The sequence below is a fragment of the Bacillus sp. V3-13 genome (genome assembly GCF_002860165.1).
Taxonomy (GTDB): domain Bacteria; phylum Bacillota; class Bacilli; order Bacillales; family Cytobacillaceae; genus Bacillus_BJ.
Map to the genome: position 1 here is coordinate 57,535 of NZ_PGUZ01000009.1, position 57,671 is coordinate 115,205.

The 57,671-nt window shown below is 43.2% G+C and carries 54 protein-coding genes and 1 pseudogene (2 of these 55 only partly in view); 15 read left to right on the forward strand and 40 right to left on the reverse strand.

Annotation, left to right across the window (positions count from 1 at the left end; all coding sequences use genetic code 11):
* Together fabF and CU633_RS03315 are read right to left on the reverse strand one after the other, a co-directional pair.
* A protein-coding gene (gene fabF / locus CU633_RS03310; protein WP_101658307.1) for a beta-ketoacyl-ACP synthase II crosses the window boundary here: on the reverse strand, positions 1-747 show its 5' portion. It extends 492 nt beyond the left edge of the window; only the first 747 of its 1,239 coding nucleotides appear in the window; the start codon lies at positions 745-747; the stop codon falls past the left edge of the window.
* 94 nt (positions 748-841) lie between these two features.
* Positions 842-1,774: a beta-ketoacyl-ACP synthase III gene (locus tag CU633_RS03315; protein ID WP_101658308.1), complete on the reverse strand. Its 933-nt coding sequence runs from the start codon at positions 1,772-1,774 to the stop codon at positions 842-844.
* Positions 1,775-2,035: 261 nt separating this feature from the next.
* Between CU633_RS03315 and CU633_RS03320 the strand changes: the two genes are divergently transcribed.
* Entirely contained in the window at positions 2,036-2,263 is a 228-nt protein-coding gene (locus tag CU633_RS03320; RefSeq protein ID WP_101658309.1) for a hypothetical protein, read from the forward strand.
* 65 nt (positions 2,264-2,328) lie between these two features.
* Here the strand turns inward: CU633_RS03320 and CU633_RS03325 are convergent, their stop codons facing one another.
* The 4 genes from CU633_RS03325 to CU633_RS03340 form a co-directional block, all read right to left on the reverse strand.
* Positions 2,329-2,517, reverse strand: coding sequence for a ComZ family protein (locus CU633_RS03325; RefSeq protein WP_101658310.1), 189 nt, complete (start codon positions 2,515-2,517; stop codon positions 2,329-2,331).
* Positions 2,518-2,539: 22 nt separating this feature from the next.
* Positions 2,540-3,490, reverse strand: coding sequence for a BMP family ABC transporter substrate-binding protein (locus CU633_RS03330; protein ID WP_101658311.1), 951 nt, complete (start codon positions 3,488-3,490; stop codon positions 2,540-2,542).
* A 198-nt stretch (positions 3,491-3,688) separates the two neighbouring features.
* A complete protein-coding gene (locus CU633_RS03335) occupies positions 3,689-4,546 on the reverse strand; it encodes a hypothetical protein (protein ID WP_101658312.1) in 858 nt (285 codons plus the stop codon).
* A gap of 84 nt (positions 4,547-4,630) precedes the next feature.
* Positions 4,631-5,368: a hydrolase gene (locus CU633_RS03340; RefSeq protein WP_101658313.1), complete on the reverse strand. Its 738-nt coding sequence runs from the start codon at positions 5,366-5,368 to the stop codon at positions 4,631-4,633.
* 241 nt (positions 5,369-5,609) lie between these two features.
* On the opposite strand from CU633_RS03340, the gene CU633_RS03345 reads away from it, so the two are divergent.
* The gene (locus CU633_RS03345; RefSeq protein WP_101658314.1) at positions 5,610-5,792 is read left to right on the forward strand and encodes a YjzD family protein; all 183 of its coding nucleotides are present in this window, start codon (positions 5,610-5,612) and stop codon (positions 5,790-5,792) included.
* 78 nt (positions 5,793-5,870) lie between these two features.
* Here the strand turns inward: CU633_RS03345 and clpB are convergent, their stop codons facing one another.
* The 8 genes from clpB to argC form a co-directional block, all read right to left on the reverse strand.
* The gene (clpB, locus tag CU633_RS03350) at positions 5,871-8,465 is read right to left on the reverse strand and encodes an ATP-dependent chaperone ClpB (protein ID WP_101658315.1); all 2,595 of its coding nucleotides are present in this window, start codon (positions 8,463-8,465) and stop codon (positions 5,871-5,873) included.
* Between the two features lie 84 nt (positions 8,466-8,549).
* Entirely contained in the window at positions 8,550-9,509 is a 960-nt protein-coding gene (argF, locus tag CU633_RS03355) for an ornithine carbamoyltransferase (RefSeq protein WP_101658316.1), read from the reverse strand.
* Complete coding sequence (locus CU633_RS03360) at positions 9,506-12,619, reverse strand: carbamoyl phosphate synthase large subunit (protein WP_101658317.1); 3,114 nt, start codon at positions 12,617-12,619, stop codon at positions 9,506-9,508. Before CU633_RS03360 ends, argF begins: the two co-directional genes overlap by 4 nt.
* The gene (locus CU633_RS03365; RefSeq protein ID WP_101658318.1) at positions 12,612-13,697 is read right to left on the reverse strand and encodes a carbamoyl phosphate synthase small subunit; all 1,086 of its coding nucleotides are present in this window, start codon (positions 13,695-13,697) and stop codon (positions 12,612-12,614) included. The genes CU633_RS03360 and CU633_RS03365 overlap by 8 nt, the downstream gene beginning before the upstream one ends.
* Positions 13,698-13,775: 78 nt before the next feature.
* Positions 13,776-14,930: an acetylornithine transaminase gene (locus CU633_RS03370; protein WP_101658319.1), complete on the reverse strand. Its 1,155-nt coding sequence runs from the start codon at positions 14,928-14,930 to the stop codon at positions 13,776-13,778.
* Positions 14,890-15,741 (reverse strand): acetylglutamate kinase, encoded by an 852-nt coding sequence (gene argB / locus CU633_RS03375; protein WP_101658320.1) that lies wholly within the window; start codon positions 15,739-15,741, stop codon positions 14,890-14,892. The genes CU633_RS03370 and argB overlap by 41 nt, the downstream gene beginning before the upstream one ends.
* Positions 15,704-16,936, reverse strand: a complete 1,233-nt coding sequence (gene argJ / locus CU633_RS03380) for a bifunctional ornithine acetyltransferase/N-acetylglutamate synthase (protein ID WP_101658321.1) — start codon at positions 16,934-16,936, stop codon at positions 15,704-15,706. Before argJ ends, argB begins: the two co-directional genes overlap by 38 nt.
* A gap of 18 nt (positions 16,937-16,954) precedes the next feature.
* The gene (gene argC / locus CU633_RS03385; RefSeq protein ID WP_101658322.1) at positions 16,955-17,989 is read right to left on the reverse strand and encodes an N-acetyl-gamma-glutamyl-phosphate reductase; all 1,035 of its coding nucleotides are present in this window, start codon (positions 17,987-17,989) and stop codon (positions 16,955-16,957) included.
* Between the two features lie 233 nt (positions 17,990-18,222).
* Here argC and CU633_RS03390 point away from each other — a divergent pair, with 233 nt between their 5' ends.
* On the forward strand, positions 18,223-18,906 hold the full coding sequence (locus tag CU633_RS03390) for a Crp/Fnr family transcriptional regulator (RefSeq protein ID WP_142383389.1): 684 nt from the start codon (positions 18,223-18,225) through the stop codon (positions 18,904-18,906).
* Positions 18,907-19,074: 168 nt separating this feature from the next.
* Here CU633_RS03390 and CU633_RS03395 read toward each other — a convergent pair whose 3' ends face one another.
* The 9 genes from CU633_RS03395 to CU633_RS03435 form a co-directional block, all read right to left on the reverse strand.
* Positions 19,075-19,578, reverse strand: coding sequence for a DinB family protein (locus CU633_RS03395; protein WP_101658324.1), 504 nt, complete (start codon positions 19,576-19,578; stop codon positions 19,075-19,077).
* Positions 19,579-20,072: 494 nt separating this feature from the next.
* A complete protein-coding gene (locus CU633_RS03400; protein WP_101658325.1) occupies positions 20,073-20,615 on the reverse strand; it encodes an NADPH-dependent FMN reductase in 543 nt (180 codons plus the stop codon).
* A 160-nt stretch (positions 20,616-20,775) separates the two neighbouring features.
* Positions 20,776-21,093 (reverse strand): antibiotic biosynthesis monooxygenase family protein, encoded by a 318-nt coding sequence (locus CU633_RS03405; RefSeq protein WP_101658326.1) that lies wholly within the window; start codon positions 21,091-21,093, stop codon positions 20,776-20,778.
* Positions 21,094-21,193: 100 nt separating this feature from the next.
* Positions 21,194-21,532 carry an antibiotic biosynthesis monooxygenase family protein gene (locus CU633_RS03410; RefSeq protein WP_101658327.1) on the reverse strand — a complete coding sequence of 113 codons (339 nt, stop codon included), beginning with the start codon at positions 21,530-21,532 and terminating at the stop codon, positions 21,194-21,196.
* Positions 21,533-21,610: 78 nt separating this feature from the next.
* Entirely contained in the window at positions 21,611-22,201 is a 591-nt protein-coding gene (locus CU633_RS03415; protein ID WP_101658328.1) for a TetR/AcrR family transcriptional regulator, read from the reverse strand.
* A 303-nt stretch (positions 22,202-22,504) separates the two neighbouring features.
* Positions 22,505-22,855, reverse strand: a complete 351-nt coding sequence (locus CU633_RS03420) for a VOC family protein (protein ID WP_101658329.1) — start codon at positions 22,853-22,855, stop codon at positions 22,505-22,507.
* Between the two features lie 236 nt (positions 22,856-23,091).
* Positions 23,092-23,808, reverse strand: coding sequence for a YwiC-like family protein (locus tag CU633_RS03425; protein ID WP_101658330.1), 717 nt, complete (start codon positions 23,806-23,808; stop codon positions 23,092-23,094).
* A gap of 138 nt (positions 23,809-23,946) precedes the next feature.
* The gene (gene mobB, locus CU633_RS03430; protein WP_180954842.1) at positions 23,947-24,480 is read right to left on the reverse strand and encodes a molybdopterin-guanine dinucleotide biosynthesis protein B; all 534 of its coding nucleotides are present in this window, start codon (positions 24,478-24,480) and stop codon (positions 23,947-23,949) included.
* A complete protein-coding gene (locus CU633_RS03435) occupies positions 24,474-25,739 on the reverse strand; it encodes a molybdopterin molybdotransferase MoeA (RefSeq protein WP_101658380.1) in 1,266 nt (421 codons plus the stop codon). Before CU633_RS03435 ends, mobB begins: the two co-directional genes overlap by 7 nt.
* Before the next feature lie 477 nt (positions 25,740-26,216).
* Here CU633_RS03435 and ric point away from each other — a divergent pair, with 477 nt between their 5' ends.
* Positions 26,217-26,921: an iron-sulfur cluster repair di-iron protein gene (gene ric / locus CU633_RS03440; protein ID WP_101658332.1), complete on the forward strand. Its 705-nt coding sequence runs from the start codon at positions 26,217-26,219 to the stop codon at positions 26,919-26,921.
* A gap of 129 nt (positions 26,922-27,050) precedes the next feature.
* On the opposite strand, the gene moaA is transcribed toward ric, so the two are convergent.
* The gene (moaA, locus tag CU633_RS03445; protein ID WP_101658333.1) at positions 27,051-28,067 is read right to left on the reverse strand and encodes a GTP 3',8-cyclase MoaA; all 1,017 of its coding nucleotides are present in this window, start codon (positions 28,065-28,067) and stop codon (positions 27,051-27,053) included.
* A gap of 282 nt (positions 28,068-28,349) precedes the next feature.
* On the opposite strand from moaA, the gene CU633_RS03450 reads away from it, so the two are divergent.
* The gene (locus CU633_RS03450) at positions 28,350-29,048 is read left to right on the forward strand and encodes a Crp/Fnr family transcriptional regulator (RefSeq protein ID WP_101658334.1); all 699 of its coding nucleotides are present in this window, start codon (positions 28,350-28,352) and stop codon (positions 29,046-29,048) included.
* Between the two features lie 51 nt (positions 29,049-29,099).
* Here the strand turns inward: CU633_RS03450 and CU633_RS03455 are convergent, their stop codons facing one another.
* From CU633_RS03455 to CU633_RS03465, 3 genes are all read right to left on the reverse strand, one after another.
* Positions 29,100-30,227: a TIGR04053 family radical SAM/SPASM domain-containing protein gene (locus CU633_RS03455; RefSeq protein ID WP_101658335.1), complete on the reverse strand. Its 1,128-nt coding sequence runs from the start codon at positions 30,225-30,227 to the stop codon at positions 29,100-29,102.
* Positions 30,228-30,844: 617 nt separating this feature from the next.
* Positions 30,845-31,153: a metal-sulfur cluster assembly factor gene (locus CU633_RS03460; RefSeq protein ID WP_101658336.1), complete on the reverse strand. Its 309-nt coding sequence runs from the start codon at positions 31,151-31,153 to the stop codon at positions 30,845-30,847.
* Positions 31,154-31,231: 78 nt separating this feature from the next.
* Positions 31,232-31,999, reverse strand: coding sequence for a prolyl oligopeptidase family serine peptidase (locus CU633_RS03465; protein ID WP_101658337.1), 768 nt, complete (start codon positions 31,997-31,999; stop codon positions 31,232-31,234).
* Positions 32,000-32,208: 209 nt separating this feature from the next.
* On the opposite strand from CU633_RS03465, the gene CU633_RS03470 reads away from it, so the two are divergent.
* The gene (locus tag CU633_RS03470) at positions 32,209-33,027 is read left to right on the forward strand and encodes a Cof-type HAD-IIB family hydrolase (protein WP_101658338.1); all 819 of its coding nucleotides are present in this window, start codon (positions 32,209-32,211) and stop codon (positions 33,025-33,027) included.
* 127 nt (positions 33,028-33,154) lie between these two features.
* On the forward strand, positions 33,155-33,307 hold the full coding sequence (locus CU633_RS22690) for a hypothetical protein (RefSeq protein ID WP_180954843.1): 153 nt from the start codon (positions 33,155-33,157) through the stop codon (positions 33,305-33,307).
* Between the two features lie 87 nt (positions 33,308-33,394).
* Here the strand turns inward: CU633_RS22690 and CU633_RS03475 are convergent, their stop codons facing one another.
* Both CU633_RS03475 and CU633_RS03480 read right to left on the reverse strand, forming a co-directional pair.
* Positions 33,395-34,159, reverse strand: a complete 765-nt coding sequence (locus tag CU633_RS03475) for a BsuPI-related putative proteinase inhibitor (protein ID WP_101658339.1) — start codon at positions 34,157-34,159, stop codon at positions 33,395-33,397.
* Positions 34,160-34,183: 24 nt separating this feature from the next.
* Positions 34,184-35,026 (reverse strand): YitT family protein, encoded by an 843-nt coding sequence (locus CU633_RS03480; protein WP_101658340.1) that lies wholly within the window; start codon positions 35,024-35,026, stop codon positions 34,184-34,186.
* 160 nt (positions 35,027-35,186) lie between these two features.
* On the opposite strand from CU633_RS03480, the gene CU633_RS03485 reads away from it, so the two are divergent.
* Positions 35,187-36,050, forward strand: coding sequence for a DegV family protein (locus tag CU633_RS03485; RefSeq protein ID WP_101658341.1), 864 nt, complete (start codon positions 35,187-35,189; stop codon positions 36,048-36,050).
* A gap of 94 nt (positions 36,051-36,144) precedes the next feature.
* Here the strand turns inward: CU633_RS03485 and CU633_RS03490 are convergent, their stop codons facing one another.
* Positions 36,145-37,026, reverse strand: coding sequence for a CvfB family protein (locus CU633_RS03490; protein WP_101658342.1), 882 nt, complete (start codon positions 37,024-37,026; stop codon positions 36,145-36,147).
* Between the two features lie 122 nt (positions 37,027-37,148).
* Between CU633_RS03490 and CU633_RS03495 the strand changes: the two genes are divergently transcribed.
* The 3 genes from CU633_RS03495 to CU633_RS03505 all read left to right on the forward strand — a co-directional run bounded on the left by CU633_RS03495 (position 37,149) and on the right by CU633_RS03505 (position 39,387).
* Positions 37,149-37,640: a YajQ family cyclic di-GMP-binding protein gene (locus CU633_RS03495; protein WP_101658343.1), complete on the forward strand. Its 492-nt coding sequence runs from the start codon at positions 37,149-37,151 to the stop codon at positions 37,638-37,640.
* 152 nt (positions 37,641-37,792) lie between these two features.
* Entirely contained in the window at positions 37,793-38,128 is a 336-nt protein-coding gene (locus CU633_RS23205; protein WP_257958448.1) for a hypothetical protein, read from the forward strand.
* A gap of 389 nt (positions 38,129-38,517) precedes the next feature.
* The gene (locus CU633_RS03505; protein ID WP_101658344.1) at positions 38,518-39,387 is read left to right on the forward strand and encodes an SDR family oxidoreductase; all 870 of its coding nucleotides are present in this window, start codon (positions 38,518-38,520) and stop codon (positions 39,385-39,387) included.
* A gap of 248 nt (positions 39,388-39,635) precedes the next feature.
* Here the strand turns inward: CU633_RS03505 and CU633_RS03510 are convergent, their stop codons facing one another.
* The 6 genes from CU633_RS03510 to CU633_RS03535 all read right to left on the reverse strand — a co-directional run bounded on the left by CU633_RS03510 (position 39,636) and on the right by CU633_RS03535 (position 48,458).
* Positions 39,636-40,679, reverse strand: a complete 1,044-nt coding sequence (locus CU633_RS03510) for a LacI family DNA-binding transcriptional regulator (RefSeq protein ID WP_101658345.1) — start codon at positions 40,677-40,679, stop codon at positions 39,636-39,638.
* 40 nt (positions 40,680-40,719) lie between these two features.
* On the reverse strand, positions 40,720-43,080 hold the full coding sequence (locus CU633_RS03515; RefSeq protein WP_101658382.1) for a glycoside hydrolase family 31 protein: 2,361 nt from the start codon (positions 43,078-43,080) through the stop codon (positions 40,720-40,722).
* Between the two features lie 146 nt (positions 43,081-43,226).
* Positions 43,227-44,762 carry an alpha-amylase family glycosyl hydrolase gene (locus tag CU633_RS03520; RefSeq protein WP_101658346.1) on the reverse strand — a complete coding sequence of 512 codons (1,536 nt, stop codon included), beginning with the start codon at positions 44,760-44,762 and terminating at the stop codon, positions 43,227-43,229.
* Positions 44,763-44,900: 138 nt separating this feature from the next.
* A complete protein-coding gene (locus CU633_RS03525; protein ID WP_101658347.1) occupies positions 44,901-45,743 on the reverse strand; it encodes a sugar ABC transporter permease in 843 nt (280 codons plus the stop codon).
* A 1-nt stretch (position 45,744) separates the two neighbouring features.
* Positions 45,745-47,031: a carbohydrate ABC transporter permease gene (locus CU633_RS03530; RefSeq protein ID WP_101658348.1), complete on the reverse strand. Its 1,287-nt coding sequence runs from the start codon at positions 47,029-47,031 to the stop codon at positions 45,745-45,747.
* 137 nt (positions 47,032-47,168) lie between these two features.
* The gene (locus tag CU633_RS03535; RefSeq protein WP_101658349.1) at positions 47,169-48,458 is read right to left on the reverse strand and encodes an extracellular solute-binding protein; all 1,290 of its coding nucleotides are present in this window, start codon (positions 48,456-48,458) and stop codon (positions 47,169-47,171) included.
* A 341-nt stretch (positions 48,459-48,799) separates the two neighbouring features.
* On the opposite strand from CU633_RS03535, the gene CU633_RS03540 reads away from it, so the two are divergent.
* Positions 48,800-50,572 (forward strand): alpha-glycosidase, encoded by a 1,773-nt coding sequence (locus CU633_RS03540; RefSeq protein WP_101658383.1) that lies wholly within the window; start codon positions 48,800-48,802, stop codon positions 50,570-50,572.
* A 4-nt stretch (positions 50,573-50,576) separates the two neighbouring features.
* Positions 50,577-51,209: pseudogene (locus CU633_RS03545) on the forward strand (MATE family efflux transporter); the annotation flags it as partial.
* A gap of 73 nt (positions 51,210-51,282) precedes the next feature.
* On the opposite strand, the gene asnB reads toward CU633_RS03545, so the two are convergent.
* Positions 51,283-53,130 carry an asparagine synthase (glutamine-hydrolyzing) gene (gene asnB, locus CU633_RS03550; protein WP_101658351.1) on the reverse strand — a complete coding sequence of 616 codons (1,848 nt, stop codon included), beginning with the start codon at positions 53,128-53,130 and terminating at the stop codon, positions 51,283-51,285.
* Between the two features lie 171 nt (positions 53,131-53,301).
* Between asnB and CU633_RS03555 the strand changes: the two genes are divergently transcribed.
* Entirely contained in the window at positions 53,302-53,865 is a 564-nt protein-coding gene (locus CU633_RS03555; protein WP_101658352.1) for a DUF2777 domain-containing protein, read from the forward strand.
* Positions 53,866-54,097: 232 nt separating this feature from the next.
* Here CU633_RS03555 and CU633_RS03560 read toward each other — a convergent pair whose 3' ends face one another.
* The 3 genes from CU633_RS03560 to CU633_RS03570 all read right to left on the reverse strand — a co-directional run bounded on the left by CU633_RS03560 (position 54,098) and on the right by CU633_RS03570 (position 56,695).
* Positions 54,098-54,457 carry a YisL family protein gene (locus CU633_RS03560; RefSeq protein ID WP_101658353.1) on the reverse strand — a complete coding sequence of 120 codons (360 nt, stop codon included), beginning with the start codon at positions 54,455-54,457 and terminating at the stop codon, positions 54,098-54,100.
* 89 nt (positions 54,458-54,546) lie between these two features.
* Positions 54,547-55,455, reverse strand: a complete 909-nt coding sequence (locus CU633_RS03565) for a fumarylacetoacetate hydrolase family protein (RefSeq protein WP_101658354.1) — start codon at positions 55,453-55,455, stop codon at positions 54,547-54,549.
* A gap of 40 nt (positions 55,456-55,495) precedes the next feature.
* A complete protein-coding gene (locus CU633_RS03570; RefSeq protein ID WP_101658355.1) occupies positions 55,496-56,695 on the reverse strand; it encodes a DUF418 domain-containing protein in 1,200 nt (399 codons plus the stop codon).
* Positions 56,696-57,485: 790 nt separating this feature from the next.
* On the opposite strand from CU633_RS03570, the gene CU633_RS03575 reads away from it, so the two are divergent.
* On the forward strand, positions 57,486-57,671 hold the 5' portion of the coding sequence (locus CU633_RS03575) for an RNA polymerase sigma factor (RefSeq protein ID WP_101658356.1). It continues 324 nt past the right edge of the window; 186 of the gene's 510 nt are visible here — the first part of the coding sequence; the start codon lies at positions 57,486-57,488; its stop codon lies off the right edge, out of view.

The window sequence follows — 57,671 nt, forward strand, 5'->3', positions numbered from 1 at the left end:
GCGCTCCTTTGCGTGTTCAAGTTCTTCAAGGACAACGATACCAGCGCCCTCGCCAATGACGAATCCGTCACGGTTAATATCAAAGGGACGGCTCGCTGTGGCAGGATCAGGATTGGTGGACAGCGCCGTATTGGAACAGAAGCCGGCAACAGACATTTTTGTGATCGGAGCCTCCGCGCCTCCAGTAACCATCGCATCTGCATCTCCGCGCTGGATTACCTTGAAAGCATCGCCAATTGAATTTGTGCCGGTAGCACAAGCGGTTACGGTGCAGGAATTAAACCCTTTAGCACCGAGAATAATCGATACCTGGCCAGCTGCCATGTCAGGAATCATCATCGGTACAAAGAACGGGCTGACGCGGCGATATCCCCGATTAAGGAAGGTTTCATACTGCTGCTCGAATGTTTCCATTCCGCCGATTCCGGAACCGATCCAGACCCCTACTCTTGGCGCATTTTTCTCATTGATTTCAAGACCTGCGTCCTTTACAGCCATTAAAGAAGCTGCAACCGCATAATGTGTAAAGCGGTCCATTTTTCTTGCGTCTTTTTTATCGATAAAGGCTTCAACATTAAAGTCCTTTAACTCTGCCGCTACCTTTGCGGGATATTCTTCACGGTTAACCCTTGTCATTAACCCGATCCCTGAAACTCCGGCAATGGCGTTCTGCCACGAGGTTTCAGCATCGTTGCCCAACGGTGTGACCGCACCGACTCCGGTGACTACTACCCTTCGATTTTCCATTTATATCCATCCCCTTATCATCAAAATGTAATCCCCTTTTTAGCCTGAAACGGGCTGGACTCTGCTATAAACATGAGTCTCTTCATTCAACAAATTAAAGCCCCCAGCGAAGCGCTATCGCTCCCCATGTTAAGCCTCCGCCAAACCCTACCATGATAATTAAATCTCCATCTTTTATTTTACCAGCTTCAAGTTCCTCGACGATTGAAATGGGTATCGATGCCGCTGAAGTATTCCCATATTTATGAACCGTTTTCGACATTTTCTCTTCGGGAAGCTCAAGTCGCTCCCGCGCTGATTCCATAATGCGAATATTTGCCTGATGGGGAACAAAGAAATCGACGTCCTCTTTCTTCAGGCCAGCCTGCTCCAAAACATTTATACAGCTTTCTCCCATTTGACGGACAGCGAATTTGAATACTTCCCTTCCGTTCATTATGAGATATTCGTCCTGGTACAGGTGTTTTCCTCCTGTACCATCTGCGCCTAATTCGAAAGCGAGTATCCCCCGTCCCTCACTAACGGGTCCCATGATGACGGCTCCTGCACCGTCCCCAAATAATACGGCTGTGTTCCGGTCCTCCCAATTGGTGATTTTTGAAAGTTTTTCAACACCAACAACCAAAACATATTTATACGCCGAAGTTTCGATAAATTGCTTGGCTGTAACCATTCCGTACATAAAGCCGGCACACGCTGCACTTATATCCATTGCGGCAGCTTTTTTCGCGCCGAGACGTTCCTGGAGCATACAAGATACTGATGGAAATGGCCGATCGGGCGTAACCGTTGCAACAAGGATTAAATCTATTTGCTCCGCGTTAATTCCCGCATTCTCAAGCGCTTTTACAGCTGCTTGATAGCCGAGCTCCGATGTATCTGTGTCTTGATCGGCAATTCTTCTTTCTTCTATTCCCGTCCTGGTTCTGATCCATTCATCCGAGGTATCCATGATTTTCTCCAAGTCCTTGTTGGTTACAATTTTTTCAGGCAAACATCTGCCAATTCCAATGATCCCGGCGTTCATGAAGCCAACTCCTTTTTTATAATTAAATGGGGTTCTGGAAGGATGATAAGCAAAAGTCCCATATACGAAGGCCCCCTGCATTATTCTTTATTATCTATTGTTATGACTTGGTACTAATTTTATTAAAAATGGAGCTAAAACGCAACTATTTTTCATCCTTCCCCATCCTAAAAATCTCCTGTGATCATAGACAGTTGTCCAGCGCATTCGAAGCCGTTCATTCATATTTTACTAGCAAAAGCGATCGAAGGAGGTAATGACATGGGGTTGGAAGAAGAAAAAACTCCAGTAAAAGCAAGGGGAGATGACCGTTTTTCACGGTTTATGTTCGGTGATCGGAGAAACCAACCGCACAAACCCGCAAATGATGAGATTAATTATACTCAATTAATCGAACAAGTAGATCAAATTGTAGCATCCGTTAAAGAGTTAAAACCGCTCCTTAATATGGTAACACCTGTTGTGAAAAAATATTTCCCCAAAAAGTAACTCACCGCGTGCTTCGATGCAGGGTGAGTTGAGGAGACCGGCCGCTGACAAGCGGCGCTTTTTATTTATTCTTTTTCCTTGAGTGCTTCTTCTCTTCCCAGCTCATACGCTTCTGACATCACTTTAGTGAATATTGTCATAAATGGCTGGATCAGATCGGGCGTCAGCTCTATACCTGCTTCGTCGAGCTGTTGTTTTGCTTCAGGCAGATATTTCATCGCAATCTGCATAAATTCCATCGTTTTATCTTGCAAAGTGAACTCCTCCATCATAATCCTATTTATTTGGCAGTTTGCCGGTTTCGCGATACACTTCGATATGCTCGCGAATCTTGTTTTCGAATTCTTGATCGACAACAGAACTGAATTCCCCGAGCGAAATAACATCGTCGCTGAAATCATAATATAAATTGCCTGATTTAAGTTTTCCATTGTCAAATTCTTCTGCAACAACCTCATACAGCTTGTCGACATGCTGGACTGTGCTCGTCAAAACGGTTGTTTCCCCGAGGTCTGCTTGATCGGAAATATAACCAATTGCATAGAGCCCATGCTCTTTTACTTTTTCAATAATCGGGACGTTATAGCCGTCCCCTGCGGGATAAATAACATCCGCCCCTTCATGAATCATCTTGTCCAAATAACGAATTGCACCCTCGTCATCGTCCCAATGCCCAACGTATTCAATCTCAACTCTCACTTCGTTATCTTCAAAAAGAGCACCTTCATAAAAGCCTTCCACTTCAGGTTGCCATTCATACGCTGCGATGATGCCAACCCGTTTTGTTTTCGACATATGGGAAGCCACCATTCCCCCGAAAAACCCCATTGCATAACCTTCAAAATTCAAGCTGGTTGTATTTTCATTTTGGGCGTCGCCATTAAAACTGACGAAATGAATATCCGGGTATTTTTCCGATAGTTGGTTAAAGTAAACGGCATATTCATTACCATGACCGAAAATTAAATTGACTCCCTTTTGGGCAAATTCTTCTACAGCCCGTTCGACAATCATTTCGGAATTCATGTCTTCTTTATAATAAACATCCACGTTAAAATGGGACTGGATTTTTAGCATACCTTTGTACCCTTTTGTACCCCAGACTTGATCGTTAATTGTTTCAGGCACCAGTAAACCTGCCTTTTCCAATTTCCCTGATTTCATTGGCTGATCACAGCCGGCCAGCAAAAGAAGGCATAGTAGAAAGCCTGTGAAACGTTTCAGCATATTATGCAGCTCCTTTTTTGCCCTGTCACAATTTAAAAGAATCTCTCCCGAATCCGAATAAAATATCGTCGAGAGCTGCTTTTTCCCCAAAAGCAGAGGGGCTTACATTATATGCGAGCCCCGATCCTCAATCTCTTTCATTCTACCCTTATGTGAATTAATTGAAAAGATTTTTTTCCTTTTATCTCATATCCTGGTTTAATCGCTCTCAAACAATAGCGATTTTTCCAGGTGCTCTTTTTGCTTCTTTAAAGCTTCTTCGGCAGTTAAACTCATTTTTACCTTTTTGACCGTAATGTCGTTTTTGTCTTGCAGCTTTCTTGTCTGTACTAGTCGATCCTTATCATCATCTACGCCAAGAAGCTCTGCGCACTTGTGCCAGTGGCCCGGTTCTTCATTGGCCAGCAAAAAGCTGCGGGGTGCCGGCTCGTCGATGAGCGCCCCGATCGTTTCAACAGCATCGTCTACATAAATCGCATCATCCGTCCACTCGCGGTCATCTTTTTCAGGAATCAAATGCCTCTGGTCAAGCTCTTTCAAAAAAAGCTGCTGAAACAGGCTGACCGGTGATTGCCACGGCCCGTAAACTGTTGGCAAATAGACTTTCATCAATGAAGGAGCTTTTTCCTTTAATAATGTATATAAATCGTTCCTGGAGGATTTTTTCAAATCGGTTAACCCTTCCCCGCAACAATATTGGGCCGGCAGCAACAATACAGTCCGGGCATGTTGATATGACAGGAGCTCCTGCAGCTTATCGCAAAAACAGTGTTCCGGTAATAACAACGATTCCTGTTGATTAATAAAATAATCGTATAATGAAACGACCGTCACAAACTGTTCATCCGGGACCTCATCCGATTTGATCCAATCGTCAAAGTCTATTTCTGTAAAATTAGCATTTCTGCCTATTTCGAGCCGTTTTCCATTTACGAAAAAGCCCTGATCCCCGGTATCTATATGAATACCATCTACTTCAATGCCCTGTTCAAGCAGATGTTTACTAAGACTAAACCCGATAAATTCAAACGCGCCGATTATAATTGCCTTGTCCATCATGATGCCTCCCTGAACGACTCTCACTGTATCCTATGCTCAAGGAAAGTAAATTATTTCTCACCGCAATTTGTACGATATGGATTACAATACACTTTCATGTTTTTTAAAAAATTTAATCACCTGGCGTCCAATCTGCTGATTTTTTTCCGGGAGTATATAGCAGATCGACACAGGAATTTGCTTCTCTTTCCACTCGTTCAAAAGCTTTTTCATCGCCGAAAATTGATCAAAGCTGCGCTTTCCTGCCAGCACATGAATCATCAGCATCGGAATCTGCCCGTTTATATTGGGGGTTCTTCCTTCATGACGGATCGTTTCCTCAATGTCGTCCGGTCCCACTTCATGGGCCGCAGCTATTTCCTTGACAAGCTTTTTATAGAAAAACTTATGTTCTTTCTCCTGTTCAAGATGGTGGGCGAGTGACAGGACCGGATTTATAAATACGAATGAACGAATAGCAGGTCCCATTTCCGAAGCCAGCTTTAAAGCGGTTAATGCCCCCATTCCTTCAGCCAGAATGTGAACCTTTTCATTTAATATTTCATTTTTCATCATATGTTCATATAACCGCTGGGCAAGCCTTGCTGCTTTTTTACTCCCCCAATTCTTCCCGTAAAGATTCGAATAGAATACTGTGTATCCGGTCTCTTTTAGCTTTTTCAGCAGCGTGCTCTTACCTTCATTTTGCGTCCAAAAGCTATTTTTCGCATCAACAAACTGCCGATCATCTCCAATGATTAAGATACCGAAACCATTCGGTTTTTCGGGATAATGAACCATGTTCCATTCGGTATCCAACTGAAAGTTCCGGTTTTCCATTCTCAAAAACTCCTTTGTCGCTTTTATCATAATAATGTATGACAGCTGTCACAAATTGAACGGGAGTTAGCCCAGTTTAATAGGGAAAAGCTGATTATTTTTTTAGAAAAGCCCGCAGGTTGATGAAGAGAAAATACTTTCTTACACATTTATTATTTGTTATCCTTATGATAAAATAAAAAAAGCAAAAGCGGCTATGATAGCTGTCCACTTAAAAGCAACTATTATGAGGTGAATACGAATGCGTTATTTCTGGACCTTCTTCTGGACGTTTCTTCTTATCCAAATGCTGAATTATGTAACGGGCTCAATGATGGGTGCCGAATTTGACTTAAAAGCCGGATCGATCCTTGCAGTCATTGTAACAGTATTAATTATTGTTGTATCACAAATTTTGCCGAATGACCCTGTTGAAAAGCACTAAGCCGTTTAAGAATCAGTTACCCAAAAGAAAATTACAATACACAAAAAAATCATCCTTTTCGAAGGATGATTTTTTTGATTATTTAAGGACCAGCTCGTTTTCTTCGACGTCAATATGGACCCTGTTTTTGCCGGTAATTTCACCGGCGATGATTTGCCGGGCAAGCTTTGTCTCCACATGGCGCTGAATATACCTCTTTAATGGCCTTGCCCCGTATACAGGGTCAAATCCGTTTGCAGCGATAAACTGTTTTGCTTCGTCTGAAATCGTTAAGATGATTTCCTGATCTTCGAGCCTTGTTTGCAGCTCGGCAATAAGCTTGGCGACAATCTCTTCGATCTCGAAAAGGCTTAAAGGCTTAAATAAGATCGTTTCATCGATGCGATTAAGAAACTCGGGCCGAAAGTGGGCTTTTAGCGCTCCGTTCACTTGTTCCCGGACCGTTTCATCAAGCTCACCTGTATCTGAACGTGATTCGAGTAAAAAATGCGAGCCGATATTGGACGTCATAATGATCACAGTATTTTTAAAATCGACTGTCCGGCCCTGGGAATCGGTAATCCGCCCGTCATCAAGCATTTGCAGCAATATATTAAAGACCTCAGGGTGCGCTTTTTCGATTTCGTCGAGGAGGATGACTGTGTACGGCTTTCTTCTAACCGCTTCAGTCAACTGGCCGCCTTCTTCATAACCGACATAGCCCGGGGGCGCTCCAATCAGCCGTGAGACAGCATGCTTTTCCATGTATTCCGACATGTCGATGCGCACAATATGATCCTCACTGTCGAACAGAGATTGTGCAAGTGCTTTTGCAAGCTCTGTTTTTCCCACTCCGGTAGGGCCGAGAAACAGAAATGAGCCGATCGGACGGTTTGGGTCCTTAATGCCTGCCCTGGCCCGCAAAACCGCATCCGATACAAGCCTGACAGCTTCTTCCTGGCCTATGACCCTCTCATGCAAGACGCTCTCCAGTTTTAAAAGCTTTTCGCGTTCGCCTTCAACAAGTTTTGACACTGGCACTCCCGTCCATCTTGCGACAACATGGGCAATTTCTTCTTCGGTCACCTCTTCCCGTAAAAAACGGCTGCCTTCATTTTCCCTTTCTTTTGTTTCGAGCTCCTTCAGTTCTTTTTCAAGAGCCGGGATCTTTCCATGGCGCAGCTCCGCCGCCCGGTTTAAATCGTATTGATTTTCAGCTTCAGCCAGCTCTCTCCGCAGCTTTTCAAGCAGCTCCCGCTTTTGCCGGACAGTTTGAATTGCTTCCTTTTCCAGCTGCCATTGAGCTTTCATTGCATTGGCACGTTCGCGCAGATCGGCGAGTTCTTTTTGAAGATTGGCAAGCCTTCTCCTGCTTGCATCGTCTGTTTCTTTACTGAGTGCGGCCTCTTCGATCTCGAGCTGCATCACTCTGCGGGTAACTTCATCCAATTCGGAAGGCATTGAATCAATTTCGGTCCGGATCATCGCACACGCTTCATCGACCAGGTCAATCGCTTTATCAGGCAGGAACCTGTCGGTAATGTAACGATTTGACATCGTCGCGGCAGAAACAAGGGCCCGGTCATGAATATTGACTCCATGGTGAATCTCAAACCGCTCCTTCAACCCCCGCAATATCGAAATTGTATCTTCGACATCAGGCTCCTGGACGAGCACTTGCTGGAAACGCCGTTCCAAAGCCGGATCCTTTTCAATATACTTCCGGTGCTCATCGAGGGTAGTTGCCCCAATACAATGAAGCTCGCCCCGTGCCAGCATCGGCTTCAGCATATTGCCTGCATCCATTGCCCCCTCCGTTTTTCCGGCCCCGACAATCGTATGCAGTTCGTCGATGAAGAGCAGAATCCTGCCTTCACTCTTTTTCACTGCCTGCAAAACGGCTTTTAACCGTTCTTCAAATTCACCGCGAAACTTGGCTCCGGCAATTAAAGAACTCATATCAAGGGCAAACACGGTTTTATCCTTTAACCCTTCCGGCACATCCTTGCGGACAATGCGCTGGGCGAGACCTTCGACGATCGCCGTTTTACCGACGCCGGGCTCGCCAATCAAAACTGGATTGTTTTTTGTTTTTCGCGAAAGAATCCGAATGACATGACGGATTTCGCTGTCTCTTCCGATAACAGGATCCATTTTGCCGGCCTTTACTTCGGCAACCAAATCCCTTCCGTATTTCTCAAGAACATTGTATGTTGCTTCAGGATTTTGCGATGTCACCCGTTGATCCCCCCTGATCTCTTTGATTACTGTCATCATGGACTTTTCAGTACAGCCAACCTTTTTCAATGCTTGTCCTGCTGCAGAATTCTTTGCTTTTATTGCGGCCAGCAAAAGATGCTCCACCGATAAGTATTCATCTTTCCATTCTTTCATCTCAGCTTCTGCTTCGCTAAAAAGGCGCCGTAATGCTGAAGTGATATAGAGCTGCCCCTGTGCCGCCCCACTTCCGGTCACCCGCGGCTTTTTTAGGAGGTCTTTTTCAAGTTCATTGATAAACTGATCGTGATCGAGCTTTAATTTTGCGAAAACAGAACGGATCAAACTATCTGGCGGTTCCATTAAAGCTGCAAAAAGATGGGTTTCATCCACTTCCTGATGTTCGTGCCGGGCGGCGATTGCTTGAGCCCTGATCAACCCTTGCTGGAGCCGTTCAGTCATTCGATTAAAATCCATGCCGATCACCTTGACCTTTCCTGACCTTTTTAACCTTATTATAACAAACAGGGGCTGGCAATTCCAATTGCCAGCCCCTTCTATTCAACCTAATATCTCTGCGAGCAGTGCTTTTTGAGCATGAAGCCTGTTTCCTGCCTGTTCAAACACTGCTGAATGCCCGCTGTCGATGACTTCTGCGGTCACTTCTTCCCCGCGGTGTGCCGGTAAGCAATGCAAGAACAAAAAGTCTTTATTTGCAAGCTCGACAAGCTGCTTATTTACCTGAAAATCTTTGAAAATCTCGAGTCGCTGAGCGTTTTCAGCTTCCTGGCCCATACTCGTCCAAACATCGGTATAGATGACATTGGCATCCTTGACCGCTTCGTAAGGATCATTGCAGATCGTCACCTTTGCTCCACTTTCTTTTGCCGCTTTTTCGGCAATCGCCACAACATTGGCAGGCGGTTCATAGCCTTTTGGCGACGCGATCACAATATGGCTGCCAACTTTTGCAGCACCGATCATTAACGAGTTGGCCACATTATTTCCATCACCCACATAAGCAATTTTGACACCGTTTAGCGAGCCAAGCTTTTCTTCAATCGTCAGCAAATCTGCGAGCGCCTGGCAAGGGTGGTACAGGTCCGTTAACCCATTGATAACGGGAATATCAGCGTGCAATGCCAGCTCCTCAATCGTCTTATGAGAAAAGGTGCGAATCATGATTCCATCCAGATACTGTGATAAGACCTTCGCGGTATCAGCGATCGTCTCGCCTCTCCCAAGCTGTAAATCATGGCTGTTTAAATACAGGGCATTGCCGCCAAGCTGGAGCATGCCCGCTTCAAACGAGACACGCGTCCTCGTTGAGGGCTTTTCAAAAATCAACCCCAAAATCTTTCCCTTTAGCAGAGGTGGCTGTTCACCAAGCAACAATGAATTTTTCAATTTCTTTGCTTTCGCAAGCAATCCCTTTATCGTTTCAGGCGAAAAATCAGCCAGAGTCAGAAAATCCTTACCTTTAAGGTTCATTGCTGTGCCTTTATCTTTTACGGGAATCATACCGCTGTCACATCCTTTTTCATCATTTCCTGCCATTCGGCAAGCTTGTTGACAGTAAAGCTTTTATTTTGCAATCCGCTTAAAAATGCTGATAGTGTTTCTTTTTCCGTAAAATTCAATACCCGGTTCCTGACCGCAAGCTCCCGCAATTCGCGAGCTTGTTCCGATTTTCCTGTACTGAAAAAAGCAGCTGTATCAGCGGCTTTCAGCTGTTTTTCAACGTCTTCCGGCTGGATCAATTTGACGCCCGCATCTTTTGCAAGCTGGAGCCATTCTTCTGTGCTTTCACCTTGTAAAAAGACAATGGCCTTGCCTTCTTGACGGGCTTTAAGCGCGGAATGAAAGGATTTACTTAAGGCAGCCGGCAGGTTCTCAGCAAAGCTGATTCCTTCTCCGGTTGATTTCATTTCCGGACCAACCTTCGGGTCAATTCCCCGCAATGCGTAATTGGAGAAAACGGGGTACTTCACACATACAAACGGCACATGCTCCAAAAGTCCATTTTCACTTGGCAAAGAGTATTTCCCAAGCAATATTTTTGTCGCAATTTGGACCAGCTGTACCCCAGTCGCTTTGCTGACGATCGGAACCGTCCGGCTTGCGCGCGGGTTGATCTCCAACAGGTAAACACGTTCTCCATCAATAATATATTGAATATTCATGATCCCTTTGTAGTTCAACTTCTGGACAACCCGCTTTGCATAGCTCAGCATTTTTGCTTGTGCTTCCTGATCGATGCTCTGGGCGGGCAGCACGGAAATGCTATCACCGGAATGAACTCCTGTTTTTTCAATATGCTCCATGATCGCTGGAACAAGAATGTTTTCCCCGTCCGCAACGACATCCATCTCCGCTTCAATCGCAGATAAAAATTTATCAACGAGGACGGGATAGGGAATGTGTGGATTGTTCAAATAGGAGATTAACTCCTCCTCTGATTGGATCAGCTCCATCCCCTTCCCGCCAATGACATATGAAGGCCTGATTAAAATGGGCAATCCGATTCGTTTCGCCGCTTCGATGATTTCCTCAGGAGAAGTGGCCATCTCACCGTCAATACGCGGAATTTTCAAACTGGCCAGCAGCTCATAAAAGCGTTCCCTGTCCTCAAGAATATCGATTGTTTCGGAACTCGTGCCAAGAAGGCAAACTCCATATTCCTCCAGCTGTTTCGCGAGATTCAAGGCTGTCTGTCCCCCGAGTTGAACAATCACCCCGGCTATCTGTTCCGCTTCGATCACGTTCATGATCGATTCGACCGTAAGCGGTTCAAAGTAAAGCCGGTCTGCTGTCGCAAAATCGGTACTGACTGTTTCAGGATTGTTATTGATCATGATCGTTTCGATATTTTCATCTTTTAAAGAGAAAACACCATGAACTGAACAATAATCAAACTCGATTCCCTGGCCGATTCGAATTGGACCGCTTCCGATGATCAATACTTTTTGTTTACTGGAAGGGAGTTGTTCGTTTTCACCGAAGTAGCTGGAATAGAAATAAGTTGATTTTGCTTCAAATTCCGCAGCACATGTATCAACCATTTTATAGGCAGGTACAATACCGAGCGACTTTCGTTTTTCGCGGACATCTTTTTCGGCAACATTCCATTGTTGGGCGATAAATTTATCGCTAAAACCTTTTTCCTTGAAAATCTGCAGACTGTCTTTCGTTACAGAATCAATTGACGTTTTTGCGATCGTTTGCTCGAGCTCCACCATCCGCGAAAAACAAGTTAAAAAGAACAGGTCAATTTTCGTTTGTTCGTGGATCTTTAAAAGATCATAACCGCGGCGCATCAATTCAAATATGACAAGGAAGCGTTCATCATCGGCTGTTTTTAAGCTTTCCAATAAAGCGTCAGTCGTTTTTAGCTCCCATTCAGGGTGCTTTAAATCAATTGTATTGATTTCAAGTGACTGAACTGCTTTTAGGAAAGCCCGCTCGAAATTACGGTCAATCCCCATGACTTCCCCGGTCGCTTTCATTTGTGTTCCAAGGGTGCGGTTTCCGCCTGGAAATTTATCAAAAGGCCATTTGGGAATTTTGACTACCACATAGTCAAGCGACGGTTCAAAGCTGGCCAGCGTGTCTTTTGTGACCGGGTTTTTCAATTCGCTTAAAGAGTAGCCGACAGCAAGCTTTGCAGCTATCCTGGCGATCGGATATCCTGTTGCTTTTGATGCAAGCGCTGACGAACGGCTGACGCGTGGATTTACCTCAATTAAATAATAATTCTTGCTTTCAGGATCGAGGGCAAATTGGATATTGCAGCCACCGATAATGCCAAGGCTTGAAATAATTTTCACAGAAGCCGAGCGCAGCATTTGGTATTCTTCGTCCGTCAATGTTTGCGAAGGGGCGATTACAATGGAATCACCGGTATGGATGCCAACAGGATCAATATTTTCCATATTGCAAATCGTAATGCAAGTTCCAGTCGCATCTCGCATTACTTCGTATTCGATTTCCTTAAATCCGGCAATGCTTTTTTCAATCAGACACTGGCCAATTGCGCTTTCTTTCAGTCCCCCTGCAGTAAGCTGGACGAGCTCTTCCGGGTTGTCCGCGATGCCCCCGCCGGTTCCACCGAGCGTGTAAGCCGGCCTGACGATAATCGGATAGCCGATTTCACTGGCAAATTGCAGCGCCTCTTCTGAAGATGTCACAATCGTACTTTCGGGTACCGGCTCTCCCAGCTCTTTCATCAGCTCGCGAAAGGCTTCCCTGTCCTCGCCTTTCTTAATCGACTCAATCGTCGTTCCGAGCAGCCTGACATTATACTTGTCAAGAACGCCATTTTCGCTTAACTGAAAAGCCAGATTCAGTCCGGTTTGTCCGCCAAGTGTAGCCAGCATTCCGTCAGGCCGTTCTTTTTCAATGATTTTCTCCAGGACATCAGCTGTCAGCGGCTCAAAATAAATCGCATCGGCAAAGCTGTGGTCTGTCATAATCGTTGCCGGGTTATTGTTTACTAGAATGACTTTATAACCTTCTTCTTTAAGAGCCAGGCATGCCTGTGTTCCCGCATAATCAAATTCGGCAGCCTGGCCGATGATGATCGGCCCCGAGCCGATGAGAAGAATGGACTGAATACTCGTATCTTTAGGCATATGCAACAATTCTCCCGTTGTATGTTTTGATAAGCTCGATAAATTCGTCGAAGATATACTCGCCGTCGGCAGGTCCCGGATTCGATTCGGGATGGAATTGGACCGTTTGGACGGGATATTCCTGATGGGTCAGTCCTTCTATGGACCCGTCATGCAAATGATAAAAGCGGACATCGAAGCCTGTTCCCCGCAAACTTTTCTCTTCCACAACATAGCTGTGGTTTTGCGACGACATTAACACCGAGTTTGTTTTAATATCTTTAATCGGATGGTTTGCGCCCCGGTGCCCAAACGCGAGCTTTTCGGTATTGCCGCCAAAAGAGAGCGCTGCAAGCTGGTGACCGAGGCAAATGCCAAGTGTCGGAAAGCGGCGGAGCAGCTTATTTAGATCAGGCATCAATCCTGCCAATTCTTTTGGATCTCCCGGCCCGTTCGATAAAAGGATCCCGTCAGGATGCAATTTTTCAATCTCTTTTGCCGGTGTATTGAATGGGACGGCTGTAACCCGGCAATTTCGCTTCAGCAAAGACGATAAAATCGACTTTTTGTAGCCAAAATCAATCAAAACAATGTGAAGGTCGCCTTCTCCATACATTTTCGCTTCCGTACCGGACACACTGCGTACTTTATAGCCCAGCTCAGTATTAAGCCGGATCAGCTTATCATCATTCTTTTCTGCGGTTAATAAGGCAGGCATCGTGCCTTTATTGCGGATTTTCTTCACCAATGCTCTCGTATCAACGCGGCCGAGCATCGGAATATTCCACTTTTGCAAGTATTCCTTCAATGTCCATTTCGCTTCATAATGGAAGGCTGCTTCGTGTGATTCATAGACGATCACCCCGGCAACATGCGGAATTTTGCTTTCAAAGTCCTCCTGATTGATTCCATAATTGCCGATCAATGGATATGTGAACACAATAATTTGGTCTTTATAAGAAGGGTCTGTCAGCACTTCCTGATATCCTGTCATCCCGGTAAAAAAGACGATTTCTCCCTGTATATGCTGTTTGGGGACGGCTGTAAGCCATTCTCCTTCAAAACACTCTCCGCTCTTCAAATAAAGGGAACCTTTCAACTTGCACACCTCTTCACTTTTTTGCATATTTATAAATTTTATATGTTTTTTATGCACTCCATGTCAAAAAATTTAGCCTTAAACGGCCGTTAATGATTGAGTGGTTAACGCGTTTTGGATTATCGATACCGCCTGGTGCATTTCTTGTTCGGTAACGGTTAGCGGCGGCAGGAGCCGAAGGACGTTTTCTCCCGCAGGCAGTGCCAGCAAACCTTCTTTTCTTAATGCTGCGAGCGTCTCCTGAACGTTAACATTTAATTGAATCCCCAGCATCATGCCAAGGCCCCGTATTTCTTTTACTTGGGGCAATGGTAATAAAGAAGAACATGCCTCCAACAAGTATTCGCCTTTCTCCTTTACATCTGCAAGGAAGGTGTCAGCAAAAATAACCTCCATTGTAGCAGTGGCTGCGGCAACTGAGAGCGGGTTTCCGCCAAAGGTTGAGCCATGGCTGCCCGGGCCGAATGCAGAGCTGAGATTTCCTTTTCCAATCACTGCTCCGATTGGCAGCCCGCTTCCCAAGCCTTTCGCCGCTGTCACAATATCAGGCTTCAGCCCGAAATGCTGGAAGGCGAACGGTTTGCCGGTCCTGCCGATTCCTGTCTGAATTTCATCGATAATCAGCAAGGCTTGATGGTTTTTACATAACTGAGCTACTTTTGCCAGGAATTGTTCTTCTGCGGTGATGATTCCGCCTTCACCCTGGATGACTTCAAGCATGACAGCTGCCGTTTCATCGGACATTTCCTTTTCAAGTGCAGCAATGTCATTAAACGGAATTGTCACGAAAGTTTCAAGCATCGGCCCAAAACCGATTTTCACTTTTTCTTGTCCTGTCGCCGCCATCGTTGCGAACGTGCGTCCATGGAAGGAATTTTTAAAGGTGATGATTTTATACTTTCCCGTTTGTTTCCGGGCCAGCTTAATGGCAGCCTCATTTGCTTCAGCACCGCTGTTCGCAAAAAACACCAAGTCAAGCCCTGCTGCATCAGCAAGCATTTTCGCGGCGGCTTCCTGTTTGTCAATCACAAATAAATTTGATACATGCCAGTATTGGGCTAATTGCTGCTCGATCGCATCCTCAACCGGCTTTGGCCTGTGCCCCAGATTGCATACACCAATTCCGGACGTAAAGTCGAGGTAGTGCTTCCCGTTCTTATCTATCAAAATCGTACCGACAGCCGAAGCCGGTTCAACTTCCCACTTTGTATATGTTGGAAACAGATAACTCATCATCATACCCCGCTTTTCTGCTTATAGTTGTGCCTTTCCATTGTGCATCTTGATAGATGGCGCCCTTTCCTGACACGATCATCGCATTTTTGACGCCCCGTTTAACAGCGGCAAGCGCTGATTCCACTTTTGGAATCATTCCCCCGTAAATTTGGCCCTCTAATATATATGCATCGATGTCTTCAGGCGTTAAATGGGATACCACAGAATCTCCAATTATGATTCCTTCCACATCGGTAACAAATATGCAGCATTCCGCCTGTAAAGCGTGCGCCACCGCGGCAGCGGCATAATCTGCGTTAATATTCAGCTTTGTGCCATCCGCTGTGACACCGACCGGGGTGATCACAGGAGTGAATTTTTCCTTTAACAGCATGTTAATGACGCTTTTGTTCACTTCAATGACTTCTCCAACAAATCCAAGCTCTTTTTTGTTAATAAACCTGGCTTTCAGGCAGTTCCCATCACTGCCGCTTAACCCGATCGGGTTAAAATCATATTGACCGAGAAGCTCAGCCAATTTTCGATTTGTTTGCCCTGTTAAGACCATTTCTACAACCTGCATCGTTTCGGCTGATGTTTTCCGCAGGCCGTTATGGAATTCAGGTGCTACATCATACAGTGCGAGAAGCTTATTGATATCCGGGCCGCCGCCATGGACGAAAACAAATTGCCAGCCTTGCTTTTTAAGCTCGTGCAAGCTTTTAAAAAAGGCAGGTGCCAGAGACTCGATTACACTGCCCCCGCATTTAATGACGACAACTTTATTTCCATTATGTTCGGTAGCTTGCGTTAATTTTGATATAGTCATAGGTTAAATCGCACCCCCACGCTTTGCCGACCCCGTCTCCTTCGTTTACATCGACAAATATTTGAATAAAGTCGCTCTTCAGATACTCTGTCGCCTCTTGTTCCGAAAATGACTGCGGCTCACTGTTGGACAACATCTTAATCGGGCCGATCGATATATCAACTGTCTCAGGATTAAGGCTGGCTGTGCTTTGGCCGATCGCGCAAATAATCCGTCCCCAATTTGCATCCGCACCGTATACGGCTGTTTTGACGAGATTGGAGCCAACGATTTGCTTGGCAATCATATTGCCATCATAGTTGTCAGCTGCTCCGGTTACGTTCACTTCAACCAGCTTTGTAGCGCCTTCCCCATCTTTCGCTATTTGCTTTGCGAGGCTTTCACAGCTTGCCGCGAGCAGCTCGACAAACAAAGGCCAGTCAGGGTGATTAGGCGTTAGCGCGTCATTGCAGGCTTTTCCATTTGCCATGACAAGCACCATATCGTTTGTTGAAGTATCCCCGTCAACGGTGATTTGGTTAAAGGTCCGGTTGGTCACTTCTTTCAGTGCTGCACTTAAGTGGCCGGAAGCGATGTTGGCATCCGTCGTTAAAAAGGCAAGCATCGTCGCCATGTTTGGATGGATCATTCCCGACCCTTTCGCCGCTCCGCCCATTACTACGGTCTTTCCATCAATCACTGCGGAAAAACACGATTTTTTCATGACCAGATCCGTTGTCAGAATAGCAGTTTGAAAGCTTTCAGCATTGCTTTCATCTGCTCCGGGAGACAAGCCGGCAATTCCTTTTTCAATTTTATCCATCGGTAAATATTCACCAATCACTCCGGTCGATGCAACCGCGACATAATGTTCTTTTATATTCAACTTGCGGGCTGTCAGTTCCCTCATCTTATAGGCGTCTCTCAATCCCTGTTCTCCTGTGCACGCATTCGCACATGCACTATTTACAATTACCGCCTGCACCAGGCCTTCCTGCGCCACGCTTTCCATTGTCACCTTTAGCGGTGCAGCCTGAAAGAGATTTGTTGTATAAACGGCAGCGCAGCTTGCCGGAGTTTCACTGACGATCACGCCCACATCTTTTTTTGCATAACGCATGCCGGCGTGAACCCCATCGGCTTTAAAGCCTTTTGGTGACAGGATGCTCCCTTCTGTCAACTCTTGTATTCCCTTTTTCACGGTAATCGTTTGCAAAATATTCCATCCTCCCTGTTACGGATAATAAGGTACAAATTCCAAACCGGCTTTTTCATCAAGCCCATTCATGAGGTTTGAATTTTGGACAGCCTGGCCGGCCGCCCCTTTCACTAAATTATCGATCACCGACACTATCGTCAGCCTGCCTGTTCTTTCGTCCGCATTCAGGCCAATATCACAATAATTGGAACCGGCAACCTCTTTAATGGACGGATAAGTACCAACTGGCCGGATTCTGACAAATGGATGATTTTTATACATTTCCCTGTATAAATCAATTATTTCATCTGTCGAAACAGGTTCGAGCAGTTGAACGTACATGGTCGCCATAATCCCCCTTGTGATCGGCAGCAAATGCGTGCTGAACGTGATGTTGCCAATCGCTTCATTCCACAGTTTTAATTGCTGTTCAATTTCCGGGATATGCTGGTGCTCATTGACTTTATAGATTTTTAGATTTTCGTTTACTTCCGAAAAATTTGTTCCTTTTGAAGCTGCGCGCCCCGCCCCGGAAGCCCCTGACTTTGCATCGATGATAATCATGTCCGGATCGATCAATTTATTGATAACGACAGGAGCAAGGCCTAGTAAAGCAGCAGTCGGATAGCAACCGGGATTGGACAAAATCCTCGCCCGGGCCACTTCCGTACTGTTCCACTCTGATAATCCGTATACAGCCTCATTTACGATTTTCGGATCGACTGCATTGTGTCCGTACCATTTTTCATAAACATAGCTTTGTTTTAAGCGCAAATCCCCTGATAAATCAACGATTTGGATGTCCGTGTCCGCAAACGCCTCTGCCAGCTTGCCGGAAACACCTGATGGGGTAGCCAGAAAGACAAGCCCGGAATGTTCAGCGATTTTATCGGGATCAATTTTTTCAAGCCGGTGATCAAGGATACCTGTTAAGTGCGGATATTCCTCACTGATGGGAAGCTCTTCTCTTGTTGAATGAATTGATTGTATATTGTATACAGGGTGAGAATGCAGAATCCTTAATAATTCAGCACCGCCATACCCGGTTGTTCCGATAATAGAAACGTTCATTTATTTCCCCCTTGAGAAAAATGTATATTTAATCATAAAAACTTATATTTATGAAAAATATGTTTCTCTTATTATAAGAATTTAGCTTTAAGAAAGCAACCGTAAAAACTAAATTTTTAAACTGTTTTATATTTTTATTTTTTATATAGTTGACGGTAAACATTTTTTATTTTTAAAATATTTAAAAGCGAGACAGTTTCGCACCTTCAAAAGGTGGTTAAAACATGCAGGTAATGGCAGAAATTTCGGCTGAATTAACAGAGATCTTCCAAATGGTGCATCATATGCGGAAAACGGAAAAGGGGGCATTCCTTTTTCAGGAAGGGGAAAATGCCGGTGAGCTTTTCCTGATTCAAAGCGGAAAAGTGCAAATCAGCAAAATGGTTCCCGATGGCCGTGAATTGACGTTAAGAATGTGTTCCGCAGGAGATTTAATCGGGGAGCTTTCTTTGTTTTGTCCTGCACCTAAATATATGCTGAGCGCAAAAGTAATCGAAAGCGGTGAAGTGGCTGTCATTTATAAAGACCATCTCGAGGAAAAGCTTGCCAAAAACAGCCGGGCAGCGCTGGAATTCATGAGATGGCTCAGCGGACAGCATCGGAAAACGCAAACAAAATTTCGCGATCTTGTCCTGCATGGAAAAAAAGGCGCTTTATATTCAACGTTAATCCGTTTTTCAAACAGCTACGGAGTTGCCGGAATAAACGGGATTTTAATCAACGTTCCCCTCACCAACCAGGACCTTGCCAACTTTTGCGGCACCTCAAGAGAAGTGGTCAACCGGCTGCTCGGCGAACTGCGCAAAAATGACATCATCAGCATTGATAAAAGCTTGATCACGATTCATGATCTCGATTATTTAAAGCTTGAAATCGATTGTGAAAACTGCCCGGTTGATATCTGTAATATTTGTTGAGTGACAATAAAATCATTTAATTTTGAGGATTCTAGCACGCATAGCACCGTCCGCAAAAATGGACGGTGCTAGAATAAAGTTATTTAATCCTTATGTAGATCCTATAAAATGTTACAAAACAGTAACAATAAAATTGTTTAAAAAAGTGAGACTCTTCATAATTACATTTTAGTTCTCTCTAAAATAGTTCATTCTTTCTCTCATTTGAATAATTCGTTTGATCGATTTAATTGTATCAAAATGCATACCTTCATGGTATAAACAAAAACTGATAAGTTCTTCTACTGTTGATAAAGTAAGACCTGTGGACGTATTATAGGGCTGCTCTAGCGCCTCTTTCATCCGAAATTCCAATGTTTGCTCGATCCTGTTAACTTGATTTTCGAGTAATCCAATTAATTCACGAATCGTTGGTGACACCTGTTCTTCCCAATCGGCTGGCTTAGTGCCGGTACTGAATAATTCCGCAAAGTGATTTGGCATTGTCATTTTTTCTCCAGTGAGATGAAATGAGAACTTTTCTTGCACAACATATATATGTCCTAGATTCCATTTGATATTATTATTGAATCCTTCTGGAATGAAAAGTGATGTCTCATCATTCATTTCTGCCACGTGACCAATTGTATTTTCTCGAACGAATCTTAATTGTTTGAGGATGTAGTTTCTCATCTTTTTTCCTCCTAACTATTCATTATCAAATCCAAAAATGTAGCTTTAAAATAAAGTTTGATCAAAAATACCCCACAAGCCAGCATTTTACGATAAATAAAAAGAATCCATTTTGAAAAAAGATTGATCAAAATGGATTCTTATCCAGCAGATTTAAGGTTGGTTTTTATAAAAAAAATTGATCATTTTGTACCTATGTTGTTCAACAATCGCGCCCTTCGTATTATAAGGTCATCCAGAATATATATCTGGCTACGAACTAAGTGAACTTCAGGCACCAACTGTTCAAGTGTAATCATCTCTAGTTGATCGCGATTCATTTGATTATTTTTAGACAACATCCAAATCACCTCTGTATTGTTCTATTTTCATTATATAAAAAAACTGCCGACAAATCCCCGGAAAGGGGGGATTTGTCGACAGTTTGAAACCCTGTATTAATACAGGGTTTTTATCAAATTTTATTTTAAATCCACAGATATTTGTAGTGGTGTTTATCGTAAAGTTTTCAATGCCTTGCTCCATGCGATAGTTTGATCTAACATGGCATTTACATTATCAAGGTGTAATTCAGCTGGTTTAAATGTACGAAAGCTTTCAAAATCTGTAAATAATGACAATGTCGGGTGTACACGAACGTCCGCTACTAATAATTCCCCTAAGATTCCACGTAAATGTTCAGCTGCACGAGCTCCACCCGTTGAACCATAGCTTACGATACCAGCTGCCTTATTGTTCCATTCATCGCGTGCTGAATCTAGTGCATTTTTTAATGCTCCTGTAATGCTGTGATTGTATTCTTGAACAATAAATACGAATCCGTCTAAGCTAGAAAGTTTTTCTGACCAAGCTTTTAATCCGGGTTCATTACCAGTACCTTCTCCTAAAAAAGGTAATTTGAAGTCTGCAATATCTACGATTTCATAATTTGCATCTCCACGTTTGTCAGCAATTTCCTTTACCCAATTTCCTACTTGTGGGCTTACACGTCCTTGGCGAGTGCTTCCTAAGATAATTCCGATGTTTAATTTTTTCACAGTTTTTTCCTCCTCATTAATTGGTCCACCAAATAATTTGTTTAAACCCCCCCATGCCTTGTGTATTGATAATTAGTTTTTTAAAAATGAAGTGTTCAACGTTAATTCTTATGGAAGATTCGATCTCTTCAGAAACAAAAAAGGTGTCTTAATGCGCACTTCAAAAATTTTCAATGTTTTCCACAACCGTATAGTACCCACCTTCTGCTCCTTCAATTAGATGTTTAATCTTGTTTAGATGTTCCGAGAAGTCAGTTTTTTCTAACCAACTTTTATGAAATTCAATACTCTCAAATGTAGTTATCATAATTGCCTTGTTATTATCGACAGAACGATGCCAACGACTACTAATCCAACCAGGAACAGCTTTATCCTTGAAGTTCAGTAATTCTTCAGCTTGGATAGTGACCAATTCATCTAGCTTGCCTGGTTTCGCAGTAAATACATTAATCCACACTATTGATTTACTAGAATTCATTTAAATAACCTCCTTTTATTTAAATTATCTTACCTACACCGAGACTAGCTGATGCAGCGACCAATTTTTGAAACGCTAAGTTGGGAGCTTTACGCATCCTTCATGCGTTCTTGACCACTCGAGCGACGCGAAAGGTATCGACCTTCGCTATCTTGGCACCGCAGAGCTTAATCACCTCGTCAATTGCTTCCTTGGCTTCGTCGTTGCCAGTTGCTTGAAAGCTTCTCTGCCAAGCTTCCTTAGAGAGCCATTGGACGTAATTAACCACTCGCCACCCATCGTCACTTGCATGGAAACTCACTGAGATGAATCCGGGGAAACTCTTAAAGTGTTGTTCAACTTGATTGGTGATACCGTTAATCAATGTTTGCTGTTGTTGTGGATCGACTTCGAACTCAACCATCACCGTAAAGAATCGGTTTTCTTCAATTATAGGCATTTTATTCTACCTCCCTTGAATGGTTGCGATGACTGTCAGTACTAACCCTACTAACTAAAATTTTGTTTTTTGAAAATACTAGGGGGTTAAAGCCCTAGTGAATATCTGGACACTCTCCATTATAAAATCTTCCAGTGATACGGTTGGAAAGTTAGCATCGGACTCCAGATCGTTCATAAATGCACCAAAATTCATCACCATGAACGACAAAGCCTGAACTTCCGGGTTCGTCCGTATCAGTTTGCCTTTCTCGAACATAACCGTGAAATAATCTGTTAAGATTTCCATTAATTGTTGAGGCTGTTTCTGTGTTCTTTCTCGAAACCCTGGCATATTGCCTTCCTCCTTTATGCTGATCATAATCATTTTTCGGTTGCGGTTCATAATTTCATGGTACGTCCTGCTAATCATGAGCAAATCTGCATGTAAATCCCACATAAGCTTCTCATTGAAAAGTTTTGTCATCTCTTCAGCATAGTGAAAACGGTCAAATGCCATTTCGAGAAGATTTTGCTTACTTCCAAAGCGACGAAACAGCGTCTTTTCACTCAAACCTGCAGCAGCAGCGATTTCCTGGGTAGATACACAATTGTAGCCTTTCTCCGATATTAGATCGATAGCTGCCAACAGTAGCTTAGCATCGTTGCTTAAATGATTACTGCTACTCATACTCTCACCTCTTCCGAATAGACTGTCAGTACTGACTGTTCTTTTGTTCCATCATATACCATCTGTTTTAAATTTGTCAATATACTTGTAGAATGACAATAAAGTTATTTAATTTTAAAACCTCAAACATGTATAACCCCGTTCTCATATTAGTACGGGGTTAAAATAAAGTCGTTTAACTTTTGATGTAGATTACTTCATTGCTCTTAAAAAAATAACAATAAAGTCGTTTTAATTTGGGAGCTTTATTCAAGAATTGCGCCCGTTTGGAGAAGACATTTAACGCGCCTGTTACTCATTCATCTAAAGATGAGTAAGAATATTGACAAGCTTCCCGAATGGATCTCTTACAAAAAACCGCCGAACCTCGCATGGTTCCTCAACTGGTCCATACTCAATTGGAATCCCTGCCTTTTTAATACGAGTTAAGGCATCGTCAAGATCATCAACTTCAATAGACAAATCAGGCACAGGCGTCCCAGAACCTCCCTCAGAGAGAAAACTGATTTGAGTATTCACTTTTTCAGATGAACCGTAAGTCGCAATAAATCCCATATCCATCAATTGATCAAGTTCAAGTACTTCCTCGTAAAAATACTTTGCTTTAGAAATGTCCTGCGTCTCAATGTTGGCAACAATTCGCTTTACCTTCATTTTCACATCCTCCTAAAGTTTTGATGTCTATTTTTTTATTCATTAACTGGCCCAATTCTTGAATAACTATTTGCTTAAACAGTACCATATATCTCTCGTACGCACATAGCTTTTTAAACAGCTTTATTATGAATTAAACGACTTTATTACATTAATTAAACAACTTTTTTATTACTAAACAATATTGACTAAATAAAAAATCTTCATGACCAGTGAACGCGGCCATGAAGATTTTTTTAAATAACAGCAATCAGCATTACAGTAAAGAAAAAAGCGGAATTGGCGATTTCAAGGATTCCAACTTTTTTAATGGAATACGGCTTTCCGTAAAAAGCAAATGCCCTCATCAGGCTCGGCAAAAAGGCAACAGCAGCCAGCCATTCCCCGAGGACAAGCCAGACAATCGGGACGATGATATGATACGTCCAGGAAATCCGTTTATATAAAAGGCTTTTCTTTTCCCTGATCATTGTTTTCACATAGAAGGTGCTCCCGACAAAGAACAAAACCGATGCGATGAAAATCAAAACCAAGTCCTCTGAAATCATTCCGGCACTTAAATACCCGCTTGCAAGCCCGGCAATCGCAAAAACAAAGATAGCACTGAAATCATTTAAAAGGGCCCGGTCTTGATTCTTGCCCGAGAAATAAATATTAACGAAAAAGAGCGGAAGCATCAAAAGCCCGAAGAAGAATAGCGATGGCCTTGCCCATAAAGGAGCCATCAGCAGAATCAAAGCAGGGACGAGATAAATAAGTGTCCACTCTATATAGAAGTTTACTTTCTTTTTTTTGAATAATAAGAGCATCGGATATGTTGCTAAATATAAAAGGAGCCAGCCGAAGAAAAAAGGGATGTGTTCGAAGCGGACTCCCGCAGCCGCTGCACTCAGCCAAAAAGGAATAATCAGCATCGCCCATGCTCCATGCTGTTTCGGCAAAAATAACTTCATAATCATGTCTCTCCTTACCTGTACTACTGTAAGTGTATAGAACTTCCGGCGTTTAATAAGTGAAACAAATCACAAAACGAGAGTTATTTTTGGTTTTTTCTCATTTAAAAAGGGCCCAATGGACCCTTTTTCATACGCTTATTTGCAATTGTGTGCTTTTTCCGTTAAAAAGCGGGTAATCCATTGCACTCCTTCATGTCCACCTGCCGGGAAACATGGAATATGTAAACCGGCCAATTCGCTATGCCCTTCAAGCTCTTTATGAAAAAGGATTACCTTAACCTCCTGCAGCTGTTTGAGGAGGAAAAGATCCTCCTCTCTTCTTAATAAAACAGCCTTCGGGTAATTTTCATGCTTATGCCCTTCGACAATGATAAAGTCGGGCTCAAAAAAGGACATAAATTCTATCTTTTTAGTTAGTGGCCAGCTGGCATTTTCGCCATGGATTATGACCCTGCCGCCACCTTCAACGAGAGAAGCAGCCGCGCCGGCCATGACATGCCGGCTTGTGTCCTTTTCAACCGGAATATCCGGCTTTCCGCCATGGCCATGGTGTTTAATCGTCACCGCCGTAAAACCGCTTTTGGACAGAATTGAAACCAGGCTCGTCACAAGCAATGTCTTGCCGCTGTTTTGAAAACCGGAGACTTGGAACACAAATGGTTTTACCATGGCCATTCGCTGCCGGTTTGATCTTCAAGCAATAATAGCTCCACTTCATCTCCCGCTGCAAATCCCCGTGTGCCCCCAGGCAAAATCATCAATGAGTCTGCGCCGGCAAGGCTCATGACGATGTTTGATTTATCAACGCCGCTTGGAGAGGCAGTCAGCCTGCCATCCTGAAAATCAATGGCGCTCCTGACAAAGCGTGCGAACGGATTCGCTTTTGGAAAATCAGCGGTAAGAATCGCTTTTTCTTTTCGCAAATGCGGCTTTTCCGAGAACAACAGTGTCCGGATCACCGGCCTTGTAAACAATTCGAATCCGACATAACAGGCGGAAGGATTTCCGGAAAGGCCAAACAGCAGCTTCCCTTGATATTGGGCAACGGTCGTCACACTGCCCGGCCTCATCCCGACTTTATTGAATAACACTTCTGCCCGCAATTTTTCGTAAATGTCCGGCAAATAATCGAAGTCCCCTACGGATACGCCGCCTGTTGTGACAAGCATATCAACCTCGTCCAAAGCATTTTTTACAGCCTCAAAACAAATATCAAAAACATCCGGGAGCTTGCCGAAATAGCTTACTTCTGCTCCTGCCCGCTCAATCTGGGCCGAAATCATATGCGAATTGCTGTTGCGGATTTTACCCGGAGATAACGGCTCCTCCACTTCAAGCAGCTCTGTCCCGGTTGCAAACAGGCCAACGACCGGCTTTTTCGCAACCGGAACTTGTGCATATCCAAAAGTCGCCAGCACGGCCTGGATGCCGGGGTTGATAAACGTTCCTTTTTTTACAAGAACGTCGCCTTCTTTCGCGTCTTCGCCCCGGAAAGAGATATTTTCACCTTTTTTCGACTCGCGCTTGACAGACATATAGCTTTTGCCATCGCGTTCAACTTCTTTCGCCAACTCCAGCATCACAACGGCATCGCACTGTTCAGGCATTTGCGCGCCGGTCATAATGCGGACGCATTGAAACGGCCCGACGCTTTTAGAGGTGAGCAATCCGGCACCAATATGGTCGATTACTTCAAATTCGACCGGATTTTCTTGTGACGCTCCCACTGTGTCGATGGAGCGGACCGCAAATCCATCATACGGGGCCCGGTCAAAATGCGGCACATCATGGGTGGCGATTATATCTTCAGAAAGATAGCGTCCATAGCTTTTCGTAATCGGTATGTATTCTGTCTGTCCATTCTTTGCATACTTCATCACTCTTTTTACTGCTTCCCCGATAGAAATCGGTTTTCTTCTTTCAACCATCATTCATCAGCTCCTACCTGCACTTACAACAGCAATTTAACGTACTTTTTGCCTCTTTATTATATAGGGTATACGAAACAGTCGATCATGACAAACATCACAGCAGACAAGAAAAGCGCAAGCGCCTTGCTCAGCCCCGACAAGCGCTGGCCGACTAAGATCGCCACGTCCTGTGGCAACGTCGGCACTAGTACGTCCTGTACGTCGGACGGCCCTGACAGTGAAGTCGTTCTTTGACTTCATTGGCAGGACTGAAGCGACTCGAGGGGCTAGGCGCTGGAGCTGGACATTGAAATGCCCAACTAAGTTTAAAAAATTTATACTTTAACTACAAGAACAAGTGACCAGTTTCTAATCTTTGTGGAGTAGCAACATAAAAAAATCGTCAAATGTGATATGCATCACCTTCAAGCCAATCATAATCCTTTATTCTTAAAGTGTGATCAAGATCTTTATTGAAATTAAGGAGGAACAATAATGAGTTTGCCATTTTCAGCAACATCGCTTGTAAAAGATATTGTAAATGAACTGCCTAAATCCAGCGATATTTTTAAACGCCACCGAATTGACTTTTGCTGCGGAGGCAATATTCCCCTGACCGAGGCTGCAGCACAGCGCAATGTCGACGTGGATTCATTAATGGAAGAATTGAATGAAGTTTATCAAAAGAGCGGGAATGAACCAACAGATATAAAAACATGGATGGCTACCGGCTCCGCTGAACTGATCGAGCAAATCAAAGAAAAATTCCATCGTCCATTGGAAGAGGAATTGTCACAGCTCAGTCCTTATGTAACTAAAGTGTCCAGGGTTCATGGTGACCGCCGCCCGGAACTCCTGAAAGTATATGAGCTTTATTATGAATTAAAGAAAGAGCTGCTTGAGCATACAGCAAAAGAAGAAGAAAGCATTTTCCCATTGTTGCTGAAGCTCGAAACAACCCCTGAGGCAGAGCGCACCCGGATTTTGGAGGAAATTAGACAGCTTGAAAAAGAACATGATCATGCAGGCGCGATTTTAAAAGAACTGCGCGAGATCACTTCTGATTTCACTCCGCCTTTTGATGCGTGCGGAACGTACCGTTTAATGTATAAACGTCTCGAAATGCTGGAAGAGCAAACATTCATGCATGTCCATCTTGAAAATAATATTCTCTTCCCGCGCTACCTGACTGCAAATTAACAGACGCCTTCCAGGCCGTTTTCGGCCTCGTTTCCCTTACCTTGTCGGATGAATCCGACAAGGTTTTTTTAAAAAAAATTACTCTCATCATCCATTGAACAAAAAACAACCCTTCCCAGAGTTGTCTCTTCACCCGCCGATATATGACATTTCAATTTTCTTTCGGTTTGCGATTGTTTCTGCTGTCCGTTCATCTGAATAGCGGTCGCCACGATGTTCCCAAATCGAAATGATTCGCGCTTTGATCTCCTCATCCGTTGCGCCTGCTCTCATGAAGTCGCGCAAATCGTGGCCGTTTCCGTTGAAAAGGCAAGTAAAAATTTGGCCGTTTGCCGACAATCTTGCCCTTGTGCAGGTTGAACAAAACGATTCAGAAACGGATGGAATAAAGCCGACACGCGCGCTCGCATCCTTGTAGGAATACAATTTGGCGACTTCCCCGTAATACGCGGGTTCCACCGCCTCAAGAGCGTCGTGCTTTTGCAAAATCTCATAGATTTCTTTTTTCGTGACGACGTCATCCATTTTCCAGCCGTTTGTGCTGCCGACATCCATGAACTCAATAAACCGGAGCTCCAGTCCTTCCTGTTTACAAAACTTCGCCATTGACACGATTTCATGTTCATTTAAGCCTTTTTTGACGACCATATTAATTTTCACGCCCAGTCCCGCTTCTTTGGCAGCATTAATGCCTTTTAAGACCGGACCGGTGCCGACGTTTCTGCCGTTAATTTGGCCGAACAGCTCATCATCAAGACTATCGAGGCTGACATTGACCCGTTTTAAGCCGGCAGTTTTCAGATCGCTTGCAAGTTTAGGCAGTAACACTCCATTAGTGGTCAATGCAATATCATTCAACCCTGGAATATCAGCCAGCATTTTTACTAATACAGGCAAATCCCTGCGCAAAAGGGGTTCTCCGCCTGTTAAGCGGATTTTTTCAACACCGAGTCCGACAAAGATTCTCCCAAGCCGTTCGATTTCTTCATAAGCAAGCAATTCGCTTTTCGGCAGAAACGGAAAGTCAGGGCCGAATATTTCAGCAGGCATACAATACTGGCAGCGGAAATTGCAACGGTCGATGACAGATATGCGCAAATCCCTTAAGGGCCTGTTTAATTGATCGCGAATCAAGTGATTTTTCAATCCATCACCCCCATATATGAGACGTATTTTAACAAACCTTATGTTGGAGTGCTGTTATTATCCTCACACTTGTTATTGTTCATTTCACAAAAGATACACCTGCCTATATTTAATCATAAAAACATAAATAATATGTGAAACTATGAAAATTGTCATGAGAATGTCAAATCCGCTCTATGTAAAGCAGGAGAATTTCTGACAACTTTGTGAATTACCACTATTATCCTAATGTTAATGTTATGATATGAAAAACGTTTTCACTTTATGAAAAGGGTGATATAAATGACCGTGATAATGAAACCAACTCATTCGATTGAAATTAAAGAACTGCTTCGTTTTGCCGACCACAAAATCCAAACTAAAAAAGGCACTTACCTTTTTCAGGAAGGAACGGAAGCAGATTTGCTCTACATCGTATTATCGGGAAAAATACAAATCAGCAAAATATCTGCAGATGGCCGCGAGCTGAGCTTAAGGATTGTCAGCCAGAATGATATTTGCGGGGAGCTGACACTGTTCACTGATTCCCCGAAATATTTGCTTAGTGCACTGGTTCTTGAGGACGGCGAAGTCATGGCGGTCAGGAAGGAAGTACTGGAAAGAGAAATATTCCAAAACAGTGCCCTTGCATTTGAGTTTATGAAATGGATGAGTGACCATTTCCGCAAAACACAAACGAAGTTTAGAGATCTTGTCCTAAACGGGAAAAAAGGCGCGTTATATTCAACACTTATTCGCATGACAAACAGCTACGGGGTGAAAATGAGGGATGGAATCCTGATTGACCTTCCCTTGACAAATCAGGAGCTGGCAAATTTCTGTGGCACATCGCGGGAAAGCACAAACCGGATTTTAAATGAGCTAAAGCGGGAAGAGGTTATTTCTACGAAAAGAGGCAAAATCGTCGTCCATGATGTTCAATTCCTGAAGGACGAAATTGGCTGTGAAAATTGTCCGGCCACCTATTGCAGCATTGACTAGAAAACCGGTAAATTGCCAAAAAGGGATGGGCGAATCCATCCCTTTTTTTTGTTAGACATTTTCGGCTTGTTTGTTCCTCATCGATTTTGGTATATAAACGCAGAAAGGCTCGCTCTCCAAGTAATCCCCTGTCATCGCATAGGCGCGCGAACGGGAGCCGCCGCAAACATAACGAAACTCACATTGTCCGCATTTTCCTTTATACATGTCAGGATTCCGCAAGTCCTTGAAAATGGGTGATTCCCTGTATATCTCGGCAAGCGGCTGCTCACGGATATTTCCTGCTTTCACCGGAAGCAGTCCGCTCGGATAGACATCGCCAATGTGTGAGATAAACACAAAGCCGTTGCCGTCATTGACGCCCTTTTGTGCTCTCCCCAAGCCATCAATCGAACCAGTGAGCCCTTGATTGGTTAACGCATCTAAATATTGGATTTCGGCTGGTTTTGCTTTCGCTTCCCTCATTTTTTGCTGGATCACGACGCGCCGGTAATGTTGGGCTGCTGTTGTTTTGATATCAAACGGCACCCTTTTGCTTAACTGGTAAAGCCATGTAAATACCTTCTCATGTTCAACAGGCGAAATCATGTCCTTCTCCTGGCCTCTGCCGGTCGGGACAAGAAAAAAAACACTCCACAGGACGCACTGTAAATCCTCTACAAGCTGTGCCATTTCATCAAGGTAATCAATATTATAACGGGAAATGACGGTATTGATTTGTACCGGTATCTCAAGCTCATGCAAATACTTGATGCGTTCAAGCGTTAAGTCAAACGATCCCGCAGTCCCGCGGAAATGATCATGCACCTCCGCTGTCGGGCCATCGAGGCTGAACGCCCATCTGGACAGGCCGACTTCTTTCGCTTTCTCAATCGCAGCCTTCGTGACATTTGGCGTTGCACTTGGAGTCATTGAAACCCTTACCCCTTTATGCACCGCATAAGCAGCAATTTCAAAGACATCATCGCGCATGAGCGGATCGCCGCCGGTAAAGACAAGAAGAGGGTTGTTCATTTCATAAATTTGGTCAATCAATGCCTTTCCTTCTTCAAGGTTTAATTCGCGGGGATCCCTTTTATATTGTGCTTCGGCCCGGCAATGCAGGCATTTAAGCTGACAGGCACGCGTTAACTCCCATATAACAATAAACGGATCTTTATTAAAATCTCTCGAAAACATATTTGCCACCTGACCTTTTCTGCTTCCCGGCCTGGAGTACCGCCGTCTTTTCTGCAAAATTTAACGGTGAGCCGGTGAAATAAGATAGCTTTCGAAAAGATTATAGGCGATTACCGAGTTAAAAAAAGTGAAATATCTCACAAGTAAACAGTTTTTTTTCGTACTTATGATATAATTTTGGTTGATTGGTTGAAGAACATAGGCAAATCTAAGAAAAGTACAAGCGATTTTTGAAAGGCAGAGTGCTATTAACAGCAAAATGTTGTATTTTATGCTTATAAAATTCCTTTTTACCTCTCTTTTGAATCAGTTTAATCAAATGACTTGTTTTTCGGGCTTAAATATCCCAATTTAAACCATATATTTCTATAATATGCTAATCACCATAGGTTATCCGGATTATTTACGCGAAAACAGAGGGGAATTAAGCGAAAGTGGACATTAATTAAGCGAAAAAATCAATAATTAAGCGAAAACCAGCTTTATTTAAGCGAACCTATTATTGAAAATCCTGTTCCTGCAAAATACCTTAGCGCAGTAGTATGCAAACTAAAAATTTTTACTTTACTTCAAAAAAATTCCAGCAGGAAAATTCCCTGCCGGAATTCTTTCTATTATTATTGAACGCCCAATGCGATCTTCGCGTACCTTGACATCCGGTCCTTTGACCATGGCGGATTAAAGACAATGTTGACATCGACTTCTTTTACTTCAGGAATATCATCCAACGCGCGCTTTACGGAATCGACAATCGTGCCGGCAAGCGGGCAGCCCATTGAAGTGAGGGTCATCGTGATCGTTGTTTTGCCCTCTTCATCCATTTCCACATCGTAAACAAGCCCAAGGTTGACGATATCTACTCCAAGCTCAGGGTCAACAACAAGTTCAAGTGCTCCCAAAATACTTTCTTTCAATTCCTGATCCATTCTGTTTCACTCCTTCGCGGCTTTTTTGTCCGTACTGATATCATACCAGAGAAAGCAACGCGTTTAAAAGCAGAAGCACTACAAGTATGCTTCAAACCATTTAACCGTGTTTGTGATCCCTTCCATGCTTACTTTGTGCTCCGCTTTTTCATCACTGATAAATTTCAAACGTTCCTGAGCATTTTGATAAGCTGGTTTTATTGACTGATAAAAATTATAGGCCGGCTTGTAGGGAACAACCGGGTCCTTTTGTCCATGCCAGAATAATAACGGTCTTTGTTCAAGCTTTTCAGGCTGGACACTTAAATCGTACTCCCGAAGCTGGCTGAAGAGGTTATCTATTTCATCTTGACTAAACGGGAAGCGAATTCCCCTTTTTTTCATTTCGTCCAATTGGGCGAGCGCAAATTTTTCATAGTAAGGCATACCCATTAAGCTTACTGCTGCTTTAATCCACGAGTATTTCGTCAATGCTCCGAGCGTAATAATCGCACCCATCGAGGTGCCGGCAAGGCCGATCCGCTCAACATCAATATAATTTTGGCGTTCGTAATATTCTTTAATAGTATTTAGCTCTTCAATCGTATTTAATACAATATCCCAAAATCTGAAGTTTAAGTTTGTTTCGCCTGATTCCTGTGCCCGTTCACCATGATGGATCGTTTCAGGCAAAACAACGCGGAACCCCTTCTGGGCCAGCAAATAGCCATAATGCAAATTGTTTTCTTTCGCGCTTGTAAAACCGTGAACAAAAATGACAAATGGCAGCTTTTTGGTACTTTCCTCCTGTTGGACCAAATGTAGAGCGGGAATACTGCCAATACGCAGATTTTCAACAATAACCAACTTAAGAACCCCCTGCAACGATGAAACAATTGCTTTTCAAAGTGAATTTTTTTACAACTTATCATGAAATTGATAACATAATAATAAAGGTAAATATAGCAAACCATTATAGAATGTAAATTCTTTCTATAAATTGAGTTTATCATGTAGACATTATTTTTTCTAAAGCTTTACACTCAATATATAAATTCGCTGAAGAAGGAGACCATATGGCAGAGAGACATTTGATCGCTTTGGATCTTGATGGGACATTATTAAAGGATGATAAAACAATATCTGAAAAAACAAAGGGTGTGCTAAATAAAGCGCGTGAACAAGGCCATGTTGTCATGATTGCAACCGGCAGGCCGTTTCGTTCGAGCGAGATTTATTACCATGAGCTTGGCCTCGATACGCCGATTGTGAACTTTAACGGTGCATTTATACACCATCCGCTCGATACAAGCTGGGGAGTTTATCATTCACCAATGGATATAGAGGTCGCAAAGGATATCATTGAAGCGCTGGATGCTTTTCATTTTCACAATATTATCGCTGAGGTTATTGATGATGTGTTTATCCATTATCATGATGAAAAATTATTGGACGTGTTCAGCCTGGGAAATCCGAACATTACAACCGGCAATTTACGGGAATTTTTAAAAGATTCGCCGACAAGCATGCTGATCCATACCGATGAAGATCATGTCCGGACGATCAGGGACCACCTGTCAGATGTCCACGCCGAGGTGATTGACCATCGCCGTTGGGCCGCACCATGGCATGTGATCGAGATTGTCAAGTTCGGCTTGAATAAAGCGGTCGGCTTAAAAAGAGCTTGCGATTATTTTCAAATCGCTCCCGAAAATGTGATTGCCTTTGGAGACGAGGACAACGATCTCGATATGCTTGAATTTGCAGGCAGGGGAATTGCGATGGGAAATGCCATTGATATTGTTAAAAACATCGCCAATGACATAACTTTGACAAATGAGGAAGATGGCATTGGCGTTTACCTGAACGATTTATTAAATTTAAAAGCCTTATAATTGCGCGCGACTGAAAATTTTTTAAAAAAATGGCTTTTAATCCTAGTTGTTTACCTTCAAGGAGAGCATAATAAAAATGAAGCAGCGTTGCTGTTTCATAGTTCAAAACTCGGATGGAGGGATTCGTATGGGTAAACGCAATAAATCAAAACGCTTTGTACAGTATGGAGTAGACACCGTCTCGAAGCATGATGAACGCATCCCATATCACACAACATACGCTGAAGCTGAGGCTCGGAAAATGGCGAATGTGAAAGAATCATCTCTGGGAGGGATATAAGGCCGGCAGGCAGATGTTTTCAAGGCTAAAAAACAACATGCAAAAAAAAGTGGTTCCGAAAGAGCGTTTTTTCGGAACCGCTTTTTTTTAAGGCTGTTTAAAGCTTTCAAGAAGGACCGGATAGGTATGGAAGGTTTGCCCGCCCTGGCTCGTCCGTTCATAAAGGTTGGCAATAACGGAGCCATTTTTCGGGAGTTTATCTTCCGGAATATGGATGCTTAACTCGAATTTGGACCAATCGGGATATTTCGAGCCAGGTCGAAACCTTTGCTCTGTAACCAATTCATTATGGCCATCCTCTGCCGTATAAAAAAATTCTCCCGTGCCGGGCCGCGCTTCCCCCGTAATCGTATAACTGCCTTTTACACCGGACGCTTTAATATTCCGAAAGACTGGATTTTCCATAGGAATGATAAGCTCAGCAGTCGCAGTTGGATGATCATTTGCCACGCCGTTTATTTGTCTTGCTGTGATGGATGCTTCCACTTTATAGTTGCCGGCTTTGACCCGGACACCATCCTGTTTGTAGTTCCATTCTTCCGTCCATGAAACTGTTTCCTCAGGGTTTAATGTTAACGTTTGCAATGCCTGCAGGAACGAGCGGCCTTCAGAATATTGATAGACGACACCGCCGTTTTCATCTCTGACGACAATATCGAATTTTTGTGAGCTTGAAAATTCAAAATCCAACGGCTTTGTTCCATCATTTTTTAAAGTTAATACAAACTCCGCTTTTTCAGGACCTCCAATGGCATGGACAAAAAATTGATAAGATCCTCCTGTTTCACTAAAAACATTCTTGGGCAAATAGGAAAGCAATAAGCAGAAGATCAGGATAAACATTTTTTTCATTGTGCTGCCTCCAGATGACGTGACTTAATCCTTCCGGAACATTCCAAAAACCTCTGTTGTCTGAACAATATTGGTAAAGGCATGGGGATCAACGTCTTTAATAATCCGTTCGAGATCAAATAATTCGTAGCGGGTAATGACAATGATCATCATTTCTTTGTTTTCGTTTGTAAATGCTCCTTTTGCCGGCACCCGCGTAATGCCTCTGAGAAGTTTTCCATAGATAGCCTCTTTCAGTTCTTCCGGCTTTTTTGTAATAATCATGACTGTCAACTTCTGATACCTTGTATGGATGGCGTCAATTACCCGGGTTGAAGCATAGAGGGCAACCAGTGTGTAAAGCGCTTTCTCCCACCCATATAAAAAACCTGCTGTTATTATAATGATGGCATTAAGTGTAAAAAAATATGTACCGACCGGTTTATCTTTCATTCTTGACAACACCATCGCAACAATATCCATCCCGCCTGTTGAAGCGCCCCATTTTAATGTTATCCCTACTCCAATCGCTGCGATTACCCCGCCAAACACAGCATTCAGGAGAATATCATCAGCCACTTCTTTAATCGGCAGCAGTTCAAGAAATAAAGACATGGAAACGACACTGATAAAACTGTAGAGCGTAAACGATTTCCCGACTTTTCTCCAGGCGAGAATTGTGACCGGTATGTTTAAAATAAACAGCAATATTCCTGTCGATAACGGCAGTGCCGTAAAATCAGTAACTACCGTGGAGATGAGTTGCGCCACGCCCGTAAAGCCACTTGCGTATACATTCGCAGGAATTAAAAAAAAGTTCATGGCAATCGCATTTAATACCGCTCCAATCAGGACAACGATAAATTTTTTTGTATGTAATAGGACCATCATTTACCCCCAGTAAATTATCATCACAAACAGTCCGCTAAAAGCAGACATACCTATTAAATCTTTACCCAATTTTGCTGACCGCCAATACAATTCATTGTATTTTTTCCATAAAAACGCTAAACTTAGTACATAAATTGGTCGAAAGCAGGTGATATTCATGTCAGTAAAAATATTGGCTGACAGCGGGTGTGATTTACCTTTGCAATTTTACAAGGAAAATGATGTTGCCTTAATTCCGCTCAAGGTTCATCTGGATGACAAGGAATATGAGGACATTAAAACGATTGAGCCAAAAGCGGTTTATGATGCGATCCGCGAAGGGAAACACCCAAAAACGTCCCAGGCTTCACCGCATGCATTTAAAGAAGCATTTATGAGAATGGCTGAAAATAACGAAGATGGAATTTACATAGCGCTTTCTTCCCAGTTATCAGGCACGTATCAAACAGCCGTGATGATCCTTGAACAAGTAAAGGAACAATATCCAAACTTTAATCTGACGATCGTCGATACGAAAGGTGCTTCACTCGGATATGGGCTGGTTGTCGTTGAAGCAGCAAGGCTTGCCAGTGAGGGAGCTTCAAAAGAAGCGATTTTGCGGGATGTCGAATTTCGGGCCCGTCACATGGAGCATTTATTTACCGTTGATGATTTGGAATACCTGGCAAAAGGCGGCCGCGTTTCGAAAGCATCCGCTTTTCTTGGCGGCTTGTTAAACATCAAACCGCTCTTAAATGTTGAGGATGGCAAACTGATTCCCCTTGAGAAGCTGCGTGGCAAGAAAAAACTGCTGCGCCGCATAATCGAGTTAATGCGTGAACGCGGCGTACAATTGGAGACGCAAAAAATCGGAATCAGCCATGCCGATGATTTGGAAACAGCCGAGGAAATGAAAAGCCTCATTCAGCAAGAATTTGGCCCCAAAGATGTGATGATTACCCAGATCGGAGCCGCTATCGGATCTCATACCGGTCCAGGCACGATCGCGATTTTCTTTTTAAATAAGCTTCCTGTGGACTAATACTTGCTTCTGCTTTGCTTCGCAGACAATATCCAATTCATTAAGCTATGAAAAAAAGACAAGCTTCGGCACCATGCCGATAGCTTGTCCTTTTTTATTTTGGCTGGCGGTCTTCTTCTTTTTTCAAATAAGTCCAGCCTTCTTCTTGATAGATCATGTCTTCTTTGATCAATTTGCCAAGTGCCCTTTTAAAAGCAGCTTTGCTCATTTGGAAACGTTCACTAATCTCTTCGGGCAGGCTTTTATCCCAGTATGGCATCGCTCCATTCCGCGAAGCGAGATAAGCTAAAACGGTTTCCGCATCCTGATCCATCAAATCCTGCTTCCTTTTCAGCAAAGAAACATTGACCGTGCCGTCTGCTTTGACATCGATGATGCGCCCTTCTACCCTTTCTCCAAGGCGCGGCTCTTTATCCCTTTGCGATTCATGGATAAAGCCTTTAAAACCTTCAGAAGTATATATCCAGCTGCCCACCTTGGCTGTCCTGTATATATATCCCTGAATATTTTTATTGAAGTCTTTTTTGCCGGCTTTGACCGCGATTTCTTCAATAATCTTGTCAGTTGCAAGGCGCGCATAGAGGCGATGATTCCGATTGACCCGGATCGTTGCATAAAGCAGATCCCCTTGTTTCGGCCAGACGCCTTTATGGGCGGGGAGATCTTCTTCCCCAAGCAATAATTCTTTCTGGATGCCGATATCAAGAAATACTCCCAAACCCGGATTGACATCGGTTACGGGCACCCAATCATAGCGGTCAACCGCGATAGTCGGGATCGTATCAGCAGCAGCGATTCTTCCATGTGAGTCGGTGTAAAGAAAGACTTCCAGCTCATCTCCCTCTTCGTATGATTGTTTTGCCTCGTTCGTATGCAATAGTACATCTTCTTCTCCATCTGTTAAAAACAAACCGAAATCGGATTTTCTGGCGACCTTCAGCAATGCTGTCCGGCCCAATTTTTCTGATAAAGACAAGAAAACTCCTCCCAATTGTCTTTCTTTTTCATACCTGAACTGCCGTACAGGCACATAGTTGTTTGGACTGCTATATTTTACTATAATGAACGCATAAAGAAAAATGTTTACCGGAGGTTATTATGTCAAAAGAGAGTTCATTTGATATTGTGTCCAAAGTTAATATGTCTGAAGTCACGAATGCGATTAATATTGCGATGAAAGAAATTCAAACACGCTACGATTTTAAAGGAAGCAAAAGTGACGTATCACTGGATAAAGAAGAGCTTGTGCTTATTTCCGATGATGAGTATAAGCTGGGCCAGTTAAAAGACGTGCTTTTAAGCAAAATGATCAAGCGGGGCATCCCAATCAAAAATCTCGATTATGGAAAAATCGAAAATGCCTCAGGGGGAACAGTACGCCAACGCGCCAAGCTTGTCCAGGGAATTGACAAAGAAAATGCCAAAAAGATTAATACAATTATTAAAAACAGCGGCGTAAAGGTCAAGAGCCAGGTCCAGGACGACCAGGTCAGGGTCACCGGAAAAAACCGTGACGACCTGCAGAAGATCATTGCAGCCATCCGTGAAGCGGATTTAACCGTCGATGTCCAGTTTGTTAATTATCGATAATCAGTTGATAAGGAAAGTGGCTATTCAGTCACTTTTTGATTTCAAGTTACAAATTGGATTGGGTTGGATCGTGCTTTCTTTAACAGAAAATGGTATGATTTAGTTAGTGGAAATTAAATCAATTTAAATTCTGAGCGAAGGAGGGGTTGAACGTGAAAGACAGGGATATAACGACTTCCCGGTCAAGGGAACAACGCAGAAATGCACAGGCTTTGGCAAAACAAATCATGGATCACCCCAGATTAAAAGGTAAACTATATGGAAGACAATTTACGAGAAATGCTGTTGAAATTGAAGTTAAAAAAGGAGAAGACGAGACACCAAAAGAGGTCATTAGATTACAGCCAGTAAAAAAACGTTTGACTAAAGCAGAAAAGCGGGCTTTACACCAAAAATTAGCCGGCAGTGCAAGACACTTTAGCTTAGAAGGTCTAAGAGAAGCAGACAGAATTGCAAACCGTGAAGATTGGGAGGAAGATGTTAGGTGACCACAAAAGTGTTAATTGACAATAACATTTGGGCAGCCGATGAAAAGGGATATCCAGATAAGGTTGCGTATAAAGCTTTTTGCGAAAAATATGAAGAAGATTAAAAAAATGGAATAGTATAATCATTGTTACCTAGAGTTGGTTTTTTCCCCGACCGTTAATTGGTCCAGCACATTTTATTTAACCCATAGGTTGTCCATACTTTTCTTTCCTCATTATCACTCTCCAAACTACTTTAATAGTGTTTACAAGTGACCCCCTATGATAAAGGTTCCAGCCTTTCATTGACAAAAAAATTTCACTTTCAGTCTCTGCAAATATTTTCCATGTTTTCCCTCCATACTAAAATGGAATGTATTATATATCGACGAAAAATTGGAGGGAATAAAATGAGCAGTCAAAACGAACAAAAAAATACTTTTCCGCCCCAGCACCAGAATCACCAGCCAGGTACAGAGGATGAAATGCATCCAGAGCCGGTTTCTGTTGATGAAAATTATAAGGGATCCGGCAAACTGCAAGATAAAGTAGCCCTTATTACAGGTGGAGACAGCGGCATCGGCAAATCGGTCGCGATTTATTTTGCGAAAGAAGGAGCCAACGTCGCAATCGTCTACTTGGAAGAAACTGAGGATGCCCGGGAAACGAGGCAGCTTGTTGAAGCTGAAGGCAGGGAATGCTTGCTAATATCAGGGGATATTGCTGATGAAAGCTTCTGTAAGGATGCAGTCAGCAAAACGCTTGACCAGTTTGGCAAGATTGATATTCTTGTGAACAACGCAGCGGAACAGCACCCGCAAAACAGCCTGCTCGACATTTCTTCAGAGCAGCTTGAGCGGACTTTCCGAACCAATATTTTTTCATTTTTCTATTTGACAAAAGCGGTACTTCCCCACTTGCAAAAGGGAAGTACGATCATTAATACAGCGTCAATCACCGCCTACCAGGGAAACAAACAGCTTATTGACTATTCATCCACAAAAGGGGCAATTGTTTCCTTCACACGGTCGCTCGCCCTGTCTCTTGCTGATAAAGGCATCCGGGTGAATGGAGTGGCACCCGGGCCAATTTGGACACCGCTTATTCCATCGACTTTTACAAAAGAAAAAGTCGCCAAGTTCGGTTCTAATACCCCAATGGGCAGAGCCGGGCAGCCATATGAGCTTGCTCCCAGCTATGTTTATCTCGCCAGCAATGACTCAACTTATGTCAGCGGCCAAATCCTGCATGTTAACGGCGGAACGATTGTGAACGGATAATACTGATGGAGCTGACTTTAGAACAGCATTTTTAGAACAAAAGCGCAAGCGCCTTGATCAGCCCCGACAAGCGCTGGAGGGCCTGACGGTGAAGTCGTTCTTTGACTTCATTGGCAGGACCGAAGCGACTCGAGGGGCTAGGCGCTGGAGCTGGACGAAGTCTGCGATAATCTCAAAGTTATTCACAGCGTTTGATTTTATAATTTCCTATACAACAAAAAAAGCAGTGGAGCTATCACTCCACTGCTTTAAATGATGATCCGGTTATTTATTTTTGGCTGCCCGCAAGAATATCTGATAATCAGCTCATGCGGGATAATAATTCTTTTCACAGGTTCCTTCGGGTTTTCGATTTTTTCAATTAAGCTCCGCGCTGCTTCGTACCCGAGTGCGAATATATTGATATCGACAGACGTTAACGGCGGCCGCGACATCTCCGCAAGCAGAACATTATTAAAGCTGACAATCGAGATATCATCCGGAACGCTGATCCCCATTTCGTCGAAGGTATTTAAAACACCTAAAGCCATTAAATCATCGGCAACCACAAGCGCTGTTGGCTGTTTTTCGAGGGCCAGAAGCGCATTGACCGCTTCCTGTCCGCCTTCACGTAAAAACTCCTCATGAATGATGTATTCATTGGATAAAGGAATACCTGCCTCGCGGAGCGCCTTCTCATATCCTAAAAGACGGTCCACCGTTACAACAAGGTTCAAATTCCCGCCGACAAAGCCGATTCGCTCATGGCCAAGCGAGATTAAGTATTCTGTAGCCTCTTTTGCGGCGCGAAAATTATCATTATCAACATGGGTAATTTCTTCAACGTTTTTAAAAGGTTTGCCAATGACAACAAACGGAAACTTTTGCTCCTGCAAATAGCTGAGCACTTTGTCTTCGACTTTCGAATAAAGAAGAGCAACGCCGTCGACGCGGCGCCCCTGCACCATTTGAACGACTCCATCAAAAATTTGCTCCTCCGTTTTGCCGGTTGTCATCGTCAGTGCGTATTGGTTTTCATGGGCTCCTTCACTCAACCCTCTTAATACGGTTGGGAAAAATGGGTTTTGAAACACAACATCGGTTGAACTTGGCATCACCAGACCAATTGCTTGAGTTGATTGGCTTGCCAGGCTTCTCGCGATAAAGTTCGGATGATAACCGAGCTGCTCCATTGCTTTGCGGACCTTTTTCTTTGTCTTGTCGCTGATTCTCGGACTATTTGCAATCACGCGCGAAACCGTTGATGGTGCAACCTTTGCAAGCTTGGCAACATCTTTAATTGTAACAGCCATTCTATCACCCTCCCTTGGAAACCGTTATTCGTTAGTTCTATTATAATAGAAATGTAAACGTTTTTTCCTGCTTTTTGTGAGACGTTTTTACTACACCGTTTACTAAAACAAAAATATTTTCGCCAGCTCCGTGGATGACCAGCTCAAGAGTTTTCCATTCAGGCTGGAAATCGCCCCTGTCTGTTATCGTTAGCTCGACTTTTCCATTCTGGCATGCAACATTCATTTCTTTCGTCAGGCATTTCCCATGCTCGTAATCGAAGCTGATGCCATCGTCCTCATAAAGTTTGAATGAGTAATCTGTGTTGTCTCCATAGTACAAATGAACGGTTACCTTCTCGTCTTTTATTTTTGTCGACTGCTTCCGATTGCCTTGAACAACAAGAGATCCTTTTTTGATAAATATCGGCAGCACATCAAGCCCGGCCTTGATTAAGTGATGCTGCCCTCCTGCCCATTCCTCACCTGTCCAATAATCGATCCAGCTTCCCTCAGGAAGATAGACGGCACGGTGTTCTGTACCCGGCTGCATGATTGGTGCAACAATCACATTATCGCCGACCATAAATTGATCTGACAGATGATATGTATTGGCATCATGCGGGTATTCGAGCATTAGCGGGCGCATCACCGGCGTTCCGCTTCGATGTGCCTCTGCAAACAAGGAATAAAGATGCGGAAGCCACTGGTAGCGAAGCTCAATATATTTCTTAATAATTTTTTCGTATTTTTCGCCAAATGACCATGGCTCCTGCCTAGCAAAACCGATTGCGCAGTGATTGCGGAAATACGGTGTAAAGGCGCCAACCTGCGTCCAGCGCGCGAGAAGTTCTCCATTGGCATCATGCGCAAAACCACCGACATCGGGACCGGAAAAAGCAATTCCCGATAATCCGAGATTCATGACCATTGGCAAAGACATTTGCAAATGCTCCCAGAAGCTGCGGTTATCCCCGGTCCATACAGCCGCATAGCGCTGAACCCCCGAATAGCCCGCCCGCGTCAGCACAAACGGCCGCTTTCCTTCCAATTGCTTTTTCAAGCCGGTGTAGGTTGCCTGCCCCATCATGAGGCCATAAAGATTATGCAGTTCACGATGGGTCTTTGGATCACTGTCGTTATCATGAATGACTTTCAGGTCCATCGTTTTCGTTTCGTTAAAAACGGCCGGTTCGTTCATATCGTTCCAAATGCCTTCAATGCCTAAATTCGTGTAGAAATGATGTTTTTCCCCCCACCACTCACGGACTTTGGAGCTTGTAAAATCAGGGAAAGCACTGTTTCCCGGCCACACATCACCAAAGTAGATATTTCCTTCAATGTACTTGCAAAAGTGGCCTCCCCGGATTCCTTCTTGATAGATTTTATACTCGGGGTCCTCTTTTACACCCGGATCGACAATCGGAACGATGCGAATCCCTTTTTCCTTCAGGTCGCCGACGAGCCGGGCTGGATTCGGGAACCTGTCCCGATCAAAGGTAAACACCCGGTATTCATCCATATAATGAATGTCTAAATAGATGGCATCAAGCGGGATCCCCTTTTCAAGAAAAGAATTCGCAAGCTCCCTGACTTCCTGCTCTGATCCGTAGCTGTAGCGTGATTGGTGGTAGCCGATGGCCCACTTCGGAGGAATCGGAATCCGGCCGGTTAACGCTGTATATTGCTCAAGCACATTCTTTGGTTCAGGTCCGCACATAACGTAATAATCGATTTGTCCGCCTTCCGCGCCAAAAGAATAGTCATTCTCTTCGGTTTTAAAATCAAAAGTCGTTTTAAAGGTGTTATCAAAAAATATTCCAACAGCCCTGCCGTTTCTCAGCGTCATAAAGTAAGGGACTGACTGATATAGCGGATCGGTCTCGGGATTATGGGGTGCATAGACATCGGTGTTCCACATTGTCATTTTTTCGCCGCGTTTATCAAGAAAACCCGTCTTTTCACCAAACCCGTAAAAATGGTCTGCCACATCCATCTCTTTAAAACAAATAATTTCTTTCGAATTTGTATAGCCCATTCCTTTTCCAGCTTCCCGCACAAGCACGTTCCCATCGCAGTCAGAGACCGTGATCCTTACCGGGTTCTTTTGGATCCGAACGGCTAACTTCGCTGATTGCAAAAGAATATCTTCGTCCGAATCTTCTGCAGAGAAATCAACATTTTCCGGTTCGGCGATTACAGCCGGGCTGCTTGCAAGTATTGTATCCCCAAACGGGTTTAAGACGAATCGGACAATATCAGAACGATAAAAGACGATTTTCAAATCTCCTGATTCGGTTTGCACAGTTGCTCCATTTGGTGCTGTTTCAAATTTGATGACTTTTCCGATTTCATTAAAACCGCCATTTTCCATTTGCTTTTTTTGGCCGGGATGAATAGCAAAACTAGTGTCTTCGAGCATCTCTCCGCCTCCTTTTAATGCCATTCCGGCAAGCATATATTTGATGAGTGTCTGTTGGATCGATCGCTCCTCCTTACAGCCTTAGTCCGGCAAAAATCATTGGCATTAGCTTGGTGCAGGATGACGCTGCTTTACCAGTCCCCTGCCTAGGAGCTTTTTCTTCTCGATCTCTTCCAGACTAAAATAATAAATACAATAAACGCTGCATAGACAACACCCATAGCTGTGAGATAAGGAATATTTAAACCAGTTTTATCTGATAAAAAGTAAATTTCCGCTTCTTCCCGGTCGAGGACGAGTTTATATTGGCCTTCACTGCTCTTAATCACGTCGCCATTCAACAGCCCTCTAAGCTCTTTGTCGGCATCAAGGCTGCTTTCATCCAGCTCGGCCGACTTTGTTTCAGATGTGTTATTAATCGCAATTACCGACGTTTCATCATCCGAGGTCCGCTTATAAACAGCCATTCCTTTATCTTCAAATAAAAGCTCAATTGTTCCCCTTGTTAACGATGGATGCTGATCGCGCAATTCGCCCAATTTCGTAATATAGTCGGCTAATTCTTTATCTGTCCGGAAATCCATTTGCCTGTGATTGTCGGGCTCTTCTCCGCCGTCAAGGGCAATTTCGCTTCCATAAAAAACAATCGGGATGCCGGGCGTTGTGTATAAATAGGTTAACGCAAGCTTCCATCCCGGACCGGGATGAATCTCGTTTTTGATAATATCGCGCGTAAAGCGGACTGTATCATCATTGTCCATAAAAGTTCCCATTAAATAAGGGTTTTCATAGTTTTCCTGATGTTGCTCATATGCGCTGAAAAGTGCGCCGAGTGACTGATCGGGCTTGGCAAACGCCTCTCTCAAGTAACTGTTTAACGGATCATTATCAAAGCCATCAATACCCGTTTGTTTATATTTAGCAATTTCATTTGGATCATCAGACGATAGCTCGCCGATTAAATAAAAATCTTCTTTTTTCTGCTTTACTTCTTTCGCAAAATCCTCCCAGAAACTGATTGGAACATGATCAACATCTTCAAGGCCGTAACCGTCAATGTCCGTTTCTTCGATCCACCAGGCAGCGGCATCGAGCAAGTATTTTTTCACTTCGGGATGATCCTGATCAAGATCAGGCAGGCCATTTAACCAGCCTTTTTCCAACTCTTCCTTGTCTTCAACGTTTACAATTTCCTGCTCTGGATGAAACCAATCCTGCTTGGCCGGGTCGTTCAACCATTGATGGTTCGGCCCAACATGATTGGCAACAAAATCGACAATAATTTTCATATCGCGATCATGGGCTTCTTTAACAAGCTGCTTAAACTCTTTTATCGTTCCGAAATGTTCTTCTGTCTTATAGAAGTCATTCATCCAATAACCATGATAGCCGCCCGCTGTATTATCAAAAACGGGAGTAAGCCGTAAAGCTGTAAATCCCATGTCTTTTAAGTAATCAAGCCTGCCGATAATTCCTTTGAAATCGCCGCCATGGTACGCTTCCGGATCAGCCGCGTCGACAACAAAATCGTTGCTGGAATTGACATTGCTGAATCGATCAACCATGATATAATAAATGGTCTCATCCTGCCATTTGCGCTCTTCTTTTTCAACGGCTCCTGCCGGGAGTGCGTAAAAAAGAAGAAACGGAATTAAGATAAGAGTGAAAAGTTTCTTTTTCATCTCCGTTTCCTCCTTAAAGTCGTCTCAAGCTGCACTCAACGTGAAATCCGCTTAAAAACAGAATCCCCGAGTCTGCCAAATCACCCTGCCTGGTATTCACCGGCAATGACGCCGCAGCTTTTATATACGCCTTTAAGATTAGCCTTTTGTTCCCCCTGCCGTCAAACCGGAAACGAAGTATTTTTGAAACATTAGGAACAAGATTGCGATCGGAATCGCGATTAATACAGAACCTGCCGCAAACTTGGTAAACTCGTTCCCAAACTGCTTGGCAACCATTTCATACAATCCAACAGTCATCGTAAATTTCTCATTTGTTCGCAGTAAAACTCTCGCCAGGATAAAATCACCCAAAGGTGCGATGAAGGAAAACAGTGCCACTACAGAAATGATTGGTTTTGCCAGCGGCATGACGATTTGCCAAAAAACCCGCAGATGTCCTGCCCCGTCCATTTTCGCCGATTCATCCAGTTCCTTCGGAATCGTATCCAAATAGCCCTTCATCAACCAGGTGTTCATCGGGATTTGCCCGCCTGCATATACAAGGATGAGCCCAAGGTGAGTATCGATCAGTTCGGTTCTTGTCGCTAAAACAAAGATAGCAATTAAAGCTGCAAAATTCGGAATCATTTGCAAAACCAAGAATGTTATTAAACCATTTTTTCTGCCCACAAACCGATAGCGGGAAAATGAATACGCTGTTAATGATACAGTAATCACGGTGAGAACCATTGTTGAAATACTAATTTTCAGTGAGTTCATATACCAGCGTACATAGTTTGACTTATCTGGATCAAAAAGGTATTGGTAATGTGCTGTCGTCGGATTTTTCGGAAACATCGCAGATCCTGATAGGCTTTGCCCGGGATTGAAGGACGATCCGAGTACCCAGAGAAGCGGATAGATAATGATGAAACACATCAAAGCAATCACGACATATGTCAGCGTCAGGCGGATCATCTTACTTCTCTTCATGCTCATGCTACATCAAATCCTCCTCTTGGAATGATCTCGTTCTTCTAAACTGCCATAACGCCACCGACACAACGATAAGTGAAAGGATCATTGTAATCGCAGCCGCTTTTCCATACTGGGCAGAAGTCATCGTCAACTTATAAATCCATGAAATCAGAATGTCTGTCCCACCTGCATTTTGGCCCGGAATCGCAGGGCCTCCACCATTGAACAAGAAAATTACATTAAAATTGTTAAAGTTAAATGTATATTGCGTGATAATGATCGGAGCAGTCGCATATAAGACGAGCGGCAAGGTAATCTTTGAAAATTTTTGGAGAATTGAAGCGCCGTCAACGGTTGCCGCTTCATATAACTCATCCGGAATCGATTGGAGAACTCCTGTCGTCATGGCAAATATAAACGGAAAACCAAGCCAAGACTGGATAAAAATTAAGGCAACCCTTGTCCATAACTCTTCGGTCATCCACGGGATGGACGAGATCCCCAGCGCATCCAACAAGCCATTATTAATAACCCCAAAGCTTTCATTGAACATACCGGAAAAAATCATGATCGAAATAAAAGATGGAACGGCCCATGGCAGGATGAAAATCGTCCTGATGATTGCTTTTCCTTTAAGATCCTTCTGGTTGACTAAAATCGCAAGAAAAATACCCAAGGCAACCTGCAATGTCGTCGCCCCAAATGTCCAAACGATTGTCCAGCCCATGACACCAAAAAAGGTTTTTCTCCAAAGATCAAGCTTGAAAATGTCAACAAAATTTTGAAAACCGACCCAGTCTACGAGCTTGGCAGGCGGCGAGTGGTATAAATCATAATTCGTAAACGAAAGCAAAACGACAAACAAAATCGGGAATATAACGACGAATATTAATAGGAAAAAGCCCGGCGAGATCATTAAATAGGGAAAGCCATTATCCAGCAGATTATGATACTGTTCGCGAACGCTGTTCAGCTTTAAACCGCGATCGCGCTTTTTGCCATTTGTATAAGCATCGTAAATATTAAAGGCATAAACCATCAATCCCAGCACTGTTACGATCACTGCAATGATTCCATCAATCAGCAAAAAAATTGAATGATCGACCACCGGAATTGTACCTAAAGTGATCAGTCCCCAAAAACCCCAATTGAGCGTGTCATAAAAGGCCATAAAAAAGGACAAAGTTAAAACAAGAAAAATGAAGCCCTTAAGAAATTGTTTATTATAAAACTGGCCAAATCCCGGAATGATGGAGAAAAGCCCAGCGTTCCTTCCATGATTGGTGATCGTTTTCACGACATCCTCCATTTTAACATCCTCCCTTTCTATTAGGAGAAAGCAGCAACGAAAACTATCTGCTATCTTAATTCGCACATGATGCCAATCTAAAAAAGGATGGGCAATACCCCCACGAGAGGTACCGCCCGATTAATGCAACTTTTTTATTAATTCGTAGCGTGATTGGATTCAATATTTGTTTCAATCGTTTTAACCGCATCATCCAGCGCCGCTTTTACATCGGATTTGCCGGTAGCAATCGTCTGCAATGCAGATGCCATTGGTTCCCACACCTCTGCAATTTGAGGAATGTTCGGCATTGGTACAGCGTACTTTGATTGTTCAGCAACAGCTTTCGCACCTTCATTTTCAGCAATAACGGGATCATCGATTAACGACTTAACAGGAGGAATTTCCTGGGTTAGTTCATAACGTATTTTCGCATTTTCTTCATTGGTGATATGCTCAACAAATTTTGTTGCCCAGTAAGCATTGTCCGTAAAAGCAGTAACATGCCATCCTTTAACACCCATGAAGGTTTTCATATTTTCACCGTTTGGTAGTTTTGGCATTGGAGCGACCCCGATATCAATTCCGGCATCCTTTGCACCCTGGAATGCCCATGGACCGTTCATCATGGAAGCAATACTTCCTTCATTAAACAAGCCGTCTCTTGTCGTACCTCCGCTCTGTCCAATAATACCGTTAGGAAATAATCCTTCAGAATACCATTTTTGAATATACTCGGCCCCTTTGATTGCGCCTTCGTTATTAAGACCAATATTAGTTGGATCCAAAGAACCGTCTTTTTCCTTGAATACGTACCCGCCCATGCCGGCCATGACACCATGCGCAAAGTAGAAGTCATCCCATACTGCGATAAATCCGTATTTTCCTTCTTGATTAAAGTTCTTTGCAAACTCGTAAACTTCATCCATTGTTTTCGGAGCACTTTCCATTAAAGCTTTGTTATAAATAAAAACTGGAGTTTCTGTCGCTTTAGGAAGGCCATAAAGCTTTCCCTCGAACATTTGTGCCGCAATCGAAGATTCTGTAAATGTATCGATTACCGATTGGTCAACTTTAATTTCCTGGATTAGTCCTTCAATAGCAACCTGGCCAATTTGGTCATGAGGAAGCGTTATGACATCCGGAGCATTGCCTGCCGGGCCATCAAGGCGAAGCTGATCACGAATTTTGTCGGCCATTCCGAGTTCCTGGAACTCAACAGCAATTCCGTACTTTTCTTCAAAAGAGGCAATTGCCGGCTCCAAAGCAATCCCTTTATCTGTATCTTCCCAAACAACCAGCTTCTCAGGTTTTGGCGGCTCTTCGGTTTTACTATCTTTGTCTTTGCCTGTATCTGCTGGACGAGTTGCCTCGCGGTCAGGCCCGCATGCAGCTAAAACTCCCAGCAGCAATACGGACATCATAAAAATCGATAATGCTCTTTTCATCATTGACCCCTCCATATGTAATATTTTAGTAGTTTCATACAAACGTTTACGCCGCAAGCCAAAAAAGACACAATTGTAAGCGTTGTCAAAAAATTTTAAAAATCCTTGCCTTTTCATGACTCTATCGTTCAATCATTAAAACCCTTTGCGAAAACGATTGCACAAACTTCACTTTCATTATACCGATATTTTTGCTTTTAGCAACCGTTTTCATAGAATTGGAGAAAAAAATTTTTCGGCTTTCAATAACTGTATGGCTTGAATGATGAAAGATTCTTTGCTACCTTTTAAGAAAGGCGTTAAAAAAATGCAATCGATTGCATTGGAAGGAGATAATGATGATCGATCTTTCTGCTGTTTATCATAGGCCAACAGATTCCTTTGCTTATCCCGTTCGTGAGGATGCTTTGCATATTCGGCTCCGCACGAAAAAAAATAATGTGGAAAAAATTGATTTATTGTATGGCGACCCTTTTGAGTGGGTCGATGAAAAATGGGCTACATATGAAGATTCCTTAAGCAAGACAGGATCAGATTCCTTGTTTGATTATTGGCAAATTGAAGTAAAGCCACCGGCGAAGCGGCTGCGTTACGGCTTTTTCTTAAAGAACGAAGACGAGCAGGTCTTATACACGGAAAAAGGCTTCTTTACTGAACCGCCTGAAGATTCCGGGTACTATTTCTGTTTTCCTTATCTGCACGAAACGGAGGTTTTTCGGGCTCCTGAATGGGTCAAGGATACGGTCTGGTATCAAATTTTTCCCGAGCGTTTCGCAAATGGGGACGAATCGATTAATCCGGAAGACACAAAGGACTGGGCGAGCGAAGAGCCATCCGCAACCAATTTTTTTGGCGGTGATTTTCAAGGCATCATCGACCATCTTGATTATTTAATAGAGCTCGGCATTACCGGTATTTATTTCACACCGATATTCAAAGCGTATTCGAACCATAAATATGATACGATTGATTACTTTGAAATCGATCCGCAATTTGGCGACAAAGAAACGTTTAAAAAACTGGTGGCCAAGTGCCATGAGAACGGAATCAGAATCATGCTTGATGCTGTTTTTAACCATAGCGGCTACCACTTTGAACCGTTTCAGGATGTATTAAAAAACGGAGCCGAATCCAGGTATGCAAATTGGTTCCATATTTACGGGTTCCCTCTTCAAGGCGGGGAGCGGCCAAATTACGCGACATTCGGGTTTGTCGAGTCCATGCCGAAATTAAATACGTATGATCCTGATTTAAAAGAGTATTTATTGGAAGTCGGCCGCTATTGGATCAGAGAGTTTGATATTGATGGCTGGAGGCTTGACGTGGCCAATGAAATCGATCATCAATTTTGGCGGGATTTCCGCCGCGAGGTGAAAGCGATCAAGCCGGATTTATATATTTTGGGCGAAGTCTGGCATGACTCGATGCCGTGGCTGCGCGGAGACCAATTTGATGCAGTGATGAATTATCCGTTTCTCACTAATGTTGTCGAGTTTTTTGCGAAGGAAAATATCAGTGCAGCCGAGTTTACTGACAATATGACAACCGTTACACACCTATACCCTGCAACGATAAATGAGACGGCCTTTAATCTTGTCGGCAGCCATGACACAAAGAGAATCCTGACTGAATGCGGCGGGGATGTTCAAAAAGCAAAGTTAATATATGCCTTTATGCTTACATTTATCGGGACACCATGTATTTATTATGGTGATGAAATCGGTTTGACCGGTGGCATGGATCCAGGCTGCCGAAAATGTATGCCATGGGCCGAAGAAGATCAAAACAGGGAGCTTTTTAATCATATCCAGGCATTAATCAAGCTGCGCGGAACAGAAAAGCTGCTTGCCAACAAAGGACAGCTTGCCTTCTTGCCGGTAAATGAAGACAGCCGGGTCATTGCTTTTTCGAAAACGGATGGGCAAAAAACCGCCGTGGTCATTTTGAACAATTCTGTTGAACAGCAAAAATATACTCTGCCTTTTCCTTTAAAAAGCCGGAAAATTACCGATCTAAAAAATGGCGCTGAATTCGCAGCCGAAGCCGATGATTTATTTGTCTCTCTGCCTCCATATGATTATGCGATTCTAACGTTTCAATTGCTCCAGTCTTAAGCCTGTTCCCTCTGCCGGTGAGCATTTGTCCTATGATGGTTCGCAAATCGTGATCACCTGCTTTATTGCCATTTTAGGTACAGAAGCATTAACATCCAAAGTGTATGCACAAAATATCATGATGTTTATTTTTCTGTTTAGTGTTGCCATCAGCCAGGGTACGCAAATCCTGATTGGGCACATGATCGGGGCAAAAAAATACGAAGAAGCATACAGACGCTGCTTAAGAAGTTTGAAGCTGGCGATCGCAATTTCATTTAGCGGCGCAGTAGTAGTCTGGTTCTTTTCCGATAGTTTAATAGGGATTTTTACCACAAATCCGGAGATTATTAAAGTCGGCGGCACCCTGTTATTGCTGACAGTTATATTAGAACCCGGGCGCTCGTTTAATTTGGTTGTCATTAATGCTCTTCGTGCTGCTGGAGATGTAAGATTCCCGGTTTATATGGGGATTCTCTCGATGTGGGGAGTCAGTGTAACACTATCGTACCTGTTGGGAATCCATTTTGGGCTCGGTTTAATCGGCATTTGGATCGCGTTCATTGCCGATGAATGGTTAAGGGGACTGCTGATGCTGTGGCGCTGGAAATCGAAGGTATGGCTGAGAAGTTCTTTTGTAGCGCCTGAATCGGCATAAACACTTCCCTTGAGGTGCAGTCATTTAAAAGTAATGGCAAAAAGAAGCCCCGAAAAGGAGCTTCCACTCCAATTTAATCAACAATTTGAATGTTGTATTTGTCAAACCAAATGTGAATTTGCGCCAAGTGGGCCAAAAGCTGAGGGCCTGTCATCAATTGCCCGAACCACGGAGCTTTAAAGGCGGATCCTCCAGATTCAACGATTTGCTTTAATTGATTCGCATCAAAAAACTCATATAATGCCGAGCTTTTGTTCTTTAAAATTTCAGAAAGCATTTGTTGGACTGCTTGAGTATATTCCGGGTGATGTGTTTTCGGATAAGGGCTCTTTTTCCGGTAAAGCACTTCATCCGGAAGCACTCCCTCCAGGGCCTTGCGAAGGATGCCCTTTTCCCTGTTGCCGTGCATTTTTAGTGTCCAGGGAATATTCCATACATATTCAACAAGGCGATGGTCCGCAAACGGAACCCTGACCTCGAGGCTTGCACCCATGCTCATCCGGTCCTTCCGATCAAGCAGGGTTATCATAAACCAGAGGATATTCAGGTAAAATATTTCTCTCCTTTTGGCATCCTCATTGCTTTCACCATCTAAACGGGGTGTTTCCCGCACTGTTTCTTCATATTTACGGGATACATAGTCCTGAAGCTGCAGCTTGGTTCTCCAGTGCTCTTTTAAAAGATTTTGGCGTGCTTCTGTTGAGCGCATCCACGGAAATCCGGACCGGTTTAAATCTTCACTTCGGTGAAACCATGGGTATCCTCCAAAAATTTCATCCGCGCATTCACCGGAAAGACTGACAACAAAGTCTTTTTTAATTTCTCTGCAAAACCATAACAAAGACGAGTCAATATCAGCCATTCCCGGCAAATCTCTGACCACCACCGCTTCCTCAAGGTACCGGGCCACGTCATCTTGTGAAATAATGCACTTATGATGAATGGTTTGAAATGAATCTGTCATCAATTGAATCCAATGGGCATCTGAGTTTGGCTGAAACTCACTTTCCGTAAAAAATTGGTCGTTTCCCTCATAATCGATCGAGTAGGTGTGGAGATTGCCTTTTCCCTCTTTTTCAAACTGTTTTGCCGCAATGGCTGTTATTGCACTCGAATCCAGCCCTCCCGACAGGAAAGTGCAGAGTGGCACATCGGAAACCAACTGTCTGGTAACGGCATCGGTAACAAGAAAGCGGACTTTTTCAGCTGTTTCCTGCAAGTTATCCTCGTGCTTCTCGCTTTTAACATTCCAGTATCGATAAGTTTTCAAACCGTCCCTGCTAAAGAGCAGACAATGTGCAGGCCGGAGCTCTTTAATTCCTTTAAATACCCCGCTTCCCGGAGAGCGGGACGGGCCGAGTCCAAAGACTTCCGCCAGGCCCTCACGGTCAAGCTCTGCCTTTACATATGGATGGGCCAGTATCGCTTTTAGTTCCGAGCCAAACAACAATCCCTGGTTTGCTTCGATAAAGAAAAGTGGCTTCACACCGAGCCGGTCCCTGCCAATAAACAGCTGTGCCCGTTTTTCGTCCCATATGGCAAAGGCGAAGATACCGTTTAAATATTCGACGCATTTTTCTTCCCATTCCATATAGGCAGTGAGCAATACTTCTGTATCAGAATGACCCTTAAAGGAATATCCTTTTAATATCAGGTCTTTACGCAGATCTTCCGTATTGTAAAGTTCACCGTTATAGCAAATGATAAATCTATTACCATACTTTTCTTTTATCATCGGCTGTTTTCCCCCGGCAGGATCAACAACAACGAGCCTTTTATGACCAAATCCAGCATGCACACAAGTCCAGACATTCGTATCGTCCGGACCTCTTTTTGACAAAGTTTCTGCCATGGTTTCAATAACTGCCTTCTCATTGTTCATATCCCTGGCAAAATCAATCCAGCCGGCAATTCCACACATGGTGACCATCCTTTCTGAGCGGAAATTATAATAAGCACGGGTTAGCATGCTTTCAGTGTATGCAATCTGCGCAAAAATGGTTAACAGCCTAAAATTAAGGAAAGAGAGTTATAAAAACAGGTTAAACTGTCTACAAAGAATGGTGAGGCAACTTATGACGGAGGTTAAACCATGAATCGACAGCAGCGAACAAGGCTTTTTGAATGTCAGACGAGGGCATATACAGAAGGGACCGTTGAGCACATTAACGATCAATGGATCTTTTTTGATGGTGAAACGGAAGAAGCATCGATGCTCGATGACTATCTCCATCAGGAAATCCAGGTTTTACGTTACAACCGCTGGAAAAAAGGAATTCTGTTTGAAGAAGGGAAAATCGGGCTCGCGGATGAGGTTATTTACTTAAATAACCAGGATCATGTCAGAATGCGCAAGCATTTGATTTATTCACTTGAACAATTGCTGGAAGGCATTAACGATGATGCTTTTTTTCAGTTCATTACAACGCTTAATTCCCTGCACTTTTCGGCATTTGATTGTATTTATTGTTACAACCACCTTTCTTTTTTGAGCGATGAAAAGCGAAAAAGCGGCGTGAATTTCCTTGTTTTTGACAATCAAGACCATATTTGTGCCGTTCAGCATCATTTTTACTATTACGAGAGCAGCAATGACCGCTTCGAATTCACGCTAAGCAGCGGAAAGCGCATGGTCATTGAAAAAGTTTCAAAATAAAAATCGTTGAAGATTTACTAACTGATATGCACAGCATAATAAAGAAGAACTTCGAATTGAAGTTCTTCTTTTTCTTTATTGTTGTTGAGTCAGGTTCATCGCTGTCTCGGACATATCCCTAATCGTTATAAGCTACTTGCTTATACTTTGTAGAAAAAATCAGCTTTATTCATCGTACTAAAAGCAAAAAAACTGCCTGATGAAATGGCAGTTTTCCTGAGACATTATACAATTAAAACCAATCAAAGCCGATTGGCATGCTTAAACCGAGATAAAGGACAAGCACAAGGGCAATGATAAATTGTCCCCATAAAACAGACGTTTTCTTCTCCTTTTTTGTACGAATTAAGATCATTTCCAGCATCGCAATGACCCAAAGCCCGACTGCGGATTTCAGGATATAGGATAAAGTAACGTTTTCTATTCGAAATAAAAACTCAGCTCCGGTAGCAATAATCAATAGATACAATACTCTTAAAATCATATGTACGATTTTAGAGCCTTTTTGATTCCCGCTTTTATGCAATCCGAGTGCCACGAAAAACAAAACAAGAGCCAAAAACCATGCGGTAATGTGAAAATGCGTGGTCATGCACAGGTCCCCCTTATGTAAAATTCGATATCATCATAACATATTCACAGGGAAAAACCTAAAAATAAGCTGGCCCCAGTATGGCAAATCTAGCTTTCTACTTTGTTGACAAGCGCTCCAATTCCCTCTATTTCAATTTCGATCACATCGCCCGGCTGCAAAAACCGTGGCGGGCGAAATCCTTTCCCAACGCCTGCCGGTGTTCCGGTCGCAATAATATCCCCTGGTTCAAGGGTCATTCCCCGGGACAAAACCGAAATGATTTCTTCGACAGGGAAAATAAAGTTTTCCGTATTGGAATTTTGCCTCAGCTCTCCGTTGACCTTTGTCTGGATAAATAATTGATTAGGATTCGGAAGAGCCGACGCATGAACGATCCACGGTCCAACCGGACAGGAGCCGTCAAGGCTTTTTCCGATGAAAAATTGTTTGTGACGCGCCTGTAAATCCCTCGCGGTAATATCATTCAATACCGTGTACCCGAAAACATAATCAAGAGCATCTTCTTTGCGGATTCCTTTTCCCGTTTTTCCGATAATGACGGCCAGCTCACCTTCATAATCGAGTTCATTTGTCACATGCTCGTGTTTCAAAATGACGTCTTGAGGGCCTATGACAGTAGTAGGTGCCTTTGTAAAAACCATAACATGTTCCGGTATATCTTCCTTGCTGCCCATTTCAATCGCATGCTCTGCATAGTTTTTTCCGACACAAAAAATATTTTTCGCGGGCCGCGGGATCGGCGCCAGTAATTTCACTTGATCAATTGGTATGTAAAGCTCGCCTTCAAGCTGGCTTTCACTTACCCATGCCTCAAGGGCTGCTGCTTTTTCAATGAACGATTCCCCAAGTGAGATACATTCGATCAGCTGTTCAGGAAAACCATTCGAGCCTGTTCTTAATTTTTCCGTTCTGTTTAAAGGAAGAATACGCTCTCCCTTGTTATCGACCATGCCAACAAAAACGCCTAAATCATCCTTTGCAGTTGCAAATTTCATCTTTGATCACCTCAGGTTAGTTATTATTAAAGCTCTTTCATCATGATTTTTTCAGTTCGATCTCAACTCGTTTCCATTTTTGCGGTTTTAGATAGGTAAAACTCCTCCATAGCCATTCAAACGGGCCATAATAAAAATGCTTCATCCATATTTGGCTTATGATCATTTGAAAGGCAAAAATAAATACAACAAGAACCGTTCCGCCAGCCAGGGAAATATCGCCATAAAAACCAAGGCCATAGCTGTAAAAAATCAGCGTCGAGACGATTGACTGGAGCAAATAATTGCTTAATGACATCCGGCCGACAGCTGCAAGTGGCATGAGGAATTTGGCTGCGGTTTTTCTTCTTGCAGACAAAGCAACCATCAGTGCATATGAGATCGCCAGGAGTGGCCCGCCGAAAAAATCCTGGACATATTCGCTGGCCATATTCCGGCCAAGCAGGTAAGGAGATATTTTAATAAGTAAACCGCTTATCAGTGTCACCAGCAAAATCTTCCGAAGCTTCTGTTTGTGCTCATCAGGCTGTTCCAGCCATTTTAGCTTCGCTGCTCCCGCACCGATCAGAAACAGAGGAAGAATCGAAGACAGCATCAAGAAAAACGTTTCAAAATTATTAACCGCATACCAATCTGTTGCCCGTTGCACCGTAATCTCGATAAAGCTGCCTTCCTTATAGGTTTGTTGGGATAATGCTGCTGAAGCATGATCGTACATAGATAACTCCCCTCCGGGAATAAACAGCACCATGCCAATTATCAGTATGCCGAACATAAGATTTGCGATTATATATAGCAAAGTTCCTGTCAGCATTAAAGCTTTTCCTGATAGTTTTAAAAATAAGAGCGCGATGAAGCCGAGGACCGCGTAAGTAATCAAAATATCGCCGTGCCAAATCAAGAATGCGTGAATGATGCCCATCACTAATAAAAGAAACAGCCTGCGCAGGGCGATTGGCGCAAACTTTGCTTGCCTTGCTAGCAGCCGCTCCCGTAAAATCACAAGTCCGTAACCGAACAACAGCGAGAACAACGGGTAGAAGCTTGCCTGTGCAAAAACGTCGATTAAAATGTACACCGCTTTGTCCGCCGGATCATTCCACCACTGCAACGGATCAATATAAAGAATCGGCGAATGAAAAGACATCATATTCACAAGAAAGATCCCCAGTATCGCCAGGCCTCTCATAATGTCAATCGATGTGATTCTTTCGTTTACAGGATTCATTATTGTTTGCATAGCATCCTCCTTTTTTAGAAAAATCATAAAATTTATTATACCTGAAAAAACGGTAAAAGTGATCATAAATGTGGCCGGGAATTGATCATAAATTTCGGAACCGCTCGTAAATCTCGAATTCCGCTCGTAAATCTCAAATTCCGCTCGTAAATCTCAAATTCCGCTCGTAAATCTCAAATTCCGCTCGTAAATCTCGAATTCCGCTCGTAAATCTCAAATTCCGCTCGTAAATCTCAAATTCCGCTCGTAAATCTCGAAAACCGCTCGTAAATCTCAAATTTCGCTCGTAAATCTCCGGAACCGCTCATAAATCTCGAAACCGCTCATAAATCTTTGAGGGAGCCACATGTAAATCGCAAAAAGCGATGCATAAACCTTAATTTTCATCATTCACTATAAAAAAAACTGCCCATAAAAGAGCAGTCTAGTTTACAAACCGTTCTGTTTTTCCTTTTGCTTTCCAGTAATCGTTTCTGAGATGGATCTTTTGGAATCCTGAACAGCATTAGATACATTTTTTCGTTTTATCGTCAAAAAACTTGTAGAGATAATTCTTGTTCTCTACAAGTTTTTTAAACAACTAAATATTGATTAATAAATTATCTTACTTGGTGGATGAACTCCAACGTCCAACTGGATGAACCCCGTGTAATTTTTATCCAAGTATTAACTCCAACTGTTGTGTATTTACTAACGACCACACCATTCCAAGTACCAGGTACAGTGTAATCAAAAGCATTCAAAATAAATGGTAAAATTTTTATAAATAAAGAAAGAGGAGGAGATTCTAATGAACGAAAATGATCTCGATAAAATAATTGATTGGTATCCTCATCTTTATAATCAAGTTTTTTTAATAGTAAGAAGTCATGTCTTAACGGAAGAGGTATTACAAGAAACTTTTATTAGGGCAGACAAATATATTGGAGATGTAGAACAATTAAAAAAAATAAGTTGGTTACGAATTACAGCCAAG

What these genes read in the sequence shown, in the direction of transcription:
- CU633_RS03315 (WP_101658308.1), bottom strand. Translation starts at nt 1,774, where the DNA reads ATGAACGCCGGGATCATTGGAATTGGCAGATGTTTGCCTGAAAAAATT.
- CU633_RS03320 (WP_101658309.1), top strand. Translation starts at nt 2,036, where the DNA reads ATGGGGTTGGAAGAAGAAAAAACTCCAGTAAAAGCAAGGGGAGATGAC.
- CU633_RS03330 (WP_101658311.1), bottom strand. Translation starts at nt 3,490, where the DNA reads ATGCTGAAACGTTTCACAGGCTTTCTACTATGCCTTCTTTTGCTGGCC.
- CU633_RS03335 (WP_101658312.1), bottom strand. Translation starts at nt 4,546, where the DNA reads ATGGACAAGGCAATTATAATCGGCGCGTTTGAATTTATCGGGTTTAGT.
- CU633_RS03340 (WP_101658313.1), bottom strand. Translation starts at nt 5,368, where the DNA reads ATGGAAAACCGGAACTTTCAGTTGGATACCGAATGGAACATGGTTCAT.
- CU633_RS03345 (WP_101658314.1), top strand. Translation starts at nt 5,610, where the DNA reads ATGCGTTATTTCTGGACCTTCTTCTGGACGTTTCTTCTTATCCAAATG.
- clpB (WP_101658315.1), bottom strand. Translation starts at nt 8,465, where the DNA reads ATGGATTTTAATCGAATGACTGAACGGCTCCAGCAAGGGTTGATCAGG.
- argF (WP_101658316.1), bottom strand. Translation starts at nt 9,509, where the DNA reads ATGATTCCCGTAAAAGATAAAGGCACAGCAATGAACCTTAAAGGTAAG.
- CU633_RS03360 (WP_101658317.1), bottom strand. Translation starts at nt 12,619, where the DNA reads ATGCCTAAAGATACGAGTATTCAGTCCATTCTTCTCATCGGCTCGGGG.
- CU633_RS03370 (WP_101658319.1), bottom strand. Translation starts at nt 14,930, where the DNA reads ATGAGTTATCTGTTTCCAACATATACAAAGTGGGAAGTTGAACCGGCT.
- argB (WP_101658320.1), bottom strand. Translation starts at nt 15,741, where the DNA reads ATGACTATATCAAAATTAACGCAAGCTACCGAACATAATGGAAATAAA.
- argC (WP_101658322.1), bottom strand. Translation starts at nt 17,989, where the DNA reads ATGAACGTTTCTATTATCGGAACAACCGGGTATGGCGGTGCTGAATTA.
- CU633_RS03390 (WP_142383389.1), top strand. Translation starts at nt 18,223, where the DNA reads ATGGCAGAAATTTCGGCTGAATTAACAGAGATCTTCCAAATGGTGCAT.
- CU633_RS03395 (WP_101658324.1), bottom strand. Translation starts at nt 19,578, where the DNA reads ATGAGAAACTACATCCTCAAACAATTAAGATTCGTTCGAGAAAATACA.
- CU633_RS03405 (WP_101658326.1), bottom strand. Translation starts at nt 21,093, where the DNA reads ATGAATTCTAGTAAATCAATAGTGTGGATTAATGTATTTACTGCGAAA.
- CU633_RS03410 (WP_101658327.1), bottom strand. Translation starts at nt 21,532, where the DNA reads ATGCCTATAATTGAAGAAAACCGATTCTTTACGGTGATGGTTGAGTTC.
- CU633_RS03415 (WP_101658328.1), bottom strand. Translation starts at nt 22,201, where the DNA reads ATGAGTAGCAGTAATCATTTAAGCAACGATGCTAAGCTACTGTTGGCA.
- CU633_RS03420 (WP_101658329.1), bottom strand. Translation starts at nt 22,855, where the DNA reads ATGAAGGTAAAGCGAATTGTTGCCAACATTGAGACGCAGGACATTTCT.
- CU633_RS03425 (WP_101658330.1), bottom strand. Translation starts at nt 23,808, where the DNA reads ATGAAGTTATTTTTGCCGAAACAGCATGGAGCATGGGCGATGCTGATT.
- mobB (WP_180954842.1), bottom strand. Translation starts at nt 24,480, where the DNA reads ATGGTAAAACCATTTGTGTTCCAAGTCTCCGGTTTTCAAAACAGCGGC.
- CU633_RS03435 (WP_101658380.1), bottom strand. Translation starts at nt 25,739, where the DNA reads ATGGTTGAAAGAAGAAAACCGATTTCTATCGGGGAAGCAGTAAAAAGA.
- ric (WP_101658332.1), top strand. Translation starts at nt 26,217, where the DNA reads ATGAGTTTGCCATTTTCAGCAACATCGCTTGTAAAAGATATTGTAAAT.
- CU633_RS03450 (WP_101658334.1), top strand. Translation starts at nt 28,350, where the DNA reads ATGACCGTGATAATGAAACCAACTCATTCGATTGAAATTAAAGAACTG.
- CU633_RS03455 (WP_101658335.1), bottom strand. Translation starts at nt 30,227, where the DNA reads ATGTTTTCGAGAGATTTTAATAAAGATCCGTTTATTGTTATATGGGAG.
- CU633_RS03460 (WP_101658336.1), bottom strand. Translation starts at nt 31,153, where the DNA reads ATGGATCAGGAATTGAAAGAAAGTATTTTGGGAGCACTTGAACTTGTT.
- CU633_RS03470 (WP_101658338.1), top strand. Translation starts at nt 32,209, where the DNA reads ATGGCAGAGAGACATTTGATCGCTTTGGATCTTGATGGGACATTATTA.
- CU633_RS22690 (WP_180954843.1), top strand. Translation starts at nt 33,155, where the DNA reads ATGGGTAAACGCAATAAATCAAAACGCTTTGTACAGTATGGAGTAGAC.
- CU633_RS03475 (WP_101658339.1), bottom strand. Translation starts at nt 34,159, where the DNA reads ATGAAAAAAATGTTTATCCTGATCTTCTGCTTATTGCTTTCCTATTTG.
- CU633_RS03480 (WP_101658340.1), bottom strand. Translation starts at nt 35,026, where the DNA reads ATGGTCCTATTACATACAAAAAAATTTATCGTTGTCCTGATTGGAGCG.
- CU633_RS03485 (WP_101658341.1), top strand. Translation starts at nt 35,187, where the DNA reads ATGTCAGTAAAAATATTGGCTGACAGCGGGTGTGATTTACCTTTGCAA.
- CU633_RS03495 (WP_101658343.1), top strand. Translation starts at nt 37,149, where the DNA reads ATGTCAAAAGAGAGTTCATTTGATATTGTGTCCAAAGTTAATATGTCT.
- CU633_RS03505 (WP_101658344.1), top strand. Translation starts at nt 38,518, where the DNA reads ATGAGCAGTCAAAACGAACAAAAAAATACTTTTCCGCCCCAGCACCAG.
- CU633_RS03510 (WP_101658345.1), bottom strand. Translation starts at nt 40,679, where the DNA reads ATGGCTGTTACAATTAAAGATGTTGCCAAGCTTGCAAAGGTTGCACCA.
- CU633_RS03515 (WP_101658382.1), bottom strand. Translation starts at nt 43,080, where the DNA reads ATGCTCGAAGACACTAGTTTTGCTATTCATCCCGGCCAAAAAAAGCAA.
- CU633_RS03520 (WP_101658346.1), bottom strand. Translation starts at nt 44,762, where the DNA reads ATGAAAAAGAAACTTTTCACTCTTATCTTAATTCCGTTTCTTCTTTTT.
- CU633_RS03525 (WP_101658347.1), bottom strand. Translation starts at nt 45,743, where the DNA reads ATGAGCATGAAGAGAAGTAAGATGATCCGCCTGACGCTGACATATGTC.
- CU633_RS03530 (WP_101658348.1), bottom strand. Translation starts at nt 47,031, where the DNA reads ATGGAGGATGTCGTGAAAACGATCACCAATCATGGAAGGAACGCTGGG.
- CU633_RS03535 (WP_101658349.1), bottom strand. Translation starts at nt 48,458, where the DNA reads ATGAAAAGAGCATTATCGATTTTTATGATGTCCGTATTGCTGCTGGGA.
- asnB (WP_101658351.1), bottom strand. Translation starts at nt 53,130, where the DNA reads ATGTGTGGAATTGCCGGCTGGATTGATTTTGCCAGGGATATGAACAAT.
- CU633_RS03555 (WP_101658352.1), top strand. Translation starts at nt 53,302, where the DNA reads ATGAATCGACAGCAGCGAACAAGGCTTTTTGAATGTCAGACGAGGGCA.
- CU633_RS03560 (WP_101658353.1), bottom strand. Translation starts at nt 54,457, where the DNA reads ATGACCACGCATTTTCACATTACCGCATGGTTTTTGGCTCTTGTTTTG.
- CU633_RS03565 (WP_101658354.1), bottom strand. Translation starts at nt 55,455, where the DNA reads ATGAAATTTGCAACTGCAAAGGATGATTTAGGCGTTTTTGTTGGCATG.
- CU633_RS03570 (WP_101658355.1), bottom strand. Translation starts at nt 56,695, where the DNA reads ATGCAAACAATAATGAATCCTGTAAACGAAAGAATCACATCGATTGAC.